We start from the raw sequence: 54,791 nt of genomic DNA on the forward strand, positions 1-54,791 counted from the left end.
GTCCGGACAGCGACCACCGGGCCACACCCGCGCCGACCAAAGTCGCCCGGCGCGGCGGCCGAAGGTCGACCGGGCGCCGCCGTTCGCGCGTTTCCGAGCGCCCGACGCGGGCGTCAGCGCCCGGTCGCGCCGTCGGCGAGTTCCCGCAGGATGTCCGCGTGTCCCGCGTGCCGGGCGGTCTCCTCGATCATGTGGGTCAGCGTCCAGCGCCGGGACGGCGCCCCACGGCCGTGCTTCACCGGGCGGGGACCCGCTTCGGTGAGGTCGTCCCAGGCGGCGGTCCGCTCGTTCGCCTCGGCGTTGGTCGCCCGGTAGTCGGCGAGGACGCTCTCGGCCGTGTCGCCTTCGGTGAGGTGGAACGTGGACTTCCAGTCGGAGACGTCGTGCCCCAGCAGCCAGCACCGTTCCACGTAGGTGAGGTGCCTGACGAGCCCGAGCAGATTCGTCCCCGACGGCACGCCGGGGGCGCGGGCCTGGCTTTCGGGCAGGCCCTCGGCCTTGGCGGCGATCGCGTCGCGCAGGTAGTCGAGGAAGCCGACGAGCACGTCCTTCTCGCCGGGGCCGGTCGACGGCGGGCCGGTGTCGCGCTTCCGCTTGGCGCTCATCGCCGTCCCTCCGGGGCCGTCCGGTGCCGGTGTCCGCCGCTGGAACGGGCGGCTCGATATCGGGTGCTCATGCTCTCCTCGCAAGATCGGTCGGGCAACCACCCTTGCCGGGCCCGTCCGCGAACCGCACGGAAATTTGCCGCCCCGGCAAAGCGGGTCCGCTGAGCAATTGCTTGATCAGCGGAACGTAGGGTGGCGCCGACCGAGGGAGAGGGAGGCCGACGTGCGGCTGGGCATCACCATGTTCGCGACCGATCTGACCATGCTGCCGCATGAGCTGGCCAAGGAGGCCGAGGAGCGCGGGTTCGCCTCGCTGTACATCCCCGAGCACACCCACATCCCGGTGGCGCGGACGACGGCGCCGCCGACCGGCGACGCGACGCTGGCGGCCGAGTACGCGCGCACGCTCGACCCGTTCGTGGCGCTCGCCGCCGCCGCGGTCGTGACCGAGCGGATCACCCTGGGCACCGGCATCCTGCTGCCCGCGCAGCGCGATCCGATCGTCACCGCGAAGGCCGTCGCGACGCTCGACCGGCTCGCGGGCGGACGGATCGCGCTCGGCGTCGGCTACGGCTGGAACGCCGAGGAGGGCGCCGACCACGGCGTCCCGTGGAAGCGGCGGCGCGCCGTGGTGCGCGAGCACGTGCTGGCGATGCGGGAGCTGTGGACGCGGGACGAGGCGTCCTTCGCGGGCGAGTTCGTGAGCTTCGAGGCGAGCTGGTCGTGGCCGAAGCCCGCCGGGCGCGTCCCGGTGCTGCTCGGCGGCGCCCCCGGGCCGACGCTGTTCGCGCACATCGCCGAGTACGGGGACGGGTGGCTGCCGATCGGCGGCGCCGGCATCCGCGAGGCGCTCCCGGACCTGCGCCGGGCCTGCGCGGACGCGGGACGCGGCATGGTCCGGGTCGTCCCGTTCGGCACGGTCCCGACCCCGGAGAAGCTCGATTACTACGCCTCGATCGACGTCGAGGAGGTCGTGCTGCGCGTCCCGGCGGGCGGGCGCGACGCCGTCCTGCCCGTGCTCGACGAGTACGCCCGCGCCCACCTGTGACGCGGCGCTAGCGGATCATGCGGAAGCAGAAGAACGTCGGGAACCGGTAGTACTCGCCCTTGCCGGCCTTCACCGCGCCGAGGATGAGGAACACCCACTGCCCGATGAGCAGCTCCAGGTAGGGGAAGACGAGCGGGACCACGAACGCGGGCTGCTTGGTGATGATCGCCGGCGGGACGCAGACCGCCGCCACCGCGAGCAGGTGGACCAGCATCGTGATCTGGAAGTTCAGCGCCTGCGCCGCGTGGAAGCGGGCGAACGGCGACTCGCGCATCTTCACCAGGTAGATGACGAGCGGCGCGATGAACGAGACGACGAGCGTGCCGACGTAGGCGAAGATCGCCCACGTGTTGTCGTCGTTGCGCGGCGGGCCGTACTGCGGCCCGTGGGGGACGCCCGGCGGCCCGTACCCCCACTGCGAGTCGTACGGCCCTCCGGGCGGCGGGCCCGGGGGCTGCCCCGGAGGCTGTCCGTACGGTTGCCCGTAAGGCGGCGGCTGGTCGGTCACGGGGGTTCCTTCGTGCCTTCGGGGGATGCGTCGCATGAATCATAAAGTGCGCCGCGGTCGCCCCCTCCCGGAAAGCGGCGAGCGGCGCCGCCGGGTCCGGCGCGCGGGCGCCCGGCGGGGCCGGTCCGCCCGCTGGGCGGGACCCGCCGCACCGAGCACCCGCCCGCGCATTTTAGAATCTCGTTCGGCTCAGAAGGAGGCTGCATGGGCGGGGCGATCACCGAACGGGACATGCTCGGCGAGGACGAGGCGGCGCCGCTGGCCGGGCTCGCCGCCCGGGTCCGCGAGCTGGCCGAGGCCGCCGTCCTGACCGGCGTCGACGCGGACGAGGCGCGCGCCGTCGCCGGCGAGGTCGCCGCGCTCACCGCCCGGCTCGGGGCCGCGCGGCGCGACGCACCGCCGTTCCTGGTCACCGGCGCCCACCGCATGGACCGGCAGGGCGGCAACCCGGTCACCGGCGTCCTCAACCCGATCGCGCCGCCGGTCGACCTCGACGTCACGGCGGACGGCATCGTCCGCGCCGAGTTCATGCTCAGCGACGTCTACGAGGGCCCGCCGTCGTACGTGCACGGCGGGGTGTCGGCGATGGTGCTCGACCAGGCGCTCGGCATGGCCGCCGCGCACACCGGCACCGGCGGGATGACCGCGACCCTGGAACTGCGCTACCGGCGGCCGACCCCGCTCGGCGTGCCGCTGACCGTCGAGGCCAAGGCCAGCCGGGTCGAGGGCCGCAAGATCTACGCGTCCGGGACGATCGCGGGCCCCGACGGCCGCGTCACCGTCGAGGCCACCGCGATGTTCGTCACCCCGCAGGGGTTCACGCTCCACGAGCGCTGACCGCCGCGCGGCCGGGTCAGGCGGGCGCGCCCGCCTCCCGGACGGCCGCGGCCCGGCGCGGGTCCGGCAGCAGCGCGAGCGCGCCCAGCGTCAGCACCGACGACACGATCATCGCGACCGCGATCGCCCACCAGCCGTAGTCGTGCAGCAGCCACGTCGCCAGCAGCGGCGCCGGACCGCCCGCGATCACCGACGCGAGCTGGTAGCCGATCCCGGCGCCGCCGTAGCGCAGCCGCGTCGGGAAGCTCTCGGCGATCAGCGACGCCTGCGGGCCGTACTGCACCGCGTGCGGGATCTGCGCCACCACCACGGCGACGACGACCAGCGCCGCCGACTCGGTGTTGATCAGCCCGAAGTACGGGAACGCCCACACCGCGATGAGCAGCGACCCCACCGCGTACACGCGCCGCCCGCCGAGCCGGTCGCCGAGATGCCCGGCCGCCGGGATGGTGAACAGCTCCAGCACGGCCGCCGCCGTCACCGCGCTGAGCGCCAGCCCCTGCCGCATCCCGAGGTCCTTGTGGATGTAGGTCAGCGCGAACGAGGTGAAGATGTAGAACGGCATCTGCTCCGAGCACCGCAGCAGCGCGCTCAGCACGATCTCCTTCGGGTGCCGCCGGACGACCTCGGCGACCGGCACCCGGGAGACCTCCCGCTTCTCCACGACCTCCGCGAACAGCGGCGTCTCCATCACCCGGACCCGCACGAACAGCCCGAGCGCGACGAGCACCAGGCTGAACAGGAACGGCACCCGCCACGCCCAGTCGGTGAACGCCTTGTCGGCCGACAGCGCGATGGCCGTCATCATCCCGGTGCCGAGGATCAGCCCGATCGGCACCCCGATCTGCGGCAGGCTCGCCATCAGCCCGCGCCGCCTCTGGTCGCCCCACTCCATCGACAGCAGCACCGAGCCGCTCCATTCGCCGCCGACCGCGATGCCCTGCAGGATCCGCAGCGCCACCAGCAGCACCGGCGCCGCGGCGCCGATGGAGTCCGTCCCCGGCAGCACCCCGATCAGCGCGCTGGACACGCCCATCAGCACCAGGGTGACGATCAGCATCGCCTTGCGGCCGAGCCGGTCGCCCCAGTGCCCGAAGATCGCCGCGCCGACCGGCCGCGCCGCGAACCCGACCGCGTACGTCGCGAACGCCGACAGCGTCCCGGCGTAGTCGCTCGACTCGGGGAAGAACACGTCCTTGAACACGATCGCCGCGGCCGTGTTGTAGAGGAAGAAGTCGTACCACTCGATCGAGGTGCCGATCACGCTCGACACCGCGGCCAGCCGCACCTGCCGGCGCCGGTCGCCGCCCGCCGCGCGGGCCGTGCCCGCGCCCCCGGGATCTGACGCCATGGGAGCCATCCCTTCCGACCGCCCCCGCCGGTCCCAGCCGTTGTGATCACGTGGATTCCCAGCCCGCCGCGACCGGAAACCGCTTTCCTCCGCGGGCCCGGCCGGTGGCGCGGCGCCCCGTTCCGCCCCGGAGCAGGGACGCGGCGGCGCGCGGGCCGGTGCGGCGCGGTACCGCATCCGGCATTCGGAGCAAACGGGACGGTGATTCGGGACGCGAACAACGTTCACCGGCGAACGGAATTCGAAATCTTCGAGCAGATCGACTTCGCCGCCGGACCCGACCCCGGGAAAATACGGGTTTCGCTCCCGGCGCATTCCGCGGTGAACCGCGGCGGGCCGACCGGCGTCACATATGGTGGTCCACCCTCATGCGAGATGCGAGGTCGGGAGTTGATCGAAGCCTTTGTGCTCGGGGTGATCGGAAATGTCCTGAGCAATTACATCAGCGGCCTGCTGACCAACCGGCAGACCGAGCGCAACCGCGGCGAGCTGGTGGCGCTCATCGAGAGCAAGGTCAAGGAGAACCGGGCGCTGGAGAGCCGGCAGGCCATGGGCGTCGCGGTCCGCGAGCTCGACGCGGTCGTGGGCAAGGACCGGGACCTGACCTGGCGGGACGACCGCCTGGTCATCCGGCCGTCCGGGCGGATCCGCAAGACGCTGCCCGACCCGCAGGCGGCGCTCGAGGAACTCGTCAACAGCGTGGCCGCCCGGCGGCGCGAGCTGGGCCTTCCGCTCACCGCCGAGGTGCCCGTGCCCGGTCCGACCGCCGCGCCGGCGGCCGGTTCCGGCGCCGCGGTGGCCGGTTCCGGCAATGCGCCCGCCGAGGGAGATCTGCTGCCGCCGGACGAGTCCGCCCCGGCCCATTCCGCACCGGATCTGCGCGCCGAGATTCTCGGCCTTCCGGCCGAGGTGCTGCGGGAGAAGGAACGGCGCAGGAGGGAATCCGGACGTGACTGAAGTGATAGCGCAGCGTTTCCGTGACGCCGTCGGCCTGCATCTGATCGCCAATTTCCGGCCCGACGTCCAGCCGGGCACTCCGCTGCTGCTGGGCATCCAGGGGCCGCCGGGCGAGGGCAAGACCTACCAGGTCGAAAGGATCCTGGCGGACGCCGGAATCCATGCCGTCCTGCTGTCCGGCGGCGAGCTGGAGAGCCCGAACGCGGGCGCGCCCGCGGCCCGGATGCGGGCCGCCTACCTGGAGGCCGGCGGCTACGCCGACACCGGCACCCCGGCGGTGGTGCTGCTCAACGACGCCGACGCGGCCATCGGCAGCTGGGGCGAGTTGACGCAGTACACCGTGAACACCCAGAACCTGATCACCGAGCTGATGCACCTGGCCGACTACCCGACGCAGGTGGAGGGCAAGCGGACCCGGCGCGTCCCCGTCATCCTCACGGGCAACGACTTCACCCGCCTGTACGCGCCGCTGCGGCGCAGCGGCCGCATGCGGATCTTCAGCTGGCGGATGCAGCCGGCCGAGCGGACGTCGGCGGTGAACTCGCTCTTTCCCTGGCTGAGCGAGGCGCAGGCCGCCGACCTCGTGCGCAGCCTCCCCGACGAGCCGATCTCCTTCTGGGCGGCGGTGCGGCGGCGGATGGACGACGCCGCCCTCACCACCGCCCTCTACCGGCACGGCCTCGGCGACCTCGCCCGGAGCCTGCTCTCGCGCAGCCGGGTGCGGATCGACGACCGCCCGCACCCCGTCGAGGACATCCTCGTGGCGGCCAAGAGCATGGCCGCCGACACGGCCCACGACTACCTCTCCTCCTAACCCCCAAGGAACAGGCATGGTCATCGCCAGGACCGCCACCTACACGGCGGCCTACGCCCGCGCCGAGCTCGTCAAGATGCAGGTCCAACGCGTCCTGGCGCGCAGCTCCCAGGACCGGGACTTCGTCCGGCGCCTCCTCATCGGCGTCGACAGGCGCTGGATCAGCGAGATCTCCGTCTACGGGCTCGACGGCGCCGGCGCCTGCCACGTCGAGCTGTTCATCAGGATCGACTGGGACCGCAACGCGCTGCACATCGCGGCCGGCCGCGACACGGTGCAGGTCGACGCCGGCTGGCAGGACGGCGTCTCCACCGAGATCGACCTCGCGCTGCAGAAGTTCGAACTGGTCACCCGCGAGCTCGGGCTCCGCAGGGTCGTCCATTCCCGCTACGCCCCCGGCGTCGACCGGGCGAGGGCCAACCGGGAGCTCGGCTTCCGCACCGCGAACCCCGTGCAGTGGCGCAGCGGCTTCTACGGCACCACGATGAGCATCCCCGAACTGGACGAGGTCACAGTCGGCGTCAACCTGGCGGGCCAGGGCTGAGCGCGCGCGGCTCTTCCGCCGCGCACCCGGCGGAGACCAAGGGCGGGCGGTCCTGCACACGGACCGCCCGCCTTTAATGCGGCGAGGTCAGTACTCGTACACCTTTACCGTGGGCGGGCGCCGGTCCCAGGTCGCCACGACGGACGAGGTGTGCTTGTCGGAGAGGAAGTCGACGCGCAGCCAGCGCGCCGCCTCCGTCACTCGCGTCTCGTAACCGGGGTTGGGCGTCGCCGACACCAGCTTGACCCGGCCGTCGGTGAACGCCAGCGCCGCTTGCCCGCCGCGGGTCGCGAAGCTCCGCACATTGCCGGACGGCTTCGGCTTGGTCGGTTTGTCGGAAGGTGTCGGGGATTTGCTGGGCTTCGGCCCTTGGTCCTCACCGGTCGCCGGCTTCGGCGCCGACGTCGGCGACCCGACGCTCGTCGGCGGCCCCGGCAGCGTGGACGGGCTGCCGTGGATGACCGGCCCCGCGATCGGCGGCGGCGCCGAGCGCTCCGACACCGCGCCGCGCACGACCCCGCGCACCCCGAGCCAGGACAGCGCGACCGCCAGCGCGGTCGCGACCGCCCACGGGGCAACATACGACATCGCCCGACGCATCGACACATGGTGGCATACGGTTCCGCCATGGCGAGTGTTCTGGTTGTCGAGGACGACGCGAACGTCCGTACCGCCTTGATCCGCGAGCTGAGCGCCCGTTCGCACGTCGTGCGCAGCGTCGGCACCGCGATGGACGCGCTCCGCGAGGTCACCCAGTCGCCGCCGGACGTGGTCATCCTGGACCTCGGGCTGCCCGACCTGGACGGCGCCGAGGTGCTGAAGATGCTGCGCGGGGTGTCCGACGTCCCGGTCATCATCGCCACCGCCCGCGACGACGAGCCCGAGATCGTCCGGCTGCTGAACGCCGGCGCCGACGACTACCTCATCAAGCCGTTCTCCGCCGAGCACCTCAGCGCCCGGCTCGCCGCGGTGCTGCGCCGCTCCGCGCGCTCCGGGCCGGCCGCCGAGCTCAGCGTCGGCGGCCTGCACATCGACCTGGACCGCCGCGAGGCCCGGCTCGACGGCGCGCCCCTCGAACTCACCCGCCGCGAGTTCGACCTGCTCGCCTACCTCGCCGCCCGGCCCGGCCGGGTCGTCGCCCGCCGCGAGCTGCTCGCCGAGGTGTGGCGGCAGGCCTACGGCGACGACCAGACCATCGACGTGCACCTGTCCTGGCTGCGCCGCAAGCTGGGCGAGACCGCCGCGAAACCCCGGTACCTGCACACCGTCCGGGGCGTCGGGGTCCGGCTGGCCGAGCCGGGTCCGCGCGCATGAGACGCACGCTCGTCCTGGTGTCCCTCGCGGTCACCTCGATGGTCGCGCTGGCCTTCCTCATCCCGCTCGCGCTGACCGTCCGGGAGATCGCCCGGGACCGCGCGCTGACGACCGCCGAACGGCAGGCCAGCGCGCTCGGCCCCGTGCTCGTCGTCACCGAGGACCCGGCCGCGCTCGAACGCGCCGTCGCCAGCACCCAGGCCGGCGCCGCCGGACGCATGACCGTGCACATGCCGGACGGCACGCTCGTCCCGAAGCGCGGGCCCGGCGAGCCGTCGGCGCGTCCCGAGCAGCTCATGGAGGCCGGGCGCCGCGGCCGCTCCTACACCGCGCGCGTCTCCGGCGGGTACGCGCTGCTCCAGCCCGTGTCGCTGGACGCCGGCCGCACCGCCGTCGTCGAGGTGTTCCTTCCCGACGGCGACCTCACGCGCGGGGTGTGGAAGGCGTGGCTGGTGATGACGGCCGTCGCCGCCGCGCTCGTCGCCGGGTCCGTCGTGGTCGCCGACCGGCTCGGCAACCGGATGATCCGCTCGACCCGCCGGCTCGCCGAGGCCGCCGCCGCGTTCGGCGACGGCGAGATGTCGGTGCGGATCGAGCCGGACGGGCCGCCCGAACTGGTCGAGGCGGGGCTGGCGTTCAACGCGATGGCCGACCACGTCGTCCAGCTGCTGTCGGCGGAACGGGAGATGGCCGCCGACCTGTCGCACCGGCTGCGCACGCCCCTCGCCGCCCTGCGGCTCAACGCCGAGGCGCTCGGCGACGGACCGGTCCCCGACCAGACCCGCGAGGCCGTCGACCGCCTCGAACACGAGGTCGACCAGATCATCCGGACCGTCCGCCGCCCCACCGGCCGCGGCAGCTGCGACGCGTCCAAGGTGCTGCGCGACCGCGTCGCGTTCTGGTCGGTGCTCGCCGAGGACGAGGGCCGCTCCTGCGAACTGATCGGCGCCGAGGGGCCCGCGCCGCTGCCGCTGCCCGGCACCGAACTCGCCGCCGCCGTCGACGCGCTGCTCGGCAACGTCTTCCGGCACACCGCCGAGGGCACCGGCTTCGTCGTCACCCTCCACCAGGGGCAGGGCGTCACCGGCATCCTCGTCGCCGACGGCGGCCCCGGCATCGCCGACCCGGACGCGGCCCTCAAGCGCGGCAGCAGCGGCGGCGGATCCACCGGCCTCGGCCTCGACATCGCGCGCCGCGCCGCCGAGTCCACCGGCGGCTACCTGCGCATCCACCGCAGCGTCCTCGGCGGCGCCCAGGTGCAGATGTGGTTCCGCACCAAGTGGCTGCCCCCGGTCCGCCGCTCCCGCCGCCTGGTCCGCCGCCGGCACTCCCGCACCTGATCAGCCGCGGACGTGGTCGCCCGTCCCGCCGTCGATCAGCTCCCGGACGACGTCCAGGTGCCCGGCGTGCCGCGCGGTCTCCTCGATCATGTGGATCAGCACCCAGCGCAGCGACACCGTCCGGCCGGACCACGACGTGCCGGTCGCGTCGAGGTCCAGCTCACCGATCACCCGGTCCGCCGCCGCCCGCGCCCGCTCGTAGAACGCGAGGATCCCTTCCGTCGTCTCGCCGGCCTCGATCCGCAGGTCCTTCTCCGGATCGTCGTCGTCCAGCGGAAGCGGCTCGGTCTCGTAGCCGAACGTCTCGCAGAACCACGAGTACTCCATGGCCGCCAGGTGCTTGGTCAGCCCCAGCAGCGTCGTCCCCGACGGCGTCATCGCCCGCCGCACCTGCTCGTCGTCGAGCCCGTCCAGCTTCCACGGCACCACGTCCCGATGCCGGTCGAGGCTCGCCTTCAGGCTTTCCTTCTCTTCGCCGAGAAACGGCACATCCCTCATCCGACGACCGTAGCGGGCCGGCGCCCCGACGAGCGCCGGCCCGCTCACCGCCTCAGCGGCAGTCGGAGTACTTGACGTACCACTTGCCGTCCCCGTCGCCGACCTTGTAGTCGGCGATCCAGAACTTGTCGGGAAGCCGCACCCACAGGTAGCCGTCCCTGCGCTGGACGGTGTCCCAGTCGGTGGTGACCTGGCTGTTGTGCTTGAGGAGGCGGACGACCCGGTACCGCAGCCCCGGCCCCTCCCGCAGGTTCAGCCCGCCCGACGGGAGGACCCGGCCGTGGCACCAGCGCTGGCGCAGCTCGTCCCGCACCATCAGCCGGTGCATCGCCTTCGCGGCGCCCTTGCGGCCGACCTTGATGGCACCCGGCCCGTGCCCCTCCTCGCCGTCGTGCGGCGGACGCGGTTGCGCCTGCTGCGCGCCGCCCTGTCCCGGCTTCGGCGGCGGCTGCTCGCTCGCGCCCGCCGCCGCGCCCAGCGCCGTCCCGGCGAGCGTGGCCCCGGCCAGAGCCGCACCGAGCTTGACCCCTACATGCATCTGTACCTCCAGGTTCGTCCAGACCGACAGCCTGGTCACCACCCAGAGTGACAGACCGACCCCGGCGAGTGACAGCACTCGAGCCCGCTCCACCCGTCGACACGAACCTCACCCCGACGGACCGCCCCGGCGGTCCTGAGGAGCATGTGGGGTCGCTGAGTCAGCCGCGGCGGCTCAGTGCCCGTTGCGGGACGTCAGCGCGTGCGCGCGGGCAGCCGACCGGCGACGAGCGGGACGACGATCGCCGCGGCCACCAGGTGGGTGAGCATGAGGACGATCCTCGTCGACGGCGCCGCCGGGACGACGAGGTCGGGCACGACCGACAGCACCGTGAGCGCGGCGGTGACCGCAACGAACGTGCGCCTGGGCGTCGCGGCCCAGCGCCGCAGCGCCACGGCCAGCACCAGGCCGATCGCGGCGCACGCCAGCGTCAGCTGCGTGAAGCCGAGCAGCGGAATCGGTGCGCCGTCGATCTCCAGGGACACGCCCGCGCTCTTGGCGACCGCGGCGATGACGGTGGTGGCCAGGGCGGCGCCGACGGCGGCGAGCCCGCCGGTCCGCCACAGCGGAACGGTGCGAGGCGAGGTCGCGGCGGTCGTGGACGGAGCTGCGGTGTAACCGGAGATGCTCATGCGCTTGCCCTTTCGTCATCGTGCGAGGCGACGTTGTTTCGAAAGGGCAGACCAGGCGGATCGAGCGAACTCATCGGTCGACCCGAAATTGCAGCATTTTCGCATGTCAGCGGCCGGGGACAGGGCGAGATCCCCGCCGACCCGCTCATCCGCGCGCGGCGCGCGGCCCGTTGCGCGGCCCCCGCCAGGCGGGCGGCCGCGCGTCCACGGCGACGGGCTTCCTCTTCAGCACCTGGGGCTGGCGGCGATCCCCTGCGCCGTGGCCGCGCACCGGGCCGCCGACGGCTTCACCTGCTGAAGGCGGAGCCGGTCAGGTTCGTGACTTGTCCTGCTTCCAGGACAGCGGGCCGGGCAGGTCGACCCGGTGCGCCCGCGCACGCGAGTTCCAGGACCACCGGCCGATCTTGATCGTCCAGGACGAGAGCCCGTTCTCGGTGAAGTTCAGAATCAGAGGTCCGTATCGCTTGCGCTTCCGGAACATGATGCCCATCGCCGCTGCTCCCTTCTCGATCCCTCGCTGGCGACGCGGACCTGCCCTGGAGATCGTCCGCCAAACGGCACCCCTTAAACGGACCGCCCCCTATCCAAATAACGGTCAGCCCGAGCCACGCGGACAGCCCGCGATGGACGACGCCGGCCTACCTGGCCGCCCAGCAGGACTTCACGGCATCGGCGGACGGGACGTGGGTCAACACCGCCTACACCCAGACCGTCTCGCCGCATTACTACCTGTCGTACGACGTCAAGGCCGAGGTGAAGGAGCAGGCGACCAACCGGATCGTCGCGCGCCACCGCGTACTGCCTCTACATCGCACCCTGACCGGCGCGGGCGTGGCCGTGGCGCAGAGGCGTCAGCGGAGGGACGGGTCGGCGAGGGCCTGGGCGGACGCGTCGGGGACGTAGGCAGCCATTGCGGCGATGAGCGTTCGGATACCGCGGCGGACGTCCGAGCTGAGCGAGGCGTGGCGCGCGACGTCGAGTTCGTTGGCGACGGTGAGGAGGGCGAAGTCGGTGAGGTCGGCGTCGGCCAGGGAGACGACCTCGCCGGTGAAGCGGTCCGTGAGCGGGAGCGGCGCTGCACCGAGGCGGGCATAGGTCTCGCTCCGGTCGCAGGCGTCGTAGAGGTAGACGAGGCTTTCGGCCTCGTCGCCGATCGCCTCCCTCAGGCGGGGCCGCCGGTCGAGCGGCAGCAGCGCGTGAGGGAAACCGTCGGTGCCGTAGGCGGCGTGGCACAGCGTCGCGAGGCTCAGGCGTCGGCCGCCGCCCCAACCGTCCACCAGCTCGCGCACCCGCTGCAGGTGGTCGAAGAGGTTTCCGCCGGGGTGGTCGACCTCCGCCGCGCCGAGTTCGCGCAGCAGCGCCAGTGCCGGCCACTCGGCGGTGGCGGAGATGGCCTCGGCCAGTGCCACCGGCTGGTCGCGGGCGACGAGGTGCCCGGCATCGCGGACGCGTGTGACCACGGCGTGGGGAGCCAGACGCAGGAACCGGTCGACGTCGCCGTCCGTCACGGCCGACCCGCTGCCGCTGCGGACGAGCAGGACGGGCAGGTCGAGCTCCGCAGTGATCCGCCGCAGCCGTGGAACCTGGGCGAGGATGTCTTCGACAAGCTCGCTGTGCGCGTCGAGCATGTCCCTGTCGGCGACGAAGCGGCGGGCCCGCTGTGGTTCGAGGTTGGGTACGACGTCCACCAGCACCAGCCCCGCCACTCTCGCCCGGACGGCCGGGTCGTCCAGAGCGGCGATGGCGGCGAGTCCGCCCAGCGAGGCACCGACGACCACGCATCCCGGTCGCTCGGCGTGGAGCATGGCGGCGACGTCGTCCGCGCAGGGCGCGAGCGCCCGCGGCGAGCCGCCGCTGTCACCGTGACCGCGCTGGTCGAAGGCCACACACCGGAACCCCGACCCGACCAGGACGTCGGTGACCGGCGCCCACACCTGCCGGCGCTCACCCCCGGCGTGGAGCAGCAGGACGGTCGGCCCGGCCCCGACCTCCTCGCCGCGCAGGACCGCGTCAGGGCGCGCGACGCTACGCGCCCGGGGAACGGTGAGGTCGATCACGGTAGTACCGCCTCTCTTACCTTGGGCTCTCAAGGTAAGAACTTTGCCTTGGCCTGTCAAGGTAAGGTCTGTCGGGTGACACGCTCGCGGATGCGCCGCCCTCCCGAGGAGGCGCGGCGCCTGATCCTGGACGCCGCCGAGAGGTTCCTGGCCGAGGGCGGTGTGGCTGCCGTCCAGGTCCGGGCCATCGCCGCCCGCGTCGGCATGACCGATGCGGGGGTCAACCACCATTTCGGCACCCGTGACCGCCTCCTGGAGGCACTGCTCCGCCACGGCGGCCGGAAGATCCGGGCCGGGGTCGAGGAGGTGCTGGACAACTGGCTCGACCGCGGCGCCGACATCGGTGAGCTGGTCGACGCCTTGGCGTTCTTCTACCGCCGGGGCTACGGCGAGCTGGCGGTGGCGCTCCACGCCGCCGGATGGCGAGACGAAGGGTCGGGAATGCTCGCCCCGGTCGTCGACGCGCTGCACGCCCTGCGACCCGGCGCCGTCCCCATCGAGGACACCCGGCTGGCCGTCGCCGCACTCCACCAGGCCCTCGCCACCGAGCCGCTGTACGGCCCGGCGTTCCGCCGCAGCGCCGGCCTCACCGGCCGGACGGCCACCACCCCCGGTCCGCAGCTCCGCTGGTGGACCACCCACCTCGCCCGCTCCCTCGGCCTCCAATAGCGTCCTGGACGGACGGCCCTCTGCGGGCCACATGCGAATGACCACCCGCCGCGCGTGCTGAGGAGGCACCGCTGAACGCCGCACCCGCCGACCTTCACGAACTGGCCGCCATCCTCACCGACATCGCCTACAAGGTCGCCTCCATCGACCCACTCCTCGACCGGGCCCTGCGCGAGCGCACCCGCGCCATCGCGTTCATGCACACCCGCCGCCGTCCCGCCCGCCGCGCCCTCGCCCGCCTCCGCGCCGTCGACCGAGCGCACCACCGCATCTACGACCTCGATATCGACTTCTCCCACGAACTGATCGAGGACCTTTCCCGGATCTCCTTCCACGCCGAGAACCTCGGACGCGCCCTCTGCTCGGTCCCCTCGTACGAGTTCCCGATCGACCACTCCGAGATCCGCGGCTGGCTCCGTTCGTTCGCCCGCTCGGCAGGCCTCGACGCCGGCCTCATCTCGCGCGTCCACCCCGACGGAATCCGCACGGAGAAACACCAACTCGCCGAAGCGGTAAACCAGGCCCAAGCCCGCGTCGACACCCTGCTGAACGCCTAACGCGCTCGCACCACCCATCCATACGGCCGCGTCCACGCTGACAGCAGAACCTAGAGCCCGGCAGGTACTCCCCATGCCAACCCGAGTACCTGTACTCATGGCAACAGCACTGCGGCTGACCAGCATGGACGCATGACGATCTTCAACCGCATCCGCGAGCACGCATCCCGATACAAGCGCGGCCACGCCGCAGCCGCCGTCTCCGGTGCCTATGCAGTCCTGGTCCTGGTCAACGCCGCAGGTAGCGTGACCATGGGCCTCTTCGCCGACGATCCGACGTTCAGCGGCATCTGGCTCCTACTCGTGAGCGCGCCGTCGTCATTCCTCATCACCGGCCTCACCTTCTTCCTGATCCCGGACGAGGGGCCGTCACGGGCACTGGGGGTGGTGTTGTTCGACCTTCCCTGCACAGCAGCCGGACTGCTCCAGGCATGGTTGCTCTGGCGCATCACCCAAGGCCCCACGAAGACGGCCGCCGCCCCCTCAACCACTTGACGAAGGCCTCGCGGAAGGGCACCGACACCACGTCCGCCAGCATCTGACACCCCCGGTTCCACGATCCGAGAACCAGGCCCTTGTGGCGTGAGCCACGTGCAGGTGCGTGACTGTGGCTGTGACCTTGCCGTTTGTGGTGGCGTTCATCTTCGTTTCGGTGATCTGCAGGGTCCTGGGTCGGGCCTCCGCCTTTTCGTATTTCCGCAGGTGGGTGGCCACTGAATCGACTTCCCCGTACGGCGCCGGATTGAGCCCGAATAAGGCTTGCTCAGCGGTTCCCTAAGTGATCATGACGTCCTTATAGGTTGACTGCGTCCCAGGACGTCCCACGATCCGGACGGGTACATGCCGAACGAACGCCTACGCGCCACACTGCTAAAGCAGGGCCTGACCATCGCACGGGCGCGAGCGGCGGGCGAGCCGGGTTTGGTGCCAGCGGCCTTGTGACTGGCCCGGCGTGGGTGGGCAGAGCGCGCGCGGCCGGTGCGTCCGGGGGACACTCACCGACCGCGCCGCCTCCACCTTCCCCCACGGAATCGCGCTCCCTTTCCCGGTTCCGGTCCATGATGGCCGCGGCGTTCGCTGGCGTCCGATCACCAGTTCACCGCGCGCTTGATCTCGGCCCATGCGGCCTCATTGACGAGTGCCTCACGCAACGCGGCGGCCGAGGACTGGATCACCGTGGGGTCGACTCGGGCGGCCGGGTCGTGCAGGCTCGCGGATCTACCGAGCCGATGACGATCTTCTGATCACCCCGCACGCCTACGGCATCGCCGCGTCTCCTGCGCCGGTGCTCCACCTGCGGCGCGCAACGGACGGAGACATGGCGAGCATGTACATAGAGAGCTTCGAACGCGTCTGGTCAATGCGGAATCGCTTCGGTAACGGAACGCGAGATTGCGTCTCTCACATAGCTGCGCGACCTCATAGATTTATACATGTCCTCTTTGCTGGCACTGCATCCTATCGACTTAGGGCTCATCATCTGACATTGCCTCGACTATTTCCTGGAAGGTCTCCTGAGTAATGCGCGTTGCGTCGAGACCAAAAACGCGTCCACTTGCCAACTCTACATTTATGGTCTTCGAGTCTCGTGTTCTCGAATAATGCACTATCGGGCCCTCTTGTTCGACGAGCTCCCAAAAGCGTAGTTCTCCAGGCGACTTCGGCGTAGGACGGGCCTGTTGTACGGTCGAATCGCTCACTTTTACTCCAAGGTATCTTCGTGAGTAGAGAAGGAAAGTCTGAACATTAATGAGAAAAAATGGCATGCCGCTCTCTAATTTCATCTCTGCTACCAATTCTGGGCGAGGGCCGACCTTCTTGCCTAGGTCCTCGCGTACCCAGTCGGGCTTGCGGTCGTTCGTCACCAAGGTGACTGGCAACCTCCTACGGGCAGCTTCGTTCATTAGCTGACGCCAGATGAGATAGTCTCCAATCGCCCGCTCGGGCTCCTTCTTGCGATCGGAGTAGCCGGGGGGAATTGTGTTTTCGATTCTGCGCTCACCTTCTAATCTGTGAGCCTTAAGATTGTCCAGCTCGGCGCCTACCTTGTCGGTTAGTACCCTCTCTAGAGAGTCGAGAATGGCGTCGCCCTTCACCGAGCTATCCACGCTCAGGCCAAACTTATAGTACTCGCAAGCCCGTCCGATGATGTCGCCATTGGCTTTGGAGATCATCATCTCTAGGCTCGACATTTGATTAACGCTGAAGCCGCGACGCTTGCCGAACTCTCGGAGGTTTCGACTGATGTCTTCAAATCTTTGCTTGAGTTCTTCTTTTAATTTTTCGTTGGCGGTTGAGCATTCCTTGATAATCGATAAGCGGCGTTCGAGGAACTCTTGGCCCACGCGGTTGGGAATCCAGAGTCGAGTCTCGAGGCTCTGGAGTGCTGCGAGGTACTGTTTGCGAGCTCGATTGTTGAGACGGTAGACGTCGAGCAGGGCGTTAGTGTCGAAGGCGACTAGACCTTGAGTGATGAAGTGCTTGATCTCTTCATCATCGGGCGGAAAGTAGCCAGGGAATCTATCTCGTAGGCCACCTGGGCTCTCAAGGTGATCTTCCTCGGAAGAGTCAGAGCTTTGCACTCTCGAAGGCTAGCGAGTGTTGGGTCGTCGTACATCCGATTTTGGTGGGTGTAACCCATATCGGTCGGGATGCGGAGCTGTCCCAGGGGAGTGATCGTTTTGGGGGCCTAGCCGGAGATCACGAGATCGGCAGGCGAGTGGCGCGCTCGGGCGCAGTGCCTTGTAGATGACTGGTCGTTTTGTGTGATTAATCCCTGTAAGGTTCTCGATGTCGCAAATATTGTACAATGTTCCATTTGGAAAAATTTGCGGCACGCTCCGCAGCGAGCATATGAAAGCCTCAGTCACAGCCCAGATAGGGACGGGTGTGACTGAGGCGCTCTGGGTTCATGTAGGCGAGGACTGCTCCAAGGTGGTATTGATCTGTCTGACCTTGCGGCGGTCGATGTTGTGCTTCTCGGCTAGGTAGCGCTGGGAGACGGGGCGGCCGGGGCCGTCCAGGCTTGCTAGGTACTCGGCGAGCACCGCTTGTTCTGGGGTCTGCCCCACCTCGGTGTGTGGTGGTTCGGGGTGCTCCGCTGTGGTGCGTTGCTCGTTCCGCTGTGGTGTGGTGTGGGTTGCGGCGCGCAGGTGAGGTTCATAAGGAGTTCGAACGAGCCCACGAGGGCGAGTGCCGGCCATGCGCTTACGAGGGCGCCTATGACGCCGTGGGATGCGCCGTGCGCCACGTTGGCGCCTACCGTCGCCACGATGCCCACGGCGAGGCTCCACTTGGCTAGGGCCGGTGCTGGTTGCTTTCGGCGGCTTGCTTCGAGGAGGACCATGGACGCGGCCCAGATGAGGCCGTCCACTGTGAAGGGGACGAGGCGTGCGGTGGCGCCTGCTTCGCCGTGGGAACGGACGAGTTCGTAGGCGTGGCGGTAGGAGATGATCGCGGCGACGCCGGCGACCGCGACCACGGCGAGGGCTGTTGTGATGCGGGTGAGGCGGTCAACCACGCGTCAGCTCCTCTCGGAGATCGATGACGCACGGGTCGTCTTCGCCGTGGGTGAGCGTGAGTTCGGGGAGCGTCAGGGCCGTGATGGCGCCGTTGCGGTCTAGGGGTGTTGGCCAGGTGGTGGCGTGCCAGGCGTTGCCCGTGCGGGTGGCCGTGGCTATGACCTCGCCGTTTGTGGTGGCGGTCATCTTGGATTCGGTGATTTCTAGGGCCATGGGTTGGGCCTCCTCCCTGCTAAGGGGGAGGGAGCCAGGGGAGCCAATCTCGGGAGCCAACGTGGGTCGAGGTCGCTCGACTCGGGTCGACTGTGCCGGACGGTTCCCCTGGGCTCCCTTCCTTGTTTTTGCAGGTGAGCGGCTACCGGATCGACTTCCCCGGACGGTCCCGGATTGGCCCTGAATAAGGCTTGCTCAGTGGTTCCCTAAGTGAGGGTTAAGGGGGTTCTGGGTTGGGTGGGGGCGGCTTAGCGTTGGGCGTGTTCACATCGGAAGACGGCGGAGGTGCACAGGCGGAGAGCAGAGCGAACGTCGGCTGAGGTTCCGACTGAGGTTCCTGATTGAGACAGGTCCCTGGCCCGCACGGCCCCGTTACCCCGCTCTGGGGCCGTGCGGGCCAGAGGCCTGTTCTCAGTCGCGGGGGAGGGCGCCCAGCAGGAGGAGGCGGAGGGCGTCGGCGGTGCCGGTGGCGGCGGTGTCGCCGGTGGCCAGGCGGCGGACGGCCAGGCCGTAGAGCATCGCGACGACCGCGGGGGCGTGGCGTTCGGCGTCGGGGATGCCGAGGGCGGTGAGGACGGCGGTGGCGAGCCGGTCGTAGGCCTCGACGGAGCGGGTGGAGGTGTCGCGGATGGCGGGGTCGCGGGCGGCGTGCAGGTGGAGTTCGAGGTTGGCGATCTGCTCGGGGCCGTGGGCGAACTCGACCACGGCCTTCTCGACCAGGTCGGCGGCGTCGACCGGGGCGATGCCGGATTCGCGGAGGCCCGCGGCGTAGGCGGCGATGCGGGCGATCTCGGCGTCCACGAAGGCGCGCAGGGCCTCGCGGAGCAGTTCGTCCTGGCTGGGGAAGTGGTAGGTGAGGGAGCCGAGGGAGACGCCGGCCGACCTGGCGACGGCGCGGTTCGTCACGGCGCCGATGCCCTGCTCGCCGATCAGGCGGAGGGTGGCGTGGAGGATCTGGTCGCGGGCGCTCATCGCTGCACAGTCTTCCCTACGGGGCGGTGCGGACGCTATCGTTCGTTCGAACGAACGATACGCGGGAGGCGGGCGTGGAGCTGGGTCTGGCCGGTCAGGCGGACGCGCTGCGGAAGGGGGAGGTGTCCTCGGCCGAGCTGGTCGGGGCGTCGCTGGACAGCATCGCGCGGCAGGAGTCGCTGGGGGCCTTCCGGGTCGTGCGGGAGGCCGCGGTGGAGGAGGCGCGGCAGGCCGACAAGCGGCTGGCCGAAGGGGAGCGGCTGCCGCTGCTCGGGGTGCCCGTGGCAATCAAGGACGATACGGACATCGTGGGGGAGACCACCCCGTTCGCGGTGGCCGGCGACCATCGGCCGGCGACGCGGGACGGGGAGGTCGTGCGCAAGCTGCGGGCCGCCGGCGCGGTCATCGTGGGCAAGACGACGACGTGCGAGATCGGGTTGTGGCCGTTCAGCGAGTCGCCGGAGTTCGGGGCCGCGCGCAATCCGTGGAACCCGGAGTACACGCCGGGCGGGTCCTCGGGCGGGTCGGCTGCGGCGGTCGCGGCGGGCATGGTCGCGGGGGCCGTGGGGTCCGACGGCGCGGGGTCGATCAGGATCCCGGCGGCGTGGACGGGGCTGGTCGGCATCAAGCCGCAGAGGGGGCGCGTTTCCGGTCATCCGCACACCGATCCTTTCAACGGGATCACCGTTTGGGGGCCATTGGCGAGAAGCGTCAAGGACGCGGCGTTGATGCTGGACGTGCTTTCGGGCAGCCATCCCGATGACGTTTACCAGGTGGGACGTCCCGTGCTGCCTTTCGTGGACGCGACGAGGCGGGAGCCCGGCAGGTTGCGCATCGCCGTTTCGTTCCGGACGGCGTTCGGGGTGAGCGGGAAACTCGACCCGCAGATCCGGGAGTCCGTCGAGCGGCTTTCGAGAAGGCTCACCGAGTTGGGGCACAAGGTCTTCCCGGCCGATCCCGATTACGGGCTGGTGGGTCTCGGGTTGATCCCGCGCGGGACGTCCGGGGTCGCGGACTGGCTGGACGCGATGCCGAACCCGAGGCCGGAGGCGCGGACGGAGGTCGAGGCGCGGATCGGGCGGACGGTGGGCAAGCGGCTGCTTCCGCTGGCGAAGAGGCTGGACCCCTATTTCAGGAAGAAGGTCGGGCGCATCTTCCGGTTCGCCGATGTGGTGCTGACACCGACGACCGCGCAGCCGCCATTGAAGGTCGGGGCCTTCGACGGGGCCGGGTATCAGAAGACGCAGTCGGGCGTGGCCGCCGCGTGCCCGTATGCGTGGACGTGGAATGTGCTGGGCTGGCCCGGCGTGAACGTCCCCGCCGGATTCACCAAGAATGGACTGCCGATCGGGGCGCAGCTTCTCGGACATGACTCGGACGAGGCGACGCTGATCTCGCTGGCCGCGCAGCTCGAGGCCGTCGAGAGGTGGACGGAACGCCGTCCGTGAGCGGGCTCGCGGTCCGGCGGCGTCAGTAGCCGCCGCCGGTCAGCAGGCCGCCGTCGACCTGGACCTCGCTGCCGGTGCAGTACGACGAGTCGTCCGACGCCAGGTAGACGACCAGGCCGGACACCTCCTTGGACTTGCCCATCCGGCCGAGGGGGAGCGCCTTCATGAGCGCGTCGGCGCTGTCGGCCTTGGCCGCGATGATGTCGTCCTGCATGAACAGGGGGGTGATGATGCCGCCGGGGTGGATGGAGTTGACGCGGATCCCGTACCCGCCGAGCTCGCGCGCGGCGGACTTGGTGAGGCCGCGGACGCCGAACTTGCTGGCGCTGTAGGCGGCGAGACCGTCCGCGCCGACGAAGCCCTCGGTCGAGGAGACGTTGACGATCGAGCCGCCGCCGGCCGCGCGCATCGCGGGCGTCACCGACTTGATGCCGAGCCACTGGCCCATCAGGTTGACGTCGATGATCTGCCGGAACTCCTCCAGCGCCATGTCCTCGATGGTCTTGTGACGGAGGATGCCGGCGTTGTTCACCAGGACGTTCAGCGCCCCGAAGGCGGAGGTCGCGGTGCCGACGGCGTTCTGCCAGTCCTCGGGTGACGTCACGTCCATCCGGACGAACCGGGCGTCGTCCTCCAGTTCGGCGGCGAGCTTCGCGCCCTCCTCCTCCAGGACGTCGCCGAACACCACCTTCGCCCCTTCGGCGACGAAGCGCTTCACGTGGGCCTTGCCCATGCCCCGCGCACCACCGGTGATCAGCGCCACCTTGCCGTCAAGCTGCCCCATCAACGCTCCTCGTTCCCAGCGGGCACCGCGACCGCGGCGTCCCACCAAACTAGCGAACGCTTGGTTCGGCGAACAAGGCGGCCCCGTTCCCGAGGCCGCGCCGGCGTCAGCGCGTCCGCAGACCGTCGAACAGCAGCGCCAGCATCCGGTCGGCGTACCCGGCGGGATCGGGGGTGCGCTCGGCCGCGACGCCGATCGCGTTGGCCAGCCGCAGCAGGTCGCCCGCGTCGGCGTCCGCCCTGATCGCGCCCGCCTCCTGCGCCCGCTCCAGCAGACCGCCGAACGCGGCGAGGATCGCGGCGGCGGCCGTGCCGAGCCGCGTCGCCGCCCACCGCGGCGCCATCGCCTCGATGATCACGGTCGAGGTGCCGCGCGGGGTCATGGCGCCGTCCAGGTAGCCGCGCAGCCAGCCGGCGAGCGCCGCCTCCGGGTCCGGCTCGTCCATGAGTTCGGCGGCGTGCGCGAGCAGCCGGTCGATCCGCTCGCGCAGCACCGCGTGCAGCAGGTCGTCGCGGGTGGGGAAGTGCCGATAGAGCGTCCCCGACCCGACGCCCGCGCGGCGGGCGATGTCGTCCAGGGACGCGCTCGTGCCGTGTTCCATGAAGGCCGCGCGGGCCGTGCTGATCAGTCGCTCGTAGTTGCGGCGGGCGTCGGCCCGCATCGGGCGCGGTTGCATGTGGCACCGTCCAGCGGTGGCGCGGACGGCCGGGCCCGGCCGCCGCCTGTTTCCCGAAAAGCCTGCCATCTCGCCGCCCGTACGTCGAGGAGGGCGGCGTCACGCGCCATCAGGTTCCGAGCGCGTCGCGTGACAGCCGGTCCGCCCTGCGTGTCGTCTCCGGGAGGCGGTACTCGGGCGCGAGCGCGAGGACGTCGCGGCACGCCGAGTCGAGGTCGGCGCGGTGCCCGACCGACACGAACACCGGCTTGACGCCCTCGCGGGTCCGCAGCACCCGCCCGACCTCCTCGCCGCCGTCCGTCAGCGGGTTCGCGTCGCCGCGCCGCGCGCCCGGCGGGTCGTAGGTCCCGACGAACGCGGTCTTGCCCACGCCGATCGAGGGCAGGCCGGTCAGCACCCCGAGATGGCAGGCGAGCCCGAACCGGCGCGGATGCGCGAGCCCGAACCCGTCGCAGACGAGCAGGTCGGGGGTGGTCTCCAGGTTCCGGAGCGCGTCCAGCAGCGTCGGCAGCTCGCGGAAGGCGAACAGGCCGGGGACGTAGGGGAAGGCGGCCGTCCCGACGGCGACGGACTCCTCCACGACGGCGAGGGTCGCGGCGTCCAGCACGACCACGGCGGCGGCCAGCCGGGTCCCGGTCCCGCCGCCGTCGCCCGCGTACGAGACGTCCAGCCCCGCGACCGTGCGCGGGCTCGCCGGGCCGGGGACGTCCAACTCCAGCAGCGGGCGCAGCCGGTCCTGGATCGCCACGGCCTCCTCCGGCGTGGACGGCCACGGGTGCAGGTCGCGTACCTCCATGAACCGGCACGCTACCGCCCGGACCGGTCCATCACCCGGACGGCCCCGGCGGCTACGGTGACGGTGGCGGCGCGAGCGGCGGGGAAGGAGGCCGGATGGACGGCATGGCACTCGACGGGCGCACCGCCGTCGTCACCGGCGGCGCCGGCGGCATCGGCCGGGCGATCTGCACGGACCTCGCCGCGCTCGGCGCCCGCGTCGTCGTCGCCGACCTCGACCGCACCGCCGCCGAAGAGGTTGCGGACGGCATCGGCGGCACCGCCGCACACGTCGACCTCGCCGACCCCGCGTCCATCGACACGTTCACCGCCGGCACAGGGCCCGTGGACGTGCTCGTCCACAACGCGGGCGTCAGCATCGTCGAGCCGTTCACCGCCAGCGACCCCGCCGACTGGGACCTGATGTGGCGCGTCAACCTCCGCGCCCCGATGCAGCTGACCCGCGCCCTCCTCCCCGGGATGACCGAGCGCGGCTGGGGACGGCTCGTCTTCGTCTCCTCCGACGGCGCCCGCGCCGGATCCGGCGGCGAGGGCGCCTACGCGGCCACCAAGTCGGGACTGTTCGGGCTGGCCAAGACCCTCGCCCGCGAGGCTGCGGCCGGCGGCGTCACCTCCAACGTGGTCTGCCCCGGCCCGACGGACACGCCGATGGTCCGGGCGGTGTCCGACCGGCATCCGGACCTGCTCGGCAGGCTCGCCAAGCAGATCCCGCTGCGCCGCATCGGCCGCCCGGACGACGTCGCCGGCCTCATCGCGTTCCTATGTACCGACCGCGCCGGGTACATCACCGGCCAGACCATCTCGGTCAGCGGCGGCATCACCATGCAGTGACCGGGCTCAGCCCAGCGACGCGTACGCGGCCTCCGCCAGCCGGAAGGCGCGCAGGTCGCCGGACAGCTGCTCGCCCATCCGGTTCGGCAGGTACGCCAGCGCCAGGCCCGCGTCGGGGTCGCCGAGCCCGATCGAACCGCCGGCGCCGGTGTGCCCGAACGCGCTCTCCCGCGCCGCCTTCGGGACGAAGAACGTCTGCGACGGGCGCATGAACCCGAGCCCGAAGGAGCTGTCCACGATCAGCGTCCGGTCCGGCCCGGACACCCGGCGGCGCATGCCCTCGCGCAGCGTGTCCGGACGCAGGATCCGCCCCGCCACCAGGTCGCGGTAGAACCCCGCGAACGCCGGCGCGGTCGCGAGCATCCCGGCGGACGGCCAGCCCGCCCGCAGCACCACCGGGTTGTTGTAGCCGCCCTTGCCCGGATGCGGGTTGTTCAGCGCCCGGTTCGTGGCGCTCTGCGGGTCGGTGTACGCCGCGGCGAGCCGCTTCAGCATGTCGTCGGCCGCGCTCTTCGGGCCGTCGGCCCCGCCGGAGACCCGGCCCTTGGCGGTCATCTTCGCGGCCCGCTCGATGACCGCGTCGGGTGCGCCGATCCACAGGTCACGGTCGCCGGCGAACTCCTGCTTCACGAACGCGCCGACCGCCTTGCCCGACAGCCGCCGGACGATCTCCCCGGCCAGCCACCCGTAGGTCAGCGCGTGGTAGCCGTGCGTCTCGCCCGGCGTCCACTCGGGTTTCTGCCCGGCGAGCAGGGCGGCGAGCGCTTCGGGGTCCGCCGCCTCCTCCGCCGACACCGGACGGTCGAACGCGGGCAATCCGGCCTGGTGCGACAGCAGGTGCGCGGCGGTCGCGCCGTCCTTGCCGTGCTCGCCGAACTCCGGCCACCACGCGGTGACGGGGCCGTCCACCTCGTAGGCGCCGCGCTCGGCGAGCAGCAGCGCCGCCGTGGCCGTCACCGCCTTGGTGCAGGAGAACCCGAAGCACGGCGTGTCGGCGGCCCACGCCCGTCCCGTCCGGTGGTCGGCGACGCCGCCCCACAGGTCCACGACCTTGTGGTCGCCCGCGTACACGGCGACGGCGGCGCCCAGTTCCCTTCCGTCGGCGAAGTTCTGCTCGAACACCTCGCGGACGGCGGCGAACGCCGGATCGCAGTGGCCCTGCACAGTGCTGCTCATGCCCGGTCCTCTCAACGGGGGTTTCTAGAATCATGCTCGAAGATTCCAGAGACCGGGCAGCCGCCCCCTCCTTCAGCGCGTCACCAGTGGTCGCGGTGCACGACGTCGTCGAACGCCCGCCGCGCCGGATTCCGCACGGGCTTCAGCGGACGCCCCGCCGGATACCCGAGCGCGACCAGGTACGCGCAGAACCGGTCGTCCGGCAGGCCGAGGACGCGGCGCGCCACCGCCTGGTCCATCACGGTCGCGTGCCCGCTGCCGATCCCGAGGTCGACGGCCGCGAGCATGATGCTCAGCATCGCCTGCCCCAGGTCGAACCGCGCGGTCTCGCGCTCGCCGGGGTCTCCACGCCGGTGCGCTACCCGCCCCCCACTTCGGGAAACGGCGGGATCAGGGCCACCCCGCGCCGGGGACCCCGACGTCGGCGGCCAGGAGCCGGCCGCTTCCCGGGCGCACCGGTTCCGGCTCGGTCATGCCCTGCCATTGCGCCGCCGTGACGAACAGCGTCGTCCCGTCGGACCCGCCCAGCACACAGGCGAACGCGCCGCGGTCGAACTCGACCGTGTCCAGGACCTCGCCGCCCTCGGCGACGCGTACGCACCTCTTGTGGGGAACGTCCGCGTACCAGGCGGCTCCCTCCGCGTCGAGGCATATGCCGTCCGGCGTCCCGTCGCCCAGGTTGGCCCAGACGCGCCGGTCCGACAGCCCCCCGTCCGCGCCGATCGCGAAGGCCACCAGCTCGCCGCGGTACGAGTCTGCGACGATCAGCGTGGAGCCGTCCGGGGTCACGGCCATCCCGTTCGGGAACGCGATGTCGTCGGCCACCTCCCGGACCGTCCCGTCGGCCGCCGCCAGGAACACCGAACCGGGCTTGAACTCCTCCCCGGCCATCGCGTTGAACCCGGGACGGTTGACGTAGGCGTTGCCGCGGCCGTCCACCACGATGTCGTTCCACCCCGCCCGTCCCAGCTCCAAGTGCACGACCGGCGACCCGCCGCCCTCCAGGCGCAGCAGCCGCCCGCCCGGAGAGTCGACGATCACCAGCCCGCCGTCCGGAAGGAACGCCGTGCACAGTGGCAGCGACTCCACCCGCGCGACCGCCTCGCCGCCCCCGTCCGGATCCGCGGCGATGACCTCACCGGCCGACCAGTCGGAGAAGTAGACCCGCCCGTCACACCACCGCGGCGACTCCACCAACCCCCGGCCCTCGACCACCGTCCGAATCTCGGCCATGCTCGGTCACCCCCATGCTTCGAGACCGGCCCGGCACCGGCCTTCACCCCCTATACGAAGGAGCCTCGCCGGGATCGACATCCTTGCGGTGGCGATTCCGGCAGCCCGCAAAACAAGAGCGCCCGGATCCGCGGAGGATCCGGGCGCTCGAGAGACACGGGGTCAGTAGCGGCTGTAGTGGTGGGCTGGTTCGGTTACGGGTTCCTCCGTGGCGGGCGCGGGCTTGGTGCGGCCGAACTCCAGGGTCAGCAGCGCCGCCGCCAGCCACACGATGTCGAACCAGGACCGGAAGACGATGCTGCGCGGCTTGTAGGCGGGGCGGAACTTCTTGTCGAACAGGTACAGCGACTCGACCGCGATCAGCGGGTCGAGCAGGTGCAGCGCCTGGTAGCCGGCCTTCTCCAGGGCGCGCCGCTCCTCGGAGTCCAGCAGCTCGCGGAAGGCCGCGAAGTTCAGCGAGACGAGCGCGTGGCCCTGCTCGCGGGCGTAGTCGATCATCTCGACGATCAGCCGCTCGTTGACGCCGTTGGGGCCGCCGGGGGCGCGGCGCATCGCGTCGAGGCTGATGCCCTCGCCGGCGGTCACGTAGCGCTGGAAGGCGATCGGCCTCTTGTCCTCGTCGTAGGCGATGGCGACGACCGCCCCCGGGTGGTAGCCGGTGAGCAGCTCGTCGAGGTTCATCGAGAAGCCGCGCTCGGCCGCGCCGCCGAGCGAGCGCGACGCCACGTCCAGCAGCGCGGCGCGCAGGGCGGGGGACAGCTCGCGCTCGGGCACGATCTCGGTGGTGACGCCGGCGTTGGCGGTCCGCTTGACGGCCTGCCGGACGTTGCGCATCTGCCGGCCCGACAGGGTGAACTCCTCCGGCCGGACGACGACCTCGTCGCCGAAGCCGAACGAGCGCAGCGGGCCCCATTCCGGCAGCAGGTCGGCGCTCGCGCCGAGCACCGCGGGGCGCCAGCCGGTCGTCCGGCACAGCGTGAGGAACTCCTGGATCGCCGCGGCGTGCGACCTCGGGTCGCCGACGGGGTCGCCGCCCGCCACCGCGACGCCGAACAGCACCCGGTAGCCGATCGCGGCGCGCCCGTCCGGGCTGAAAACGTAGGCCTTGTCGCGGCGCAGCGCGAACGGGGCCAGGGTGTCCGAGCCGGGGTGCGCGACCAGGCCGGCGACGCGGCGCCGCTCGTCCTCGTCGCCGGGCGGCGGCGCCGGGTCGGGCGCGAGCAGCGTCATCACCAGCGCGAGGAGCCCGACCGCGCCGGCCAGCCCGAGGGCCCCGGGCAGCCAGGACGCGCCGTCGATGCGCGCGCCGGTGGCGCCGAGCCCGCTCGCCACGACCTGCACGGACCGGACGGACACGCCGCCGACCAGCAGCGACCCGGCCACCGCGCCGATGACCAGCACCGCGCCGGTCTTCACCGCGGTGCGGACCCGGTCGGGGTGCGGGCGGACGGGGAACCGGTCGCGCTCCAGCCAGAGCCCGACCAGCACGGCCGCCAGCAGCGGTACCCGCCACAGCGCGTCGTCCCCCGCGACGACGGCGAGCAGCCCCAGGACCACGAGCGTGACCAGGCCGTACCAGGCCGCCCGGCGGCGCAGCACGACGCCGCGCGCCACCAGCAGCAGCACCAGCGCCAGCGACACCGCGTGCGCGGGCGCCAGCGGCGTTCCGGTCACCACCTGCGAGAGCCGGTCGAGCCAGTGCGGTGCCCGCGCCACGGAGGGCACGGCGATCAGTACGGCGACCAGCGCCGCGACGAGCGCCAGCGGCCAGACGGGGTGCGCCTGGCCGTCCGGCCGCTCGGCCGACTTCGCTGCATACACGAGGACACCTCCGCAGAGCCCCAACCATGATCCTTTGGAACTCATTCCCCGGATCGGACGTTATCTTTGGCCGCTCATGGTCAGCGTCGTCCGGACACCTCCTTTGACGCCGCGCCCGCCGCGTCCGCCGATCCCGTCCTTCGCAACGGCCGTACCCGGCCACCGGGTGGGAAACTGGTTAGTCTCGTGGGGGTGAAGAGGCTCCTGCTCGTCCACCACACGCCCTCGCCGTCCGTCCAGGCGATGGTCGAGGCGGTGCGCGCCGGGGCGCGCACGGACGAGATCGAGGGGGTGGAGGTCGTGTCCCGTCCGGCGCTGACCGCCTCCGCCGTGGACGTCCTCGAGGCGGACGGCTACCTCCTCGGCTCCCCTGTGAACCTCGGCTACCTCTCCGGGGCGCTCAAGCACTTCTTCGACCAGGTTTATTACCCGTGCCTGGAGGAGACAATCCGCCGCCCGTTCGGGGCCTTCCTCCACGGCAACAACGACGCGGCCGGGGCGCTGCGCGCGCTGGAGTCCATCACGACCGGGCTGAAGTGGAAGGCCGTCCAGCCGCCCGTGGTGGTGACGGGGGAGCCGGGCAAGGCCGACCTGGAGGCGTGCTGGGAGCTCGGCGCGGTCGTCGCCGCCGAGCTCGGGACGGTTTGAGCCCGCCGTTCCTCGGTAGCGTGCCCGCATGAGCGGATTCCGTCACGTGGCGATGTTCAGGTGGGCCGAGGGCACGACGATCGGCCAGCAGGAGGAGGTCGCGGAGCGGCTGCGCGAGCTGACCGGGGTCATCCCGCAGATCCGCGGGTACAGCGTCGGCCTCGACGCGGGCGTGGACCCGGGGACCTACGAGTTCGTCGTGGTCGCGGACTTCGCGGGCAAGGACGACTACCTGGCGTACCGCGACCATCCGGCGCACCGCGCGGTGGTCGAGGAGTTCGTGGCGCCGATCGCCGCGGAGCGGGCGGCCATCCAGTACGAGACCTGACGCGGGCCCGCCGGGGGCGCGGGCCGGCGATGTGCGCCGTACCACACGACGCTTACCGAGCAAGCGCTTGTGTCAGAGCACTTTTCGGGTTAGTTTCACACAACGCCCGCCGGGAACGGATCGCGCCCCGTTCCCGGCGGACGGCCTACTCCCTGCTTCCCTTTCCCCGCGCGGCGCCCTCGTGGGAACGGTCCGATTCCGCCCGAGGCCCCGGATCGTCGTACGGTTGCGCCGTCGGATCCGGGCCGCCGCGGCCCGGCGGACCCGGGGGAGCAGGCGTGATCACAGTGCTGCTGGCCGACGACCAGTCGCTGGTGCGGGCCGGCTTCCGGATGCTGCTGTCCGGCGAGGACGGCATCCAGGTCGTGGGGGAGGCCGAGGACGGCGACGCCGCGGTGGACCTGGCCCGCCGGCTGCGGCCCGACGTGGTCCTGATGGACCTGCGGATGCCCGGCACGGACGGGCTCGCCGCCACCCGCCGGATCGCCTCCGACCCCGCGCTCGACGACGTGCGCGTCCTCGCCCTCACCACCTACACCGACGACGAGCACATCTACCTGGCGCTGCGCGCGGGCGCGGCGGGGTTCCTGGTCAAGGACATGGAACCGGCCGAGCTGGTGAACGCCGTCCGGGTGGTGGCGGGCGGCGAGTCGCTGCTGGCCCCCGCCGTCACCCGCGCGGTCATCGAGGGGTTCGTCGGCGGACGCCCCGAACCCGCCCCCGCGGCCCTCGGCCGGCTGGAGGTCCTCACCGGCCGCGAGCGGGAGGTGGTGCGGCTGGTCGGGCGCGGGCTGTCCAACGCCGAGATCGCCGAGGCGCTCGCGATGAGCCCGCTCACCGCCAAGACGCACGTCAGCCGGGCCATGAGCAAGCTCGGCGTGCGCGACCGGGCCCGGCTGGTGGTGCTCGCCTACGAGTCGGGGCTGGTCATCCCAGGGTCCGCCGGCTCATGATCTCGTCGCGGAGCTGCTGGGGGGTGGGGGCCTCCAGCAGCCGCGGCCCGTCGCGCAGCGGGACCATGGCCCACCAGGAGCCGGTGGCCTTGCCGTACCAGACCCGTACCCCCGGGAACTGCTCCTGCAGTCCGCGCGCCGTGGCGGCGCGCATGGCCGCCGGCGTCGGCTCGTCACGGCCGGCGCCCTGTGGAGCCGTCATGCCGCCCTCCCCCCGATGATCTCCTCGGTAACAGCGTCCCCACGGGCCAATGCGTCACCCCTACTCGGCAAATTGGGACTAAGCACACTATGGAGGTTCGGCGCCCCCAACGGTGGGATACCGCGCCGGATGTACTCCAGCGGAAGTAGCGGGCCGCCATGATGCCGCCGCACGTCCGACGACCCGGGCGGGGTGCGGGAGCCACGATTCGGGGAACGACACGTTCTCTCTCTACCCGCGGGCTCCCGCGAAGGTGGTTCCCATGAAACTGGCCAGGCTCGCCCGGGTCTGCTTCCGCAGGCGGCGGCTCGTCGTCGTCGCCTGGATCGTCGGGGCGCTCGCCGTCCTCGTCCTCGGCTACGGCTTCGCCGCCAAACCGCTCAACGACTTCGGCGGCGGCTCGTCCCAGTCGGCGACCGCCAAGAAGCTGCTGGACGAGCACTTCCCCAAGCGCAGCGGCGACACGATCACGCTCGCCGTGCGGGCGGACGCCGGCGTGCGCTCGCCCGACGTGCAGGCCCGCGTCACCAAGGCGATCGACCGGCTCGCCAAGACGCCGCACGTCGCCTCGGTGACCTCGCCCTACGAGGTGCCCGGGCAGATCTCCAAGGACGGCCGGACGGCGTTCGCGACCGCGAACCTCGACGTCCCCACCGACGACGTGCCGACCTCCGACGTCACCAAGCTCATCGACGACGTGCGCAGCGACTCCGGGCCGATCCGGATCGAACTCGGCGGCGCGGCGATCGACAACGCCGAGACCGCGGGCGGCGGATCGTCGGAGGGCATCGGCGTGCTCGCCGCCGTCATCATCCTGCTGGTCGCGTTCGGTTCGGTGCTGGCGATGGGGCTGCCGATCGTCACCGCGCTGCTCGGCATCGGCTCCGGGCTCGGGCTCATCGCGCTGATCGCGCACCTGCTGCCCGCGCCGTCGTTCGGGCCGATCGTCGCCGCGCTCATCGGCATCGGCGTCGGCATCGACTACGCGCTGTTCATCGTCACCCGCTACCGGGAGGAACTCGGCGCCGGCAAGGAGCCGGAGGAGGCGACCGTCACCGCCCTCACCACCGCCGGGCGCGCCGTGCTGTTCGCCGGCAGCACCGTCGTGATCGCGCTCATGGGCCTGTTCGTCATGCAGCAGAAGCTGTTCAACGCCGTCGCCGTCGCGGCCGGCGTGGCGGTGCTGATGACGATGCTCGCCTCCGTCACGCTGCTGCCCGCGCTGCTCGGCTTCACCGGGCGCGCCATCGACCGGCTGCGCGTGCCGGGGCTCGGCCGGGCCCGCCGCCCGCTCGCCGAACGCTGGGCCCGGATCGTCCAGCGGCACCCCGTCCTCACCGGGCTGGCCGCCTCCGCGCTGCTGCTCGTGCTCGCGGTGCCGGCGCTGTCGATGCGGCTCAGCCTGCCCGACTCCAGCACCCAGGCGCACGACACCAGCGCCTACGCCGCGAACCAGATCATGGCCGAGGGCTTCGGCCCCGGCACCGCAGCGCCGCTGGTCATCGTCACCCGCGGCGGCGACCCGGCGCCGGTCGCCGCGGCCGTCGGCGCCACGCGGGGGGTCGCGGCCGTCCAGCCGCCGCGCACCAGCCCCGACGGCGCCGTCTCGATGATCATGGCGTTCCCGACCACGGGCGCGCAGGACGAGGCGACCCCGCGACTGGTGCACCGGCTCCGCGACGACGTGCTGCCCGGCGTCACCGACGGGAAGGGCGTGCGGGCCTACGTCGGCGGCCAGAACGCGGCGTCCATCGACTTCGCCGACGACGTCCAGACCCGGCTGCCGTGGCTCATCGCGGTCGTCGTCGGGCTGTCGCTGGTGCTGCTGGTCGCGCTGGTCCGCTCGCTGACCGTGGCGCTGCAGGCCGCACTGATGAACCTGCTGTCGATCGCCGCCGCCTACGGGGTGCTGACCGCCGTCGTCCAGTGGGGCTGGGTGGGCAAGGCGCTCGGCTTCCCCACCTCGATGCCCGTCACCACCTGGGTGCCGCTGATGATGTTCCCGATCCTGTTCGGGCTGTCCATGGACTACGAGGTGTTCCTCGTGTCGCGGATCCGCGAGTCGCACGAGGCGGGCGTCCCGACCCGGGAGGCCGTCGCGCGCGGCCTGGCCGGCACCGCGCGCGTCATCACCGCCGCCGCGGCGATCATGGTGATGGTGTTCCTGTCGGTGCTGCTCGGCGCGAACGTCGCGGTCAAGCAGATCGGGCTCGGCCTCGGCGTCGCCATCCTGATCGACGCGACGGTCGTGCGGATGGTGCTCGTCCCGGCGCTGATGGAGCTGTTCGGCGAGCGGAACTGGTGGCTGCCCGGGCCGCTCGCCCGGCTGCTGCCGCGCCGCCGCCCCGAGGCCGCCGAGGCGCGCGCCGGGGTGCCGGTCCGGGGCTAGTGGGTGTTGATCCCGTCGAACATGACCTTGATGTAGTGCTCGCCGAGGCTCTGGGAGTCGAGCCGTCCGCCGGGCTTGAACCAGCGGACGGCCACCCAGATGGTGTCGCGGATCATCCGGTAGGTGAGCTTCGGGTCGAGGTCCTCGCGGAACAGGCCCTGCTCCTGGCCGGCCGCGATGGTCTCGACCCACATCTTCTCCACCTCGTCCTCGGACTTGGTGAGGTAGGCGAAGCGGTCCATGCCCTGGAGGTAGTTCCAGTCGTTCTGCATGACCGTGATCGCTGCGCGGTGCGGCTCCAGGCCGGCGAACGCGACCCGGACGAGCGCCGCGATCGTCTCGCGCGGGTCGCGGCCCGCGTCGATCTCGGCCCGGTAGGCGGCCATGATCTCGTCGAAGAAGCCGGTGAGGATCTCGTCCACGATCGACTCCTTGGAGTCGAAGTGGTGGTAGAGGCTGCCGGACAGGATGCCCGCCTCGTCGGCGATGTTGCGGACCGTGGTGGCCTGGAAGCCCTTCTCCGCGAACAGCTCCGCGGCCAGCCTGACCAGGTGCTCGCGGCGCTCCGACGCCAGGCCCGGCGAGCCCTTGCCGCGGCGGCGCGCGCCGCCCTCGGCGCGGGGCCTGGCCCGCCCGGAATTCGCGCTCGTGGTCGTCACCCTCTCATTATGCCGTGCGCGCGCCCAACCGCTTGCTCAGTCCGCGCGTCAACGGCAGCTTACGGTGTGCACAAGCGCTTGTTCTACATTCCGGCGCCGCCGGCACCGGCCCGCCCCGCCTACCCTCGGACCATGCCCGATGTGATCGTCTTCGACCTGTTCGGCGTCATCGCCCGCACCCAGACCCCCGAGGCGGTGCGGGAGATCGAGGAGATCGCCGGAGTCTCCGGCGCCCCGTTCTGGGACGCGTACTGGGCGCTGCGCCCCGGCTACGACGCCGGTCAGGACAGCGCCGCCTACTGGGCGGACGTCGCCGCCCGCCTCGGCACCGCGTTCCCCGACGTGCCCGCGCTCATCGACGCCGACCTGCGCAGCTGGACCGACGTCGACGAGCGCATGGTCGCCCTCGTGCACGAGCTGGCCGATGACGGCCGCACCCTCGGGCTGCTCTCCAACATCATCGCCGACCTGGTGCCCCGCTTCGAGGCGCGGCACCGCGGCTGGCTGTCCCGGTTCGACGCGCTGACCTACTCCTGCGCGATCGGCGTCGCCAAGCCCGACCCCCGCGCCTACCGCATCTGCGCCGAGCGCCTCGGCGTGAAACCAGCCGACGTGCTGTTCATCGACGACACCGAGCGCAACGTGCTCGCCGCCCGCGAGACCGGCATGGCCGCCGAGCTCTTCACCGGCCCCGAGCAGGTCCGCGCCCTGCTCGGCTAGAGCCGCACGACCAGCTTGCCGGTCGCCTGGTCCAGCGTCCACCCGGGCCGCGGCTCCGGCACCGGCACTTCGCGCACCCGCAGCACGTCCGGCGCCCCCGGCCGCTCCGCGACGGCCGCCCGCATCGTCCTCATCGTCTCCACGCCGACCACAACTACCACCCCGCCGAGATCAACCCGGTGAGCGCGCCCGAACCGGGCCGTCCCGGGGCCTAGCCACCGCGCGTCAAATGGACGTAATGTCCAATAGGGGTGAGGGCGCGTCGAGGGACCCTTGGGGGTGACGGTGTGCGCGCTTCTCAGCGGCATCGCGCGCCGGTGCGGGCGGCCGTGCAGCGGTGGCGGGTGCTGGTCGACCTGTGGCTCATCGCCCGGCCGGCGATCTGGCTGGTCTCGCTGGTGCCGTTCTATGTCGGGCACCTGCTGGCGACCCGGTGGCTGATCGCGGGGCAGGACGCGTGCGCGCCGGTGAGCGGCGGGTGCCTGGAGGCGGTCACGCCCGTGCTGACCGGGCTCGTCGTCTGGGGGCCGCTGGTGTGGCTGGCGGTGCTCGCCATCAACGACGCCTTCGACCTGGACGGCGACCTGAAGAACCCGCGCAAGGACGACGCGCCGCTGGTGGAAGGGCGGCTGAGCGTGCGCGGGGCGCTGGTCGCCGCGCACGTGACCGCGGCGGCGGCGCTGCTGGTCGCGCTGACGGTGCGTCCGGCGTTCGCGCTGGTCACGCTCGGGTTCCTGGTGCTCGGCTGGCTCTACAGCGTGCCGCCGGTCCGGTTGAAGGACCGGCCCGGGTTCGACGTGGCGGCCAACGCGATCGGCGTCGGCGGGTTCGCGCTGCTGGCCGGATGGACGGTCGTGCGCCCCATCGACGGCTTTCCGTGGGTGATGGCGGTCGAGGGCGTCCTGGTCGCGACCGCGCTCTACGTCCCGACGACCGTCACCGACTACAAGGCCGACCTCGCCAGCGGGTACCGGACCATCGCCGTACGGCTCGGCCCGCGCGGCGCGTACCGGATCGGGCTCGCGGCGTGGACGGCGTCGTGCGCGCTCGCGGTGGCGCTGGCCGCGACCGGTCACGTGTTCCCGCACCGGACGCTGTGGACGCAGGCCGCGTTCGCGCCCGTGCTGGTCTGGGTGTACCACCGCTTCCTCGGGCGGGCGCGCGAACCGGGCGAGGTGCTGCACGGCATCATCGTCGCTAGCTGGGTGTTCCTCGTCCCGTACCTGGTGTTCGCGCTGGTGTACGCGCGGGTGGTCTAGGCGGGCGGCGGCGGAAGCTCGCCGCCGGCCTCGGCCGCCTTGGCGAGCCGCTCGCGCAGCGTGCGGACGAGCTCGTCGCCCTGCTCGGTGAGCCGCTCGATCGCGGGCAGCGCCAGGTCGTCGCGGACGGAGTCGGCGAGCAGCTCGTCGTACTCGTGCGCCTTGGCGGCGATGGCCTCCAGGTGGCGGTGCGCGGCCAGCGCCTCGTCGGCGGCGCGGGCGCGCTCGGCGTAGCGCTCGAGCGCCTCGACCCGGCGCGTCACCGCGTCCACCGAGACGCCGAGCTTCTCGCGCAGCGGGCGCAGCGCCGCCTCCACCTCCGGCAGCGGCGCGCTCTCGGTCATCTCCTCCTGCTCGCGCCGCAGCTTCGACTGCCGCGCCAGCACCTGGGCGATCTCCCACTCCTGCCGGGGCAGCGTGACGGCGTTGTCGACCCTGTCCAGCAGCCCCTCGCGGTTCACCTGCGAGTCGCGGACGGTGTCGACGGCGGCCTGCACGCGCGCGAGCATCGCGCGGCCCTGCTCGTCGAAGTCCTCGGGGGTGAGGTAGCGGTGGCGGCGCCGCTCCAGCTCGCGGGCGCGCCGCAGGTCGAGCGAGACCGACGGGGTGCCGAGCGCGACCAGGACCGCCAGCATGCCGAGGCCGATCAGCCACAGCGAGCCGAGCAGCGGCGAGCCGAGCAGCCCGAGGCCGAGGACGGTCAGCGGGGCCAGCCACAGCAGCGGGCGGCGGCGCGCCACGAGCGTGTCGAGCTCGGCGCGCAGCGCGGGGTCGGCGACCGGGCGCGGTTCCGCCGCCTTGCCGTCCCCGGCCGGACGCGGCGGGGCGATCCGCCGCCAGTACGTGCCGACGTGCGTCTCGAACGCGAAGTCGGACGGCTCGATCTCGACCTCGGTGGCGCCGGCCGGCAGCGGCCACATGCCGACCGGGTCGCCGCCGCCGGGCCCGCTGAAGCGGACCCACCAGCCGCCGCCCGCGTCGTCGCACCGGTAGCGCCCGGGGGCGACGTCGATGCCGACGAAGTACGTACCGACTCCGGGGATGGACTCGTTCCACGCGCCACTGGTCACCGGCGGCCTCCGACCCGACCTCTCGCCGTGCCCCTCGCCCCCCTCCGGCGAGGGCCGTCCCACCGAGCCGCGCCCGCAAGGACCGGCGCCCGGGAGACGACAACAGTTGCATTACCCACATCGTCCATGGGAAAGCCGCGTCATGGACATCGGAACCGGTTTGGAATACTCCATGCGTGCGACCCGACTACGACCCTCTTGACGACCCTCCGTGGGCGATGCAGCTGGTGGTACGGGCGGAGAAGGCCGATCCGCCCACCCACGGCGCCGTCTGCGAGGCCGCGGCGGCCGCCGTCGTCCGGCTGCTCACCGACCCGCGCGCCGCCGAGCCCGAGGGGGAGTGGCGGCAGGCGGTGCACGAGTGGGAGGCGCGGCGGATCCGCAAGGTGACGCGGCGGGCGCGCGGCGTGCGCTGGCCGGAGGCGCAGGCGCTGCCGGGCGTGACGGTCGAGCACGCCGGCGCGCAGGTGCGGGCGTTCCCGCCGGGACCGGTCGCCGACGTCCCGCCGCAGTTGGCGAAGCTCCAGGTCGCGGGCCTCGACCTGGAGGACGCCGAGGAGCCGGCGCCGCCGCCCGAGCCGCCGTACGCCGCGCTCGCCCTGAACCCCGACGTGACGATGACGACCGGCAAGGCGGCGGCGCAGTGCGGGCACGCCGCCCAGCTGCTGCTTCGCCAGGGCCGCCGCAAGGACGTCAAGGCGTGGCTCGAGGGCGGCCTGCGCGTCCACCTGACGAGGGACGTTCCGTGGGCGCGCTGCGTGAAGGAGGCGACGGTCGCGGTCCGGGACGGCGGGTTCACCGAGGTGCCGCCGGGGACGATGACGGCCATCGCGTGGATCGTCCGCTGACGTCCGGAACCGCCGCGACGCGCCGGGTCGGCACCGCCGCCGGCGCCGGATCAGCGCCGGGGCAGCCGGTTGAGCGCCGAGAGCGCCAACTCCTGCGTCCGGGTGAGGCGCCGCGGCCCGTCGACCTGACCGGCCTCGGCGGGCTCGCCGGGCGCGGGTGCCGGTACGGCGCCGGCGCGGACCGCCGTACCGCTGCTGACCTGCGCCTTCGCGCTCAGCCCGTAGGAGACGAACAGCAACACCACGAAGCCCGCCAGGTAGAGCAGGTGCTGCAGGAGCCCGCCCCACCGGCCGTTGACGACGTCGAGGACGGCGACCACCGCGAAGCCCGCCATCCAGCCGGTCAGCGGCGGGACGAACCACACGTCGCGGCGCCGGACGATCCCCAGCACGGCGGCCGCGACGAGCAGCGCCTCGACCGCCTTGGCCAGCACCAGCAGCGTCCCGGCGTTCCCCGACCCGAAGTAGTCGCCGAACTCCTCGCGCCGGTCGCCCCACAGCAGCACCGCGCTGAGCAGGCCCGCCACGCCGTACGCGACGAGGAAAACGCCGACCGCGTAGTGCATCCGGTGCCAGGTCTGCACGGCGGAAGGCGGGACGGGAGGCGGGGCGGCAGGCGGGGCCGCGCCGTCCGCCGGTGGCCGCTCGGGCAGCCGCTGGTCGGGCCGGGTCCACTCCGGGTTCGCGCCCGCGCTCGCCATCGCCATCGCCATACGCCCCAACTTCCCCCTTCGAGTGCCATGCGCAACATATCCCGGATGCCGTTCCCGGCCGCCGGGCGCCGCGCCCATTGCGACGCTCGCCGCGCCGGCGGAGTTCGCGGCGGATCGCGCCGTGCGGCCCGCAGTGCTTGCACCCGGGCCGGTGAAGGTGGAGGGTGAGACCTCGTCGGGCCGCGCGGAATCCATGGGGAAGACAGGATGACGCCTGACGATACGGGAACCGCCGCGCCCGCTCGGACGCGGATCGAATATCTGGAAGAGCTCGGCGACGCGCTGGTCCAGCGCGGACTGCGGGTGCGCCTCACCCTGCCCCGCGGCCAGTCGCCCAGCCTGCACGTGATGAATCCGGACGCCTCCGCCCTGACGGAGAACATCCTCGCCGAGCGGGGCGCCGACGGGTGGTGGTACTGGTGGTCGTGGGCGGAGCGCATCGCGCCCGCCGACGACGTCGCCGCCGCGGCCGACCGGGTCGCGCTCGTCCTCGCGGTGCCGTAGCGATCCGGGGGAGTGCGCCCGCGCGGCGGCCGTAGCACACGGTCATGCGGCACCGTCCCGGCGCACTCCGGGGCGCGGCCGCATGACCACGGTGTTCGCCGCCGCGCCGCCCGTCCGCCATGACGGCTCGTACCCGGTACGTGCCCGGTACGTGCCCGGTCGCCGCCCTGCCCGCCGCGCCGCCCTCGCCCGGGTCCCGCGGGAGGTTGACCGCGGGTCGGGCTGAATGTTGAGCCGCCGAACATATGCCCGGTACGGCCTCCGCCGCGCTCCGCCGCGCCGTCCGTGCCCGGTCGGCGGCGCCGTCCGCCGCCGCGCGCCGTTTCCCCCGTGTTGATCTCGCGTTACGGGATTGTTACTGCCGACAACAAATTAGCCGGGTCGCAGGACTGGCGTACCGGACGAGCCGGTCATAAGTTGCGGGACACAACATTCACGCCGGTGGATGTGCCAGCGCGCCCCACCGGCGCTGCGAACTCCTCGGCCGCGCCACGCGGCCACCCCCAAGAAAGGACCCGGGCAATGCGCAAGGGGATCCTCAGCTTCATGGCCCTCTCGGCGGCCGCGGCCCTCACCCTCTCCGCGTGCGGGGACGACAACGGCGGCGACAAGGGCTCAGGCTCCGGCTCCGGCGCGGTGAAGGGCAAGGTCGGCGTGATCCTGCCCGACACCACCTCGTCCGTGCGTTACGAGAGCTTCGACCGGCCCTACCTCGAGCAGGCCTTCAAGGCGGCCGGCGTCCAGTACGACATCCAGAACGCCGAAGGCTCCACGCAGCGGTTCCAGACGATCGCCGACCAGATGATCACCAGCGGCGTCACCGTGCTGATCGTCGACGGCATCGACTCCAACTCCGCCGGCGCCGTGCAGCGCAAGGCGCAGTCGCAGGGCGTCAAGACGATCGACTACGACCGGCTCACCCTCGGCGGCGTGTCCGACTACTACGTCTCCTTCGACAACGTGAAGGTCGGCGAGGAGCTCGGCAAGGGCCTGCAGAAGTGCCTCGGCGGCAAGAGCTCCAACATCGTCTACCTGAACGGCTCGCCGACCGACAACAACGCGACGCTGTTCGCCAAGGGCGCGCACAACGTCCTGGACCAGGTGTCGAACTACAAGAAGGTCGCCGAGCAGGCCGTCCCGGACTGGAAGCCGGACAAGGCCGCGACGATCTTCGAGCAGATGTACACCGAGCAGCACGGCAAGATCGACGGCGTGCTCGCCGCCAACGACGGCCTCGGCAACGCCGCGATCTCCATCCTGAAGAAGAACCAGCAGGCGGGCAAGGTCGCCGTCACCGGCCAGGACGCCACCCTCGAGGGGCTGCAGAACATCCTGGACGGTAACCAGTGCATGACCGTGTACAAGCCGGTCAAGCAGGAGGCCGACGCGGTCGCCAAGCTCGCCGTCGGTCTCATCAAGGGCCAGAAGGGCGAGACCAACGGCACCACGAACGACCCGCAGGGCAAGCGCGACGTCCCCTCGGTGCTGCTGAACCCGATCGGGGTCTTCAAGGACAACGTCAAGCAGGTCACCGGCGACGGGTTCGTCAAGGCCGCCGACCTGTGCAAGGGCGCCTACGCGGCCAAGTGCAAGTCCGCCGGCGTCCAGTGACCGACCGCTGACCCGACGAAGCCGCCCGGGGGGCGGGGGCACCCCTCCCCGGGCGGCGCAGACCCTCGTGGCGGGCCCCGTCCGCTGAGGACGTCCCGGGAGCCCGGAACCCCGGGACGTCCGGGGGCCCGCCACGGGCCCGCGCTACCCCTGGAAGGAATCACGTGGCAGAAAACGGAGACCCCGTCCTCCGCCTGACCGGGCTCAACAAGAGCTTCGGCGCCGTCCATGTGCTGCACGACGTGGACTTCGCCGTGCGGCTGGGCGAGGTGATGGCCCTCGTCGGCGACAACGGCGCGGGCAAGTCGACCCTCATCAAGTGCATCGCCGGCATCTACCCGACCGACTCGGGGACGATCGAGTTCGACGGCCGGCAGGTCAACGTCGACGGTCCCCGGGCCGCGGCCGACCTCGGCATCGAGGTCGTCTACCAGGACCTCGCGCTCGCCGACAACCTCGACATCGTGCAGAACATGTTCCTCGGCCGCGAGCGCCGCAAGGGCATCGTGCTGGACGAGGCGTCCATGGAGGAGGCGGCCCGGCAGACCCTCGCCCGGCTGTCGGTCCGCACCGTCAAGTCGGTGCGCCAGCAGGTCGCGAGCCTGTCGGGCGGGCAGCGGCAGACCGTCGCGATCGCCAAGGCCGCGCTGTGGGAGTCCAAGGTCGTCATCCTGGACGAGCCGACCGCCGCGCTCGGCGTCGCGCAGACCCGGCAGGTGCTCGACCTCGTCCGGCGGCTCGCCGACACCGGGCACGCCGTCGTGCTCATCTCGCACAACATGAACGACGTGTTCGAGGTGGCCGACCGCATCACCGCCCTCTACCTCGGCCGGGTCGCCGCGGACGTGGCCCGCTCCGAGGTCACCCACGGCCAGGTCGTGGAGCTCATCACCGCCGGCCGATCCGGTGATCTCGGCCTCGCGCCGCAGACCGCCGCCGAGAGCATCTGAAAGGGGGACCGAGGTGTCCACCGAACTCCCCGAGGGCAGGGACTCCGCCGTGAAGCTGGCGGACTCCGACTTCGCCGCCGACCGGCGCGAGCACGACGTGCGCTCGGCGCTGCTGGACTACTGGGGCCGCATCCGGGCCGGTGAGCTGGGCGCGCTGCCCGCCATCCTCGGGCTCGCGGCGCTCATCGTGCTGTTCTTCGCGCTGCGGCCCAACACCTTCCTCAGCAACCAGAACATCGCGAACCTGTTCACCCAGGCGCTGCCCATCGTCATCCTGGCCATGGGCCTGGTCTTCGTCCTGCTGCTGGGCGAGATCGACCTGTCGGCGGGCGTGGCGAGCGGCGTCTGCGCGGCCGTGATGGCCAAGCTGATCATCGATGGCGGCCAGCCCTGGTACGTCGCGGTCATCTCCGCGCTCGCGGTCGGCGTCATCGTCGGCACCGCGATCGGCTGGCTGGTCGCGGTCGTGCGCATCCCCTCGTTCGTCGTGTCGCTGGCGTTCTTCCTCGGCATCCAGGGCATCACCCTGAAGCTGATCGGCGAGGGCGGCACGGTGCCCGTCCGCGACGACTTCATCGTCGCGCTGGCCAACAAGAACATGCCGATCTGGCTCGGGTGGGTGCTGGCCGCCGTCTGCGCCGCCGGCTACGCGGGCACGCAGCTGCTGCGCTGGCGCCGCCAGCAGGCCCGCAACCTGCACTCCAAGCCCGTCGAGCTGGTCATCGCCCAGTCGGTCGTCGTGGCGCTGGCGGTGCTGCTCGGCACCTACCTGCTCAGCCAGGACCGCGCGGCCAGCCCGCTGATCTTCCTCGGCGGCGTGCCGTGGGGCGTCCCGCTGGTCGGCGTGCTGCTCATCATCTGCACGTTCGTGCTCGCCCGGACCCCCTACGGCCGGCACATCTACGCGGTCGGCGGCAACGCCGAGGCGGCCCGCCGCGCGGGCATCAACGTCACCCGGATCAGGATCTCCGTCTTCATGATCGCCTCCGGGTTCGCGGCGATCAGCGGCATCGTCGCCGCGGCCCGGCTGAACTCGGTCACCCCCGACGCCGGCGGCGGCAACACCCTGCTGTACGCGGTCGGCGCCGCGGTCATCGGCGGGACGAGCCTGTTCGGCGGGCGCGGCAAGGCCCGCGACGCGGTCCTCGGCGGCCTGGTCATCGCCATCATCGACAACGGTCTCGGGCTGCTCGGCACCAAGGCGTACCTGAGCTTCCTGATCACCGGTGTCGTGCTGCTGCTCGCGGCGAGCATCGACGCGCTGGCCCGGCGCCGGCGCAGCAACACCGGCCGGTGACCCCGTGCCGGCCGACCCCCTGAAGGCCGACCCCCTGAAGGCCGGGCCCCCGAAGGCCGGGACCCCGTGAACGGCCGGGACGCCCGGGAGCCGATGGCGCGCGCCACCGGCTCCCGGGCCCTGCCGTACGGCCCCGCCCTGCCCGCCGGCCCCGCGGAGCCGCGTCCCGGCGGCGCCGCGCGCGTTTCCCGGGCCGCGGACGCTGCTGATACGCTCACTGCCCACGACCGATCGGCGCGCGGCGACGCGGCACGGTGGGAGCCCCTCGGCATGGCAGTGACGCCCGTCCTCGACCTGCGCGGCATCGACAAGAGCTTCGGCTCCGTCAAGGTCCTCCAGGACATCGCCTTCTCGGCCTACCCGGGCGAGGTCACCGCGCTCGTCGGCGACAACGGCGCCGGCAAGACGACGCTGGTCAAGTGCATCGGCGGCATCCACCCGCCGGACGCGGGGGAGTACCGCTTCGAGGGCCGCCCGGTGCGGCTCGGCAGCCCGCGCGACGCCGCCGCCCTCGGCATCGAGGTCGTCCACCAGGACCTCGCGCTCTGCGAGAACCTCGACATCGTCCAGAACCTGTTCCTCGGCCGCGAGCAGCGGCGCGGCATCGCGCTCGACGAGTCCGGGATGGAGGAGCTGGCCCGCAGGACCCTGTCCGGCCTGTCCGTCCGCACGATGGGCTCGGTGCGGCAGAAGATCTCCACGCTGTCGGGCGGGCAGCGGCAGACCGTCGCGATCGCCCGCGCCGTGCTGTGGGACAGCAAGCTCGTCGTGCTGGACGAGCCCGCCGCGGCGCTCGGCGTCGCGCAGACCCAGCAGGTGCTGGAGATCGTCCGGCGGCTCGCCGACAAGGGCCTGGCCGTCGTGCTGATCTCGCACAACATGAACGACGTGTTCGCGGTCTCCGACCGCATCGCCGCGCTGTACCTCGGCCGGATGGTCGCGCAGGTGCGCACCGCCGACGTGACCCACCGGCAGGTCGTCGAGCTGATCACCTCCGGCGTCAGCGGCGATCTGGGGCTGCGGCGATGATGAAGGCGGGCCCGTCACAGGAGGACATCCGGCGGCACAACCTCGGGACGCTGCTGCGCTTCGTGCACCTGCGCGGCCCCGCGTCCCGCGCGACGCTCGCCGAGTCCCTCGGGCTGAACCGCAGCACCATCATGGCGCTGACCTCCGACCTCACCGCCGCCGGCCTCGTGCGCGAGGAGCTGCCGCGCGGTCCCGGGCGGCGCGCCGGGCGGCCGTCCCTGGTGGTGCGGCCCGAGTCGACCCGGGTGTACGTGCTGGCGTTCGAGGTCGGCGTCGACCGGCTCGTCGTCGCCCGCGTCGGGCTCGGCGGCGTCATCCTGGACCGCCGCGAGGGCACCCGCGCCCGCGACTCCGACCCCGCCGAGCTGCTCGGCATGCTCGTCGCGGGCGCCCGCTCGCTGGTGCGCAAGGCCGAGCGCGACGCCGTCTGCGTCGGCGCGGCGCTCGGCTTCCCCGGCACCGTCCGCCGCTCCGACGACACCATCATGTTCGGCCCGAACCTCGACGTCGGCGACCTGCGGCTCGGCGACGCGCTGTCGCGCCGGCTCGGCCTCGGCATCCCGGTGTCGGTGTGCAACGACGCCAACCTCGGCGCGCTCGCCGAGCACGAGCGCGGCGCCGGGGTGAACTGCGACAACCTCATCTACCTGCACGGCGACGTCGGCGTCGGCGGCGGCATCATCGCGCACGGCCGGCTGCTCGGCGGCGACGAGGGCTTCGGCGGCGAGATCGGCCACATGATCGTCAACCCGGGCGGCCGGCCCTGCGCCTGCGGCTCCAAGGGGTGCCTGGAGGCCGAGGTGGGGGAGCGGACGCTGCTCGCCCACGCGGGCCGCGAGGAGCCGGTGAACAAGGCGGGCCGCGACGCCGTCCGCGACGTCGTGGACGCCGCCGACCGCGGCGACATCGTCGCCCGCGAGGCGCTGCACCGCGTCGGCACCTGGCTCGGCCTCGGCGTCGCCAACCTCGTCAACGTCTTCAACCCCGGCCTGGTCATCTTCGGCGGCACGCTGCGCGACATCTACCTCGGCGCCGCCGCCCAGATCCGCAGCGTCCTCGCGACCGGCGCGCTGGACGCGCCCCGCGAGAAGGTCCGGCTCCGCACCGCCGCCCTCGGCGACGACACCACCCTCGTCGGCGCGGCCGAGTTCGCCTTCGCCGAGGTCCTCTCCGACCCCGTCCAGGTCCTCGCCCGCCTCCGCACCGCGGAGGACACGCGCGTCTGATCGTCGGAGGAGGCCGGGTCAGGCGATTCGACCGTAGGCGCCCCGGTAGAAGACGAGCGGGGGGCCGTCGTGGTGTTCGTCCAGGGCGTGGACGCGGGCGACGACGATGACGTGGTCGCCGGCGACGTGCTCCTGCTCGACGGAGCATTCGAGCCAGGCGGGGGCGCCGTCGATGAGCGGGGCGCCGTCCGGGGTTCCGGTCCACTCGATGCCGTCGAACTTGTCGCCGCCCTTGGCGGCCAGCCGCTCGCAGACCTCCAGCTGATGGCCGCCGAGGATGTTGACGCACAGCCGGGCGGCGCCGCGCAGGCGGGGCCACGTGGTGCTGGTGTGGGCGACGCAGAACCCCACGAGCGGCGGATCCAGGGACACGGAGGTGAAGGAGTTCGCGGCGAGCCCGGTCGGGCGTCCCGTGCCGGGGTCCACGGCCGTGATGGCGACCACGCCGGTCGCGAACCGGCCCATCACCTGCCGGAACCGCGCGCCGTCGAGGACGGTCGCCGGCATCGCGGCTCCGTGCGCCATGGACTCGATCCCTTCGGTTGACCACGTGCTTGCTCGGACGTCCGCGGCCAGGGGGCGTGCGGCCGTCATGACCACTAAAGCCCCCGTCCGGGGATGCTGATTCCCAAAGCGGACGATCTCCGTCAAAGGTCCCGGTCCGGTCTCGGTCCCATGACCGAGCCCCGGGCCGGTGGACGGTCCGGGGCTCCGAAGGGCGGGAGGCGCGGCTATGGCCGACGCGCCTCGGCCGGGACGACCAGGGGAACCGCGCTGTACGGGCTGAGGGTCGCGGTGGAGGTCAGGCCGTCCAGGACGAGCCGTCCCGCGCCCGCCATCCGGGCCTTCACCGGCGCGGGCAGCCGCGGCCCCTCCTGCAGGCCGAGCCAGGCGATCCACCCGGCGGCGACGACCGCCCAGTACGAGACCAGCCGGTACAGGCCGACCGCCGCGACGGCCGGGGACAGCGTCGCGCCGAAGGCGACCAGCGACGCGGCCATGCTGCCCTCCACCGCGCCGAGGCCGCCGGGCAGCAGCGGCAGCACGCTGCCCGCCGCCTGCGCGGCGAAGTAGGCGAGCGCGGCCGCGTGCGGGTCGACGTCGATGCCGACCGCGCGGGCCGCGGCCAGCAGCGCCAGGATGTCCAGCACCCAGTTCAGCGTGGAGAGCGTGATCAGCGCGGCCCAGTCGCGCCCGGTCGGGCGCAGCACGTCGCGGACGCCGGCGAGCCGCTCGGCGTGCGGGCCGAGCCGCGGATGCGCCAGCGCGACACGGTACGCCCGGCGCAGCGGCGCCGTCAGCAGCGCGCGCGGGCGCGGCCACCGCAGCAGCGGCACGAGCAGCAGGAGCAGGACGGCCGGCACCGCGAGCGCGGTCAGCGCCGGGCCCCGCGCGTCGCGGTCGGCCAGCAGCGCGACCAGCCCGATCACCGAGTACGCGGTCGTGGTGATGACGCCGCCCGCCAGGATCACGGCCGTGGCGAGCTTCGCCGACGCCCCGCCCCGGCGGAACTGGCGGAAGGTGTAGACGACGCTCACCGCCGGCCCGGCCGGGAGCGTGGTGGACAGCGCGTTGCCCGCGTAGGTGATCGCGAACGCGCGGCGCAGCGGCATCCGCAGCCCGCCGATGCGCAGCAGCCGCCGCTGGAGCCGGGCGAACGCGCCCATGGAGCCCGCCACCGCGAGCACCACCATCGCCAGCCAGCCGGGATCGGCGTGCCGGAAGGACCGCCACATCGCGCCGAGGTCGGGCAGCGAGTCGCGGTAGAGCGGCAGCGCGGCGAGCACCGCGACCAGCACGGACACCTGCAGCAGCAGGCCCGCTCTCCGCCGCCACCAGGGTCGGGAGGGCGCATCCGTCGCGGCGTGCGCACCGCGGTCCGCGCCGCCGTCCGCGCCCGGGTAGAGGTCGTCGGTGGACGGCCCGTCCGTGATCGGCTCGTCTCGTCGTGGCCCGTCCGGGACCGGACGGGCTGATGCGACGTCGGCCGGGGGGTGTGCCGGTGCCGCGACTGTCTCCTGCATGTCCCGGTCACCTCGCAAGTTCGCCCGCCCTGCGCAACCTACGGCTTCGGTATGACATTCCCCGGAAGCAGGTAACGAATCCACAAAGTGATCTTTGCCACGGCTGACCGGGGACCGGTCCGGCCGGAGGATCCGTGGGAGGGGTCGCCCCGCACGGCCCGCCGGCGGATCAGGGGCGGATCAGGGGCGGCGGGTCGGGTTGACGGCGTCGGACTCGGCGGCGGTGTCGGGCCGCGGCCGCTCCTCGTCGTCGCCCCGGTCCGCCTCCCGCTCGTAGTCGGTGATGCTGACCCCGTCCGCGCTCGGCTGCGGATCCTCGATCCTCAGGTCGTCCGGCGGGTCGGTCACGTACTCCTCGGTCAGGCCGATCTGGATGTCCTGATCGTTGTCGCCCATGTCGTCGATGTCCTCGCGGAAGTCGCGCGTCTCACCGGGCTTGCGTGCCCTCATGTGCCCCTCCCCGGTCGTGTCTGATTCGTCCGATCAGACCGGTATCCCCGATACCGCCGCGCCTACTCACGGTGCCTGGCGGAGGTGGCCGCGGTCACGGACGGCCACGAGCCCGCCGACCACGCCGACGTAGGCGGTCCCGTTCGGGCCGATGGTGACCGGCGCCCAGTTGTTGTCGAACCACTTGCCGGTGCCGGTCAGCACCTTGTAGACGGTCCTGCCCGTGTGCACGTCCACGGCGGTGAGGTACCAGGCGTCGATGAGGTCCTTGCGCGGCTCCTTCGTGTACAGGTAGAGCAGCCCGGCCGGGACGGACACCTTCGCGACCGTGGACGGCGACCGCTCCGGGCTCGTCCAGACCGTGCGGCAGCCCTTGCCGTCCGCGTTCACGTCCACCCGGCTCACCCCGCCCGTGGACGACCCGCCGGGCGGCAGCTCGAAGAAGTTGCGGTAGCCGTAGTTGTTCTCCACGAACAGGCTGCTGCCGTAACCGATGAGCGAGTTGTCCGTCGCGCTCGCACCGCTGTTGAAGACGGGCACCTGGCAGACCAGCCCGCCGTCGCCCCGGCGCCGCACGATCACGTGCATCCGGTCGTCGGCGTTGTCGGTGATCGCCACGTACTTCTTGCCGAGGAATGTCGGGGTCGTCCCGGAACCCTGGTCGATCTGCCCCGGCTTGCGTCCGGTGCCGCGGTCGTAGGTCTCGCGCCACAGCACCTTCGGCGTGCCGTCCGGTCCCGCCTTCATCCGGTAGAGCGCGTGGTCGGAGACGATCGACACGCCGTCAGCGGCGGCGGCGAACGAGTTCTGGATCTGCTCGTCCGGCAGCCGCGTCATCTTCACCGCGCCCGACTGCGGGTTCACGGTGCCGATCCGTCCGGCGCGGGTGATCCACCAGATCAGGCCCGTCCAGTCCGGGCCGACCGCGGTGATGGGGTCGCACTCGCCCTTCGGCCACGGGTTCGTCCAGGTGGCACAGTCGTGCGGAAGGTAGCGCGACAGGTCCCAGTCGTCGGTGACCGTGAACCGCCACGAGCCGTTCGCCGCCTTCTCGTGCGCGAACCGGCGCAGATGGAACTGCGAGTCCGCCAGCACCGCCCGGTCCTGCGGGTCGAGGTAGTAGTACGCGCCGCCGGACGTGTCGGTGAAGACCTTGTCGAGGCTGCCGGAGAACACCGCCTGCACCGTGGACGACCTGGGCGGCAGCGGGTAGGTGGCGAGGTCCTTCAACGTCGCCGGGTCGATCAGCCGCAGCATGAAGTTCTGGCCCTTCGTGCACTGCGCGACGATCAGTCTCGTCCGCTTCGCGAAGGTGACCGTCGAGCACAGCCCCGGCAGCCCGCCGCCCTTGGCCTCGTTGAGCACCTGCGGGTTCCAGCCCAGCGGCCCCATGAAGGGATAGGTGTCGGAGGCGTAGCTGTCGGCGTGCATCGACGACGTGCCGACCGGCCCCTGGTGCGGGTTCGCCGGAACCGGTTCGCCGGCCAGCGGCTTCGGTGTCGCCGGACCGCCGATGTACTGCGGGACCAGGCCCTTCCCCGGACCGTCCGGGATGGCATCGCCGGCCGCGGGGACGGCGGCGGCGCCGAGCAGGACGGCCGACAGGGCGGAGGCGACGAGCGGTCTGCGCATGGAGGGCTCCTAAACCGGGACGAGGGCGGCCCCGGTCGCGCCCTCCGGGACTGGTTCCGCCGCGTAAACGGATCATCGTGCGCGATGCCCGGATGGTTACGATTTCCGGCATGGCCCTACAAGCGGTGATCTTCGACTGGGGCGGCACGCTGACCCCCTGGCACGACGTCGAACTGCCCGACATGTGGCGCGCGATCTGCTCCGCGCACCTGCCGCCCGACAGCGTCGAGACGGTCGTGGCCGCGCTCGCCGAGGCCGAGCTCGAGCTGTGGCGGCGCGGTACCGAGGAGCACCGCAGCGCGACCCTCTCCGACCTGTTCGCGCTGGCCGGCGTGGAGCCCACCGACGCCCTGCTCGACACCCACTTCGAGACGTGGACCCCGCACACCTGGACCGACCCCGCCGTCCCCGGCCTGCTGCGCGCCCTGCGCGAGCGCGGCATCAAGGTCGGCGTGCTGTCCAACACCATGTGGAGCCGCGAGGTGCACGAGCGGATCTTCGCCCGCGACGACGTCCTCGACCTGCTCGACGGCGCCGTCTACTCCAGCGAGATCCCCTGGACCAAGCCGCACGCCGAGGCGTTCCGCGCCGCCATGGAGGCGGTCGGCGCCACCGACCCCGCCTCCTGCGTCTTCGTCGGCGACCGCCCCTACGACGACATCCACGGCGCCAAGGCCGTCGGGCTGCGCGCCGTCCAGATCTGGCACCAGACGACGCACGCGTTCACCCGCCCCGGACTCACGCCGCCGGACGCGCTGATCCACGAGATCGGCGAGCTGCTCCCGCACGTGGAGGCCTGGCACGCGTCCTAGAAAACGGCCCGCGTCCCAGGCCCGCGTCCCAGGAGGTCAGGGCTTGCGCGCGACGATGAGGTCGCGGGAGATCGCCTGGTCGACGCGGTGCCGGAACCCCAGATAGGCGTCGGAGTCCTGCACCTCCAGCCCGCTGGAGGCCAGGATCTCCGCCAGCTCCTCGCGGCGCCCGACGAAGGTGTTCCACGAGATCCCGATGGCGCCGCCGGGCCGCAGCAGCCGCGCCCATCCCGGCACCGCGGCGTCCAGCAGTTCCACCGGGCTGCGCGACAGTTGCTGTTTGCGGCCCGGCTGCGCGCCCTTGGCCCGGCTGCCGTGCTGCACGCCGTACGGCGCGTCCGTCACTATCAGGTCGAACGAGCGGGGCCGGAAGAACTTCTCCGCCCCGACCGAGTCGGCGTTCACGACGGTGATCTCCATCGTCTCGCCGCTCTTGTACAGCTCCTTGGACGCCCCGAGCGTGACGTGCAGCCGCCGTCCGAGCACCGCCTTCTCCCGCCGGACGCTCGTGATCTCCGCCTGGTGCTTCACGCGATTGTTCTTCAGCCAGGTCTTGATGAACGCCGCGTAGGCGTCGAAGTCCTTGCCGTCGATGTCGATGCCCGCCGCGTCCAGCCCGTACATCATGGCCTGGTTCAGCGTCGTGCCCCGCCCGCACATCGGGTCGAGCAGACGAGGCCTGCCGGTCACCAGGTCCATGGGGGAGTCGGTGGCCATCGCGGTGACGTTCAGCAGCAACTTCGTGAAGTACTCGTTGGTCTTCCCGGAGTACTTCTGGATGGTCAGCAGATCGCTGCCGAACAGGTCCAGCGGCTTCAGCTCGACCGGCCGGAGCAGTTCACCCTCGATCTCGAACAACGCGTACAAGGACGACAGGTTCGACAGCAGCCGGACGTCGGTCTCGGTGAGTTCGTCGGCCGAGAACGTCACGTAGGGGACGCCGCCGATGGACGTCTCCTCGATGTCGCGGACGCGCCCGCCGAGCGCCCGCTCGCCGAACACCGCCAGCTCGGCCTTCACCAGGCCCGCCGCGGCCTGCGCGTAGACCCGGTTGTGCGAGGGGGAGACGAGGAGGCCGTACGAAGTCACCGCAGGACATTAGCAGTTCGCAGGCGAGGAGAGGCCGCCGGGAAAATCCTCCCCGGCGGCCTCCGCACGGCCCATGTGCGGGCCGTTCCTCCCCGGTCAGCCCGTCCGGACGCGCCTGCGTCCGGACCTTCGGGATTTGCGCGTCTCGCGGTGCCCCGGTGCCTCGCCCCCGGCCCGCTCCACCTCGCGGGCCGCACGGTCCACGCCCGTCTCGTCCGGGACGGACGGGACCGCAGGCGCGTGCTCGGCCTCAGCCGGCCGGACGGCGTTCGCCGACTCGGCGGCCGGAAGCGCGAGCGGGGCACCGGACGCGGCCTCGACCTCGGCGGGACGGGCCGCCGGCTCCACCGCCGGAAGGTCCGGCAGGTGCCGCGCCGCGGCCGACAGGAGTACCTGCACCTGGCTTTTCAGGCTGGCAAGATCGGCGCGCGCGACGGCGGCCTGCGCCTTGGCCCGGCGCGCCTGGCGGCGGGCCTCGTCGCGCTCGGCTGCGAGCTGGTTCAGCTGCTCGCGGTAGGCGGCGCGCAGCTCGTCCAGGGCACTGGGCGTGCGGGTGCCGGGCACGTCGGTCCCGTGCCGTTGCGGGGTGCTGGTCATGGCGGGTCTGGGCTCCTCCCCCGAGTGGTCCAGTGCAATGGCGACAACGCGTACATGGGGCGCATTCGTTCCCGGCGTGCGGGAGATCACTCACCCGGTTCCGGACGAGGCGCGAGGGCCGTCGCGGGCAGGCCGGGAAAGGCGTCCGGAGGGGCGCCCTCGCCCGCGTTCGCCCGCCACCTCGCCGACCGCGCCATGGTCCGCTCGGCGGCGTCGGCGGCGAAGACGCGCAGGTCGGCGGCGGAGGCGCCGGCGAGGCCGACGTAGGCGGGGACGAGGCCGTCCTCCAGCGCGGCGGCGAGCCGGGCGGCGCTGCGCGTGCTGGTGACCTTGACCGGCAGCCGGTACCCGGCCGCGGCGGCGACCGGCTCCACCGACAGGATGGAGATCAGCTTGTCGCGCTGCGCGCGGTGGGCCTCCCAGTACGCCTTCGCGGTCTGCTGCAGGGTGCCGCGCAGCTTGCCGCCGAGGACCCCGTAGCCGTACACGGCGGCGTGCTCGGCGGCCAGCGCCTTCTGGATCGCCTCAGCGCCGGACGCGGCCGGATCGGCGGGCGGATGGGCGTGCACCGTCGCGGCGTGGCCCGCCTCGCAGGCACCGATGCTCGCCAGCAGCTGCGCCAGCCCCGGCGGGGCCTTGGCGGTGTCGGCCCGGCGGGCGGTGGCGGCGCGGTCCTCGGCCAGCCGCAGCGCGGACATGATCTGCCCCGCGCCGTCGGGCAGCTCGGCCGCGTGCGGCGGCGGGATCGTGCCGCCCTCGCGCGCCCTGTTCCCCGATCCGGGCACGTAGTGCCGCTTCAACACGGCCAGGTGCCGCCGGTGGTGCGCCAGGACGGGATCGATGCGGCGGGCCAGCGACGCCTCCGCGGCCTTCGCCGCCTCGTAGGTGGCGATGAGGTCCTGCTCGGAGGTGATCGCGCCGACGAGCGTCGACACGTCGAGGCGGGGGCCGGCCGCCTCCGCCGCGCAGCCGGCCAGCCAGGGCAGTGCCAGCACGGCGCCGCCGCCCAGCAGCAGACCCCGGCGCGACACGGTGCCCGGCGGGCGCGGAACGGCCTCTGGCAAGGGAGTCTCCTCACCCGGTGGTGTGGTGGTGGCGGCCCTCGCCGCGCCGCCGGCGCCGTGCCGGTCGCCGGACGCGTCCATCGGGCCAGCTCAAGCATTCCATATCCGGCGCGCCGGTGAGCTGTTCGAAAGGCCGCTGAGGTGTCCGGCTCTCGATAGTCTTGAGGAGTCAGCGGACAAGCGGTGACTTCAGCGACAGGTCCCGCCGCCCTCACCGGGCGGGCGGGAAGGCACAACAGGAGGTGGGTCCCATGAGCGTCGAGTCCCGCGGTGGCCGCGCTCAGGGGGGCCGCGCCCGAGGCGGCCGCGGCGACGCGCCCGCGCGACCGCCCCGCGACGCCGCCATCGCCGAGCTGACCGCGCTGCTCACGCCCGCGGTCGCGGCGGCGGGCTTCGACCTGGAGGAGGTCGACGTGCGGCCCGCCGGGCGCCGCCGGCTCGTCAAGATCGTGGTGGACGGCGACGGCGGCGTGGGCCTGGACGACATCGCGCGGCTGAGCGAGAAGGCCTCCGCGCTGCTGGACGAGTCCGACGTGATGGGCACCTCGCCGTACGTGCTGGAGGTGACCTCGCCCGGCGTCGACCGTCCCCTCACCGAGCCGCGGCACTGGCGCCGCGCCGTCGGCAGGCTGGTCGTCGCCCCGCTGGCCGAGGGCGGCCAGGTCGAGGGCCGCGTGGTGGCGGCCGACGACGAGGCCGTCGAGATCGACGTCGCCCCGGTCCGGGCCAAGGGGTCCGGCAAGGGCGGCGGCAAGTCCGCCGGACCGGGGGACACCGGGACGCGGCGCCGCCGGTTCGGCCACGGCGAGCTGGGGCGCGGCCGCGTCCAGGTGGAGTTCAAGCCGCCCGTTCCGCCCGGCGAGGCCGAGGAAACGCGTTCTCCGGCTGAGCCGGACTAGAGGGGGGAACCTCGTGGACATCGACATGACCGCCCTGCGGGGTCTGGAGAGCGAGAAGGACATCTCGCTCGACGTGGCCGTCAAGGCCATCGAAGACGCCCTGCTGATCGCCTACCACCGGACGGAGGGCGCGGCGCCGCGCGCACGCGTCGAGCTGGACCGCAAGAGCGGGCACGTGACCGTGTGGGCGACCGAGACCGACGAGGAGGGCAACGCCCTCCGCGAGTACGACGACACCCCGACCGGTTTCGGCCGGATCGCGGCGACGACCGCCAAGCAGGTCATCCTGCAGCGGCTGCGCGACGCCGAGGACGAGCTGACGTTCGGCGAGTACGCCGGGCGCGAGGGCGACATCGTCAGCGGCATCATCCAGCAGGGCAAGGACCCGCGGAACGTGCTGGTCGACCTCGGCCGGCTCGAGGCCGTGCTGCCGCCGCAGGAGCAGGTCGCCGGCGAGCGCTACGACCACGGCGAGCGGCTGCGCGCCTACGTCGTGCAGGTGCGCAAGGGCCACCGCGGCCCGTCGGTGCAGCTGTCGCGCACCCACCCGAACCTCGTGCGCAAGCTGTTCGCGCTGGAGGTCCCGGAGATCGCCGACGGCACCGTGGAGATCGCCGCGATCGCCCGCGAGGCCGGCCACCGCACCAAGATCGCGGTCCGGTCGCGCAAGCCGGGCGTCAACGCCAAGGGCGCCTGCATCGGCCCGCTCGGCAGCCGGGTCCGCAACGTGATGGCCGAGCTGCACGGCGAGAAGATCGACATCGTCGACTGGTCGGACGACCCGGCCGAGTTCGTCGGGAATGCGCTGTCCCCGGCGCGCGTTTCAGCGGTCGAGGTGGTCGACCTCGACGGCCGCGTGGCACGGGTGATCGTCCCCGATTACCAGCTCTCCCTGGCGATCGGCAAGGAGGGGCAGAACGCCCGGCTCGCGGCCCGGCTCACCGGCTGGCGGATCGACATCCGGTCCGACACCGAGCCGGCGCCGGCCCGGCCCGCGAGCGAGCCGGACCGGGGCGCGGACGAGACCTCCGCGAAGACGGCCGAGGCCGGCGATTCCGGATCTTCCGCATCGGGAGAGCATGCGACAGGTCCCGCCGACGCCTCGGCGCGGTAGACTCATGGAACGTGGCCGGGCGGCTCCACAACGCACGTGTGTGGGCTGCCGGGTTCGCACGGCCAAGTCCGACCTGTTGCGCCTGGTGGTGGTCGAGGGCGAGATCGTCCCCGACCCCCGCGGGCGGCTCCCGGGGCGGGGGGCGCATCTGCACCCCGATCCGAGGTGCCTCGATCTCGCCGAGCGACGTCGGGCGTTCCCGAGGGCGTTCCGCCTTCCGGGTCCGCTCGACGGCAGTGCGCTGCGGGACCGGCTTGCGGCGAACGCCGCGCAGCAGCAGGATGGCCGAATGGTAAGCGACGTCTAGTCGGAAGCAGGTCGAGATTGCTATGAGCGCTCGATGAGCACGCCGCGATGAGTACGGCAGGTTAACGACGGTCCGGTGGCCGCACCCCCGGACCGAGTAGGGAGTGCAGTGGCCAAGGTCCGGGTTTACGAACTCGCCAAGGAGTTCGGTGTCGAGAGCAAGGTCGTCATGGCCAAGCTCCAGGAAATGGGCGAGTTCGTACGATCGGCGTCCTCCACGATCGAGGCGCCGGTCGTTCGCAGGCTTACCGAAGCCTTCTCCAACGGTTCGTCCTCCAAGCAGGGGGACAGGCGCGTAGGCGGTCAGAAGCGGCCCCAGGGGCCGCGCCCGTCCGCGCCGCGACCCGGCCCGCCCGCAGGCGGGTCGGAATCCTCATCTCAGGGCGCGCGCCCGCAGGCCCCGCGGCCCGCCGGTCCGCGCCCCGGTCAGGGCGGCCCCGCGCCGGCCGGCTCCGGTCAGGGCGGCCCCGCGCCGCGTCCCGCCGGCGGCCCCAGTGGTCCCGGTGGTCCCGCCGGTTCCGGGCCGAGGCCGGGTCCGAGGCCCGTCCCGCCCGCGCCGAGCACGCCGGTCACGCCGGTGCCGCAGGTCCCGGCGGCCAAGGCCCCGAGCGCCCCGCCGTCCGGCGGCCAGGGCGCCCCGGCCGGTCCCGCCGGTCCGC

Annotated in this window: 61 protein-coding genes and 1 pseudogene (1 of these 62 only partly in view); 30 read left to right on the plus strand and 32 right to left on the minus strand. The window is 72.3% G+C overall.

Annotation, left to right across the window (positions count from 1 at the left end):
- Positions 1-113: 113 nt before the first annotated feature.
- Entirely contained in the window at positions 114-605 is a 492-nt protein-coding gene (locus QP089_RS32085) for a DinB family protein (protein ID WP_285916637.1), read from the minus strand.
- 223 nt (positions 606-828) lie between these two features.
- Here QP089_RS32085 and QP089_RS32090 point away from each other — a divergent pair, with 223 nt between their 5' ends.
- Positions 829-1,653: a TIGR03619 family F420-dependent LLM class oxidoreductase gene (locus QP089_RS32090; protein ID WP_285916638.1), complete on the plus strand. Its 825-nt coding sequence runs from the start codon at positions 829-831 to the stop codon at positions 1,651-1,653.
- A 7-nt stretch (positions 1,654-1,660) separates the two neighbouring features.
- Here QP089_RS32090 and QP089_RS32095 read toward each other — a convergent pair whose 3' ends face one another.
- Positions 1,661-2,161, minus strand: a complete 501-nt coding sequence (locus QP089_RS32095) for a DUF4870 domain-containing protein (protein ID WP_285916640.1) — start codon at positions 2,159-2,161, stop codon at positions 1,661-1,663.
- 204 nt (positions 2,162-2,365) lie between these two features.
- Here QP089_RS32095 and QP089_RS32100 point away from each other — a divergent pair, with 204 nt between their 5' ends.
- Positions 2,366-2,998, plus strand: coding sequence for a PaaI family thioesterase (locus QP089_RS32100; RefSeq protein ID WP_285916641.1), 633 nt, complete (start codon positions 2,366-2,368; stop codon positions 2,996-2,998).
- Positions 2,999-3,014: 16 nt separating this feature from the next.
- Here the strand turns inward: QP089_RS32100 and QP089_RS32105 are convergent, their stop codons facing one another.
- Positions 3,015-4,349 carry an MFS transporter gene (locus tag QP089_RS32105; protein ID WP_285916644.1) on the minus strand — a complete coding sequence of 445 codons (1,335 nt, stop codon included), beginning with the start codon at positions 4,347-4,349 and terminating at the stop codon, positions 3,015-3,017.
- Positions 4,350-4,550: 201 nt separating this feature from the next.
- Between QP089_RS32105 and QP089_RS32110 the strand changes: the two genes are divergently transcribed.
- From QP089_RS32110 to QP089_RS32120, 3 genes are read left to right on the plus strand one after another with little or no spacing between them, the layout of a single operon-like run.
- On the plus strand, positions 4,551-5,306 hold the full coding sequence (locus QP089_RS32110; protein WP_285916646.1) for a hypothetical protein: 756 nt from the start codon (positions 4,551-4,553) through the stop codon (positions 5,304-5,306).
- A complete protein-coding gene (locus tag QP089_RS32115; protein ID WP_285916648.1) occupies positions 5,299-6,120 on the plus strand; it encodes an AAA family ATPase in 822 nt (273 codons plus the stop codon). The genes QP089_RS32110 and QP089_RS32115 overlap by 8 nt, the downstream gene beginning before the upstream one ends.
- A 16-nt stretch (positions 6,121-6,136) precedes the next feature.
- The gene (locus tag QP089_RS32120; RefSeq protein WP_285916650.1) at positions 6,137-6,664 is read left to right on the plus strand and encodes a hypothetical protein; all 528 of its coding nucleotides are present in this window, start codon (positions 6,137-6,139) and stop codon (positions 6,662-6,664) included.
- 87 nt (positions 6,665-6,751) lie between these two features.
- On the opposite strand, the gene QP089_RS32125 is transcribed toward QP089_RS32120, so the two are convergent.
- Positions 6,752-7,252 carry a hypothetical protein gene (locus QP089_RS32125; protein ID WP_285916652.1) on the minus strand — a complete coding sequence of 167 codons (501 nt, stop codon included), beginning with the start codon at positions 7,250-7,252 and terminating at the stop codon, positions 6,752-6,754.
- 39 nt (positions 7,253-7,291) lie between these two features.
- On the opposite strand from QP089_RS32125, the gene QP089_RS32130 reads away from it, so the two are divergent.
- Together QP089_RS32130 and QP089_RS32135 are read left to right on the plus strand one after the other, a co-directional pair.
- Entirely contained in the window at positions 7,292-7,978 is a 687-nt protein-coding gene (locus QP089_RS32130) for a response regulator transcription factor (RefSeq protein ID WP_285916654.1), read from the plus strand.
- Positions 7,975-9,318, plus strand: coding sequence for a sensor histidine kinase (locus QP089_RS32135; RefSeq protein ID WP_285916656.1), 1,344 nt, complete (start codon positions 7,975-7,977; stop codon positions 9,316-9,318). The genes QP089_RS32130 and QP089_RS32135 overlap by 4 nt, the downstream gene beginning before the upstream one ends.
- Here QP089_RS32135 and QP089_RS32140 read toward each other — a convergent pair whose 3' ends face one another.
- From QP089_RS32140 to QP089_RS32160, 5 genes are all read right to left on the minus strand, one after another.
- Complete coding sequence (locus tag QP089_RS32140) at positions 9,319-9,816, minus strand: DinB family protein (RefSeq protein WP_285916658.1); 498 nt, start codon at positions 9,814-9,816, stop codon at positions 9,319-9,321. It abuts the gene before it with no gap.
- A gap of 52 nt (positions 9,817-9,868) precedes the next feature.
- Positions 9,869-10,393 (minus strand): SH3 domain-containing protein, encoded by a 525-nt coding sequence (locus QP089_RS32145; RefSeq protein WP_285916659.1) that lies wholly within the window; start codon positions 10,391-10,393, stop codon positions 9,869-9,871.
- Between the two features lie 155 nt (positions 10,394-10,548).
- Positions 10,549-10,986: a DUF6069 family protein gene (locus tag QP089_RS32150; RefSeq protein WP_285916661.1), complete on the minus strand. Its 438-nt coding sequence runs from the start codon at positions 10,984-10,986 to the stop codon at positions 10,549-10,551.
- Positions 10,987-11,296: 310 nt separating this feature from the next.
- Positions 11,297-11,476, minus strand: a complete 180-nt coding sequence (locus QP089_RS32155) for a DUF4236 domain-containing protein (protein WP_285916663.1) — start codon at positions 11,474-11,476, stop codon at positions 11,297-11,299.
- A 361-nt stretch (positions 11,477-11,837) separates the two neighbouring features.
- Positions 11,838-13,043 carry an alpha/beta fold hydrolase gene (locus QP089_RS32160; protein WP_285916665.1) on the minus strand — a complete coding sequence of 402 codons (1,206 nt, stop codon included), beginning with the start codon at positions 13,041-13,043 and terminating at the stop codon, positions 11,838-11,840.
- 75 nt (positions 13,044-13,118) lie between these two features.
- Here QP089_RS32160 and QP089_RS32165 point away from each other — a divergent pair, with 75 nt between their 5' ends.
- The 3 genes from QP089_RS32165 (at position 13,119) to QP089_RS32175 (ending at position 14,764) form a co-directional block, all read left to right on the plus strand.
- Positions 13,119-13,712, plus strand: a complete 594-nt coding sequence (locus QP089_RS32165) for a TetR/AcrR family transcriptional regulator (protein WP_285916667.1) — start codon at positions 13,119-13,121, stop codon at positions 13,710-13,712.
- 197 nt (positions 13,713-13,909) lie between these two features.
- A complete protein-coding gene (locus QP089_RS32170) occupies positions 13,910-14,269 on the plus strand; it encodes a hypothetical protein (protein WP_285916670.1) in 360 nt (119 codons plus the stop codon).
- A gap of 132 nt (positions 14,270-14,401) precedes the next feature.
- Positions 14,402-14,764: an SCO4225 family membrane protein gene (locus QP089_RS32175; protein WP_285916672.1), complete on the plus strand. Its 363-nt coding sequence runs from the start codon at positions 14,402-14,404 to the stop codon at positions 14,762-14,764.
- Between the two features lie 971 nt (positions 14,765-15,735).
- Here the strand turns inward: QP089_RS32175 and QP089_RS32180 are convergent.
- From QP089_RS32180 to QP089_RS32195, 4 genes are all read right to left on the minus strand, one after another.
- Positions 15,736-16,851 (minus strand): PIN-like domain-containing protein, encoded by a 1,116-nt coding sequence (locus QP089_RS32180; RefSeq protein ID WP_285916675.1) that lies wholly within the window; start codon positions 16,849-16,851, stop codon positions 15,736-15,738.
- 446 nt (positions 16,852-17,297) lie between these two features.
- Positions 17,298-17,789, minus strand: a complete 492-nt coding sequence (locus QP089_RS32185; RefSeq protein WP_285916676.1) for a DUF2637 domain-containing protein — start codon at positions 17,787-17,789, stop codon at positions 17,298-17,300.
- Positions 17,782-18,003 (minus strand): hypothetical protein, encoded by a 222-nt coding sequence (locus tag QP089_RS32190; RefSeq protein WP_285916679.1) that lies wholly within the window; start codon positions 18,001-18,003, stop codon positions 17,782-17,784. Before QP089_RS32190 ends, QP089_RS32185 begins: the two co-directional genes overlap by 8 nt.
- A gap of 411 nt (positions 18,004-18,414) precedes the next feature.
- On the minus strand, positions 18,415-18,975 hold the full coding sequence (locus QP089_RS32195) for a TetR/AcrR family transcriptional regulator (protein ID WP_285916681.1): 561 nt from the start codon (positions 18,973-18,975) through the stop codon (positions 18,415-18,417).
- A 74-nt stretch (positions 18,976-19,049) separates the two neighbouring features.
- Here QP089_RS32195 and QP089_RS32200 point away from each other — a divergent pair, with 74 nt between their 5' ends.
- Positions 19,050-20,423, plus strand: a complete 1,374-nt coding sequence (locus QP089_RS32200; protein ID WP_285916683.1) for an amidase — start codon at positions 19,050-19,052, stop codon at positions 20,421-20,423.
- Positions 20,424-20,445: 22 nt separating this feature from the next.
- On the opposite strand, the gene QP089_RS32205 is transcribed toward QP089_RS32200, so the two are convergent.
- The 3 genes from QP089_RS32205 to QP089_RS32215 form a co-directional block, all read right to left on the minus strand.
- Positions 20,446-21,207 (minus strand): glucose 1-dehydrogenase, encoded by a 762-nt coding sequence (locus QP089_RS32205; protein ID WP_285916685.1) that lies wholly within the window; start codon positions 21,205-21,207, stop codon positions 20,446-20,448.
- A gap of 106 nt (positions 21,208-21,313) precedes the next feature.
- Entirely contained in the window at positions 21,314-21,883 is a 570-nt protein-coding gene (locus tag QP089_RS32210; protein ID WP_285916687.1) for a TetR/AcrR family transcriptional regulator, read from the minus strand.
- A gap of 109 nt (positions 21,884-21,992) precedes the next feature.
- Positions 21,993-22,679 (minus strand): endonuclease V, encoded by a 687-nt coding sequence (locus QP089_RS32215; RefSeq protein ID WP_285916689.1) that lies wholly within the window; start codon positions 22,677-22,679, stop codon positions 21,993-21,995.
- Between the two features lie 95 nt (positions 22,680-22,774).
- On the opposite strand from QP089_RS32215, the gene QP089_RS32220 reads away from it, so the two are divergent.
- Positions 22,775-23,509, plus strand: a complete 735-nt coding sequence (locus QP089_RS32220; protein ID WP_285916692.1) for an SDR family NAD(P)-dependent oxidoreductase — start codon at positions 22,775-22,777, stop codon at positions 23,507-23,509.
- 6 nt (positions 23,510-23,515) lie between these two features.
- On the opposite strand, the gene QP089_RS32225 is transcribed toward QP089_RS32220, so the two are convergent.
- The 4 genes and pseudogenes from QP089_RS32225 to QP089_RS32240 all read right to left on the minus strand — a co-directional run bounded on the left by QP089_RS32225 (position 23,516) and on the right by QP089_RS32240 (position 27,739).
- Positions 23,516-24,685 (minus strand): serine hydrolase domain-containing protein, encoded by a 1,170-nt coding sequence (locus QP089_RS32225; protein WP_285916693.1) that lies wholly within the window; start codon positions 24,683-24,685, stop codon positions 23,516-23,518.
- Between the two features lie 80 nt (positions 24,686-24,765).
- Positions 24,766-25,029 (minus strand): annotated as a pseudogene (locus QP089_RS32230) (nitroreductase family protein); the annotation flags it as partial.
- 46 nt (positions 25,030-25,075) lie between these two features.
- Entirely contained in the window at positions 25,076-25,918 is an 843-nt protein-coding gene (locus QP089_RS32235) for an SMP-30/gluconolactonase/LRE family protein (protein ID WP_285916695.1), read from the minus strand.
- A gap of 162 nt (positions 25,919-26,080) precedes the next feature.
- Complete coding sequence (locus QP089_RS32240) at positions 26,081-27,739, minus strand: MprF family protein (protein ID WP_285916696.1); 1,659 nt, start codon at positions 27,737-27,739, stop codon at positions 26,081-26,083.
- Between the two features lie 192 nt (positions 27,740-27,931).
- On the opposite strand from QP089_RS32240, the gene QP089_RS32245 reads away from it, so the two are divergent.
- From QP089_RS32245 to QP089_RS32255, 3 genes are all read left to right on the plus strand, one after another.
- A complete protein-coding gene (locus QP089_RS32245) occupies positions 27,932-28,387 on the plus strand; it encodes a flavodoxin family protein (RefSeq protein ID WP_285916698.1) in 456 nt (151 codons plus the stop codon).
- 28 nt (positions 28,388-28,415) lie between these two features.
- A complete protein-coding gene (locus QP089_RS32250; protein ID WP_285916699.1) occupies positions 28,416-28,715 on the plus strand; it encodes a Dabb family protein in 300 nt (99 codons plus the stop codon).
- A gap of 278 nt (positions 28,716-28,993) precedes the next feature.
- Positions 28,994-29,668 carry a response regulator gene (locus QP089_RS32255; RefSeq protein WP_285916700.1) on the plus strand — a complete coding sequence of 225 codons (675 nt, stop codon included), beginning with the start codon at positions 28,994-28,996 and terminating at the stop codon, positions 29,666-29,668.
- Here QP089_RS32255 and QP089_RS32260 read toward each other — a convergent pair.
- Positions 29,643-29,870 carry a hypothetical protein gene (locus tag QP089_RS32260; protein WP_285916702.1) on the minus strand — a complete coding sequence of 76 codons (228 nt, stop codon included), beginning with the start codon at positions 29,868-29,870 and terminating at the stop codon, positions 29,643-29,645. The two genes, QP089_RS32255 and QP089_RS32260, sit on opposite strands and share 26 nt — an antisense overlap.
- A 262-nt stretch (positions 29,871-30,132) precedes the next feature.
- On the opposite strand from QP089_RS32260, the gene QP089_RS32265 reads away from it, so the two are divergent.
- Positions 30,133-32,259: an MMPL family transporter gene (locus QP089_RS32265; RefSeq protein WP_285916703.1), complete on the plus strand. Its 2,127-nt coding sequence runs from the start codon at positions 30,133-30,135 to the stop codon at positions 32,257-32,259.
- Here QP089_RS32265 and QP089_RS32270 read toward each other — a convergent pair.
- A complete protein-coding gene (locus QP089_RS32270) occupies positions 32,256-32,918 on the minus strand; it encodes a TetR/AcrR family transcriptional regulator (protein ID WP_285916704.1) in 663 nt (220 codons plus the stop codon). The genes QP089_RS32265 and QP089_RS32270 overlap by 4 nt on opposite strands.
- Before the next feature lie 132 nt (positions 32,919-33,050).
- On the opposite strand from QP089_RS32270, the gene QP089_RS32275 reads away from it, so the two are divergent.
- Entirely contained in the window at positions 33,051-33,638 is a 588-nt protein-coding gene (locus QP089_RS32275; RefSeq protein WP_285916705.1) for an HAD family hydrolase, read from the plus strand.
- On the opposite strand, the gene QP089_RS32280 is transcribed toward QP089_RS32275, so the two are convergent.
- Positions 33,635-33,772 carry a hypothetical protein gene (locus QP089_RS32280; protein WP_285916707.1) on the minus strand — a complete coding sequence of 46 codons (138 nt, stop codon included), beginning with the start codon at positions 33,770-33,772 and terminating at the stop codon, positions 33,635-33,637. The genes QP089_RS32275 and QP089_RS32280 overlap by 4 nt on opposite strands.
- A 153-nt stretch (positions 33,773-33,925) precedes the next feature.
- Between QP089_RS32280 and QP089_RS32285 the strand changes: the two genes are divergently transcribed.
- A complete protein-coding gene (locus QP089_RS32285) occupies positions 33,926-34,897 on the plus strand; it encodes a UbiA family prenyltransferase (protein ID WP_285916708.1) in 972 nt (323 codons plus the stop codon).
- Here the strand turns inward: QP089_RS32285 and QP089_RS32290 are convergent.
- Entirely contained in the window at positions 34,894-35,967 is a 1,074-nt protein-coding gene (locus QP089_RS32290) for an Rv1352/Rv1906c domain-containing protein (RefSeq protein ID WP_285916710.1), read from the minus strand. The genes QP089_RS32285 and QP089_RS32290 overlap by 4 nt on opposite strands.
- A gap of 176 nt (positions 35,968-36,143) precedes the next feature.
- Here QP089_RS32290 and QP089_RS32295 point away from each other — a divergent pair, with 176 nt between their 5' ends.
- Positions 36,144-36,815: an aminoacyl-tRNA hydrolase gene (locus tag QP089_RS32295; RefSeq protein ID WP_285916712.1), complete on the plus strand. Its 672-nt coding sequence runs from the start codon at positions 36,144-36,146 to the stop codon at positions 36,813-36,815.
- 50 nt (positions 36,816-36,865) lie between these two features.
- On the opposite strand, the gene QP089_RS32300 is transcribed toward QP089_RS32295, so the two are convergent.
- On the minus strand, positions 36,866-37,528 hold the full coding sequence (locus tag QP089_RS32300) for a hypothetical protein (protein WP_285916715.1): 663 nt from the start codon (positions 37,526-37,528) through the stop codon (positions 36,866-36,868).
- A gap of 207 nt (positions 37,529-37,735) precedes the next feature.
- Here QP089_RS32300 and QP089_RS32305 point away from each other — a divergent pair, with 207 nt between their 5' ends.
- The 6 genes from QP089_RS32305 to QP089_RS32330 all read left to right on the plus strand — a co-directional run bounded on the left by QP089_RS32305 (position 37,736) and on the right by QP089_RS32330 (position 44,145).
- On the plus strand, positions 37,736-38,032 hold the full coding sequence (locus tag QP089_RS32305; RefSeq protein WP_285916717.1) for a hypothetical protein: 297 nt from the start codon (positions 37,736-37,738) through the stop codon (positions 38,030-38,032).
- Positions 38,033-38,554: 522 nt separating this feature from the next.
- Complete coding sequence (locus tag QP089_RS32310) at positions 38,555-39,643, plus strand: sugar ABC transporter substrate-binding protein (RefSeq protein WP_285916718.1); 1,089 nt, start codon at positions 38,555-38,557, stop codon at positions 39,641-39,643.
- Positions 39,644-39,807: 164 nt separating this feature from the next.
- Positions 39,808-40,593: an ATP-binding cassette domain-containing protein gene (locus QP089_RS32315; protein WP_285916720.1), complete on the plus strand. Its 786-nt coding sequence runs from the start codon at positions 39,808-39,810 to the stop codon at positions 40,591-40,593.
- 13 nt (positions 40,594-40,606) lie between these two features.
- Positions 40,607-41,890 (plus strand): sugar ABC transporter permease, encoded by a 1,284-nt coding sequence (locus QP089_RS32320; RefSeq protein ID WP_285916722.1) that lies wholly within the window; start codon positions 40,607-40,609, stop codon positions 41,888-41,890.
- Positions 41,891-42,160: 270 nt separating this feature from the next.
- Positions 42,161-42,919: an ATP-binding cassette domain-containing protein gene (locus QP089_RS32325; RefSeq protein WP_285916724.1), complete on the plus strand. Its 759-nt coding sequence runs from the start codon at positions 42,161-42,163 to the stop codon at positions 42,917-42,919.
- Positions 42,919-44,145: an ROK family transcriptional regulator gene (locus QP089_RS32330; protein WP_285916763.1), complete on the plus strand. Its 1,227-nt coding sequence runs from the start codon at positions 42,919-42,921 to the stop codon at positions 44,143-44,145. The genes QP089_RS32325 and QP089_RS32330 overlap by 1 nt, the downstream gene beginning before the upstream one ends.
- An 18-nt stretch (positions 44,146-44,163) precedes the next feature.
- On the opposite strand, the gene QP089_RS32335 is transcribed toward QP089_RS32330, so the two are convergent.
- The 4 genes from QP089_RS32335 to QP089_RS32350 form a co-directional block, all read right to left on the minus strand.
- Complete coding sequence (locus QP089_RS32335; RefSeq protein ID WP_285916726.1) at positions 44,164-44,670, minus strand: flavin reductase family protein; 507 nt, start codon at positions 44,668-44,670, stop codon at positions 44,164-44,166.
- A 206-nt stretch (positions 44,671-44,876) separates the two neighbouring features.
- Positions 44,877-46,169, minus strand: coding sequence for a lysylphosphatidylglycerol synthase transmembrane domain-containing protein (locus tag QP089_RS32340; RefSeq protein WP_285916727.1), 1,293 nt, complete (start codon positions 46,167-46,169; stop codon positions 44,877-44,879).
- A gap of 180 nt (positions 46,170-46,349) precedes the next feature.
- Positions 46,350-46,619: a hypothetical protein gene (locus QP089_RS32345; RefSeq protein WP_285916729.1), complete on the minus strand. Its 270-nt coding sequence runs from the start codon at positions 46,617-46,619 to the stop codon at positions 46,350-46,352.
- Positions 46,620-46,685: 66 nt separating this feature from the next.
- Entirely contained in the window at positions 46,686-48,251 is a 1,566-nt protein-coding gene (locus QP089_RS32350) for an NHL repeat-containing protein (RefSeq protein WP_285916731.1), read from the minus strand.
- 110 nt (positions 48,252-48,361) lie between these two features.
- Here QP089_RS32350 and QP089_RS32355 point away from each other — a divergent pair, with 110 nt between their 5' ends.
- Positions 48,362-49,063: an HAD family hydrolase gene (locus tag QP089_RS32355; RefSeq protein WP_285916732.1), complete on the plus strand. Its 702-nt coding sequence runs from the start codon at positions 48,362-48,364 to the stop codon at positions 49,061-49,063.
- A 36-nt stretch (positions 49,064-49,099) separates the two neighbouring features.
- Here QP089_RS32355 and QP089_RS32360 read toward each other — a convergent pair whose 3' ends face one another.
- The 3 genes from QP089_RS32360 to QP089_RS32370 form a co-directional block, all read right to left on the minus strand.
- Complete coding sequence (locus tag QP089_RS32360; RefSeq protein ID WP_285916734.1) at positions 49,100-50,152, minus strand: TRM11 family SAM-dependent methyltransferase; 1,053 nt, start codon at positions 50,150-50,152, stop codon at positions 49,100-49,102.
- Between the two features lie 96 nt (positions 50,153-50,248).
- Positions 50,249-50,749: a hypothetical protein gene (locus QP089_RS32365; protein WP_285916736.1), complete on the minus strand. Its 501-nt coding sequence runs from the start codon at positions 50,747-50,749 to the stop codon at positions 50,249-50,251.
- Between the two features lie 86 nt (positions 50,750-50,835).
- A complete protein-coding gene (locus QP089_RS32370) occupies positions 50,836-51,813 on the minus strand; it encodes a ferritin-like domain-containing protein (RefSeq protein WP_285916738.1) in 978 nt (325 codons plus the stop codon).
- Positions 51,814-52,064: 251 nt separating this feature from the next.
- Between QP089_RS32370 and rimP the strand changes: the two genes are divergently transcribed.
- The 4 genes from rimP to QP089_RS32390 form a co-directional block, all read left to right on the plus strand.
- Positions 52,065-52,712, plus strand: coding sequence for a ribosome maturation factor RimP (rimP, locus tag QP089_RS32375; protein WP_285916739.1), 648 nt, complete (start codon positions 52,065-52,067; stop codon positions 52,710-52,712).
- 25 nt (positions 52,713-52,737) lie between these two features.
- Entirely contained in the window at positions 52,738-53,826 is a 1,089-nt protein-coding gene (gene nusA, locus QP089_RS32380) for a transcription termination factor NusA (RefSeq protein WP_285916765.1), read from the plus strand.
- A gap of 4 nt (positions 53,827-53,830) precedes the next feature.
- Entirely contained in the window at positions 53,831-54,133 is a 303-nt protein-coding gene (locus tag QP089_RS32385) for a YlxR family protein (RefSeq protein ID WP_285916741.1), read from the plus strand.
- A 108-nt stretch (positions 54,134-54,241) separates the two neighbouring features.
- On the plus strand, positions 54,242-54,791 hold part of the coding region annotated (locus QP089_RS32390) for a translation initiation factor IF-2 N-terminal domain-containing protein (protein ID WP_285916742.1) (this coding region is incomplete at its 3' end). 400 nt of the annotated region lie beyond the right edge of the window; 550 of 950 annotated nt are visible.

The organism is Actinomadura opuntiae (assembly GCF_030283205.1).
Classification (GTDB): Bacteria; Actinomycetota; Actinomycetes; order Streptosporangiales; family Streptosporangiaceae; genus Spirillospora.

Bases quoted from the DNA above. Each gene is read 5' to 3' on its own strand.
- QP089_RS32085 (WP_285916637.1), bottom strand. From the start codon at position 605: ATGAGCGCCAAGCGGAAGCGCGACACCGGCCCGCCGTCGACCGGCCCC.
- QP089_RS32100 (WP_285916641.1), top strand. From the start codon at position 2,366: ATGGGCGGGGCGATCACCGAACGGGACATGCTCGGCGAGGACGAGGCG.
- QP089_RS32105 (WP_285916644.1), bottom strand. From the start codon at position 4,349: ATGGCGTCAGATCCCGGGGGCGCGGGCACGGCCCGCGCGGCGGGCGGC.
- QP089_RS32120 (WP_285916650.1), top strand. From the start codon at position 6,137: ATGGTCATCGCCAGGACCGCCACCTACACGGCGGCCTACGCCCGCGCC.
- QP089_RS32125 (WP_285916652.1), bottom strand. From the start codon at position 7,252: ATGTCGTATGTTGCCCCGTGGGCGGTCGCGACCGCGCTGGCGGTCGCG.
- QP089_RS32130 (WP_285916654.1), top strand. From the start codon at position 7,292: ATGGCGAGTGTTCTGGTTGTCGAGGACGACGCGAACGTCCGTACCGCC.
- QP089_RS32135 (WP_285916656.1), top strand. From the start codon at position 7,975: ATGAGACGCACGCTCGTCCTGGTGTCCCTCGCGGTCACCTCGATGGTC.
- QP089_RS32140 (WP_285916658.1), bottom strand. From the start codon at position 9,816: ATGAGGGATGTGCCGTTTCTCGGCGAAGAGAAGGAAAGCCTGAAGGCG.
- QP089_RS32150 (WP_285916661.1), bottom strand. From the start codon at position 10,986: ATGAGCATCTCCGGTTACACCGCAGCTCCGTCCACGACCGCCGCGACC.
- QP089_RS32155 (WP_285916663.1), bottom strand. From the start codon at position 11,476: ATGGGCATCATGTTCCGGAAGCGCAAGCGATACGGACCTCTGATTCTG.
- QP089_RS32170 (WP_285916670.1), top strand. From the start codon at position 13,910: ATGCACACCCGCCGCCGTCCCGCCCGCCGCGCCCTCGCCCGCCTCCGC.
- QP089_RS32175 (WP_285916672.1), top strand. From the start codon at position 14,402: ATGACGATCTTCAACCGCATCCGCGAGCACGCATCCCGATACAAGCGC.
- QP089_RS32190 (WP_285916679.1), bottom strand. From the start codon at position 18,003: ATGGCCCTAGAAATCACCGAATCCAAGATGACCGCCACCACAAACGGC.
- QP089_RS32195 (WP_285916681.1), bottom strand. From the start codon at position 18,975: ATGAGCGCCCGCGACCAGATCCTCCACGCCACCCTCCGCCTGATCGGC.
- QP089_RS32205 (WP_285916685.1), bottom strand. From the start codon at position 21,207: ATGGGGCAGCTTGACGGCAAGGTGGCGCTGATCACCGGTGGTGCGCGG.
- QP089_RS32210 (WP_285916687.1), bottom strand. From the start codon at position 21,883: ATGCAACCGCGCCCGATGCGGGCCGACGCCCGCCGCAACTACGAGCGA.
- QP089_RS32215 (WP_285916689.1), bottom strand. From the start codon at position 22,679: ATGGAGGTACGCGACCTGCACCCGTGGCCGTCCACGCCGGAGGAGGCC.
- QP089_RS32220 (WP_285916692.1), top strand. From the start codon at position 22,775: ATGGACGGCATGGCACTCGACGGGCGCACCGCCGTCGTCACCGGCGGC.
- QP089_RS32225 (WP_285916693.1), bottom strand. From the start codon at position 24,685: ATGAGCAGCACTGTGCAGGGCCACTGCGATCCGGCGTTCGCCGCCGTC.
- QP089_RS32235 (WP_285916695.1), bottom strand. From the start codon at position 25,918: ATGGCCGAGATTCGGACGGTGGTCGAGGGCCGGGGGTTGGTGGAGTCG.
- QP089_RS32250 (WP_285916699.1), top strand. From the start codon at position 28,416: ATGAGCGGATTCCGTCACGTGGCGATGTTCAGGTGGGCCGAGGGCACG.
- QP089_RS32260 (WP_285916702.1), bottom strand. From the start codon at position 29,870: ATGACGGCTCCACAGGGCGCCGGCCGTGACGAGCCGACGCCGGCGGCC.
- QP089_RS32265 (WP_285916703.1), top strand. From the start codon at position 30,133: ATGAAACTGGCCAGGCTCGCCCGGGTCTGCTTCCGCAGGCGGCGGCTC.
- QP089_RS32275 (WP_285916705.1), top strand. From the start codon at position 33,051: ATGCCCGATGTGATCGTCTTCGACCTGTTCGGCGTCATCGCCCGCACC.
- QP089_RS32280 (WP_285916707.1), bottom strand. From the start codon at position 33,772: ATGAGGACGATGCGGGCGGCCGTCGCGGAGCGGCCGGGGGCGCCGGAC.
- QP089_RS32300 (WP_285916715.1), bottom strand. From the start codon at position 37,528: ATGGCGATGGCGATGGCGAGCGCGGGCGCGAACCCGGAGTGGACCCGG.
- QP089_RS32305 (WP_285916717.1), top strand. From the start codon at position 37,736: ATGACGCCTGACGATACGGGAACCGCCGCGCCCGCTCGGACGCGGATC.
- QP089_RS32310 (WP_285916718.1), top strand. From the start codon at position 38,555: ATGCGCAAGGGGATCCTCAGCTTCATGGCCCTCTCGGCGGCCGCGGCC.
- QP089_RS32325 (WP_285916724.1), top strand. From the start codon at position 42,161: ATGGCAGTGACGCCCGTCCTCGACCTGCGCGGCATCGACAAGAGCTTC.
- QP089_RS32330 (WP_285916763.1), top strand. From the start codon at position 42,919: ATGAAGGCGGGCCCGTCACAGGAGGACATCCGGCGGCACAACCTCGGG.
- QP089_RS32335 (WP_285916726.1), bottom strand. From the start codon at position 44,670: ATGGCGCACGGAGCCGCGATGCCGGCGACCGTCCTCGACGGCGCGCGG.
- QP089_RS32340 (WP_285916727.1), bottom strand. From the start codon at position 46,169: ATGCAGGAGACAGTCGCGGCACCGGCACACCCCCCGGCCGACGTCGCA.
- QP089_RS32345 (WP_285916729.1), bottom strand. From the start codon at position 46,619: ATGAGGGCACGCAAGCCCGGTGAGACGCGCGACTTCCGCGAGGACATC.
- QP089_RS32350 (WP_285916731.1), bottom strand. From the start codon at position 48,251: ATGCGCAGACCGCTCGTCGCCTCCGCCCTGTCGGCCGTCCTGCTCGGC.
- QP089_RS32355 (WP_285916732.1), top strand. From the start codon at position 48,362: ATGGCCCTACAAGCGGTGATCTTCGACTGGGGCGGCACGCTGACCCCC.
- QP089_RS32365 (WP_285916736.1), bottom strand. From the start codon at position 50,749: ATGACCAGCACCCCGCAACGGCACGGGACCGACGTGCCCGGCACCCGC.
- rimP (WP_285916739.1), top strand. From the start codon at position 52,065: ATGAGCGTCGAGTCCCGCGGTGGCCGCGCTCAGGGGGGCCGCGCCCGA.
- nusA (WP_285916765.1), top strand. From the start codon at position 52,738: ATGACCGCCCTGCGGGGTCTGGAGAGCGAGAAGGACATCTCGCTCGAC.
- QP089_RS32385 (WP_285916741.1), top strand. From the start codon at position 53,831: ATGGAACGTGGCCGGGCGGCTCCACAACGCACGTGTGTGGGCTGCCGG.